Here is a 57380-nt window from a genome sequence, read left to right as displayed (position 1 = left end):
CGGCGTCAGTGGCTCGACCGCGACAACGGGAGACCAGGAGCCTGATGCTGGCATCCTCGATCCTCCGCCCGATACCGGCCTGGACCCGGACGCCGCGTGCGCGCTGGTCACCGAGGAGGCCGTCTCGGTCCCCTTGAACCTTTACATCCTGCTCGACAAGTCGTCCTCCATGGCCGGCGACAAGTGGGCGAGCGCCAAGGTGGGGCTCACGGCGTTCCTGAACGACGCTCGGTTCGCCGGCACCCGCGTGGCGCTGCGGTTCTTCCCGCGTGATGCCGATGCCGTGCCTGCGTGCGACCAGAACGCCTACAAGGAGCCCACCGTCGCCTATGGCCCCTTGCCCGACAGCGCAGCGGCCATCGTTCAAGCTCTGGAGGCGGAAGCGCCGGATGGCTTCAACACACCGATCTACCCGGCGCTCGGGGGTGCGCTGCTCAAGGGCATCGAGGTGGCTCAGAACAACCCCGACCAGGCCTCGGCGGTGCTGCTGGTGACCGATGGACAGCCCCAGGGACCGCCGGGCACGTGCAGCGGGGTGAACCCGGAAGATCCAGCGGTGATCGCCAATCTCGCCTCGACGGGGGCCGAGTACAACCCGCCCGTGTTCACCTACGTGATCGGGCTGCCGGGAGCCGCCCAGACCTTCGCCAACCAGGTGGCTGCCGCAGGGGGCACGGGGCAGGCGGTGCTGGTGAGCGCCACCAACGTGGCCGCCGAGTTCCAGGACGCCCTGACCAAGGTGACGGGCGAAGCGCTCCCCTGCGAGTACGAGATCCCATCCGAGGTGGAGAGCGGCGATGTCGCCATCACCAGCGTCAACGTGCTCCTGACCCTCGGAGGCGGTGAGCCGGCGTTGCTCCCCCAGGATGCGACCTGTGACGGCGCGGGGTGGCGCTACGACGTCCCCGGCAACCCGTCGCACATCACGCTGTGCCCAGCGACCTGCGCCACGCTGAAGGAGCAGGACTCTGCCAAGATCCAGATCCTGCTCGGGTGCAGCACCATCATCGAGTGAGCCACCCCTAGTTTCCGCGCGCGAGCATCGCCGCGCCGATGCCCCCGACGACGGCGACGATCAGCATCAGGACGAACAGGACCCACGGGACCCACCCGCGTTTCGGCGGAGGGACGGGCGTGGGAGCGTTCCGCGCGAGCGCCTTCCCGCCGGTTTCCTCGACGACTGCGCCAGGTTTGCGCGTCGACTTCGGGCCACGATCGGAGGTGGGTTCGCGGTTCGACCTCGGCTCACGCGTCGACCTCGGCTCACGCGTCGACCGGGGCTCGCGGCTCGACAGCGGCTCGCGGCTCGACAGCGGCTCGCCCGAGCTGCCCGTCTTCGGGTTGTTCCCCGAGGCCCCTGGATCCGACTTCCGTGCGAGGCTGATGTCGACCTTGGCGGGGTGGTCGGGGTGGTCCGGGTCCGATCTGCGCGAGAGGCTCGGATCCGATTTCCGCAGCGAGGCAGGGTCGCCCCCGCGGCGCACCGACTTCGGTCCGTTCGACGACGGCCCCTCCGGCCCTCCTGCGAACAGCAGGGCCACGCTGCGCATCATCACCTCGGTCGCGTCCTCGGGCCGCAGCGGCCTCTCCACATCTCCCTCCTCGCGGGGGGGATGAAGGTCCAGCTCCTCGGCAGCGGTCACGATCTTGTCGTTGCGCTCCTCGGCGACCCCCGGCATGAGCGACGAGACGAGCGCGCCGATCTCCTTCTTCGACAGGCGCTCGCCCAGGCTGGCGCGTACCTTGTCCAGATCCTTCCGCAGCTCCGCCGCCGTCTGGTAGCGATCGTTGGGATCCCGGGCCAGCGCCTTCATGATGGTCCGGTCGAGCTCCGGAGGGAGATCCGGCATGATCTCGATGGGCGCCTGAGGCGTCCTGGTGGTGATCTGCGCCATCACCTCCATGAAGCCCCGCCCGCGGAACGGAGGGTGTCCGGTGACGAGCAGGTACAGCAGGCAGCCAAAGGAGAAGAGATCGCTGCGCCTGTCGATGTTCTCGCCCGAGACCTGCTCCGGTGAGAAATAGGCCGTCTTGCCCTTGATGACGCCAGCGCGGCTGACCTGCGTCTGAGCCCTGGACTTCGCCACCCCGAAGTCCACCACCTTCACCGTTCCATCGAAGCCGACCATGACGTTCTGAGGCGTCACGTCGCGGTGGATGAGGTGGAGCAGCTCGCCCGTGTTGTCACGCACCTCGTGGGCAGCGTGCAGACCTGCACACGCCGCGACGGCGACGTGCAGCACCCAGTTCAGGGGCAGCAGCGACTTCCTGGCATTCTGGACCGAGGCGAGCTTCGCCAGCGACTCGCCATCGATCCACTCCATGGCGATGTACGGCCGCTCCCGGACCTCGCCGCACGCGAAGATCTCCACCACGTTGGGGTGCAGGATCAGGGACGCCGCGCGCGCCTCGTCGAGGAACATGGCGCGGGCGTCCGAGTCGCTGTGCTGCGCGTCGGAGACCAGCTTGACGGCCACGATGTGCTCCGCGCCGGAGCCATGCGCCTCCCTGCGTCGAGCGGCCCACACCGTGGCCATGCCGCCCGAGGCCGCAGGAAAGAGCAGCTCGTACTTGCCGACGATGTCACCCGGCGCGAAGCCGTCGTGCTCGTCCTTCCAATCGTCGCCCCACGGGTCCATGCCAGTGCGCTCCCCGACGATGCTAGAGGACTTCCAGCGGGACAAGAGAAAGAGAACGGCTCGCGGAGTTTCTGGACCGGCTGAACGCCCCGCGGACCCTGAAGGTGCTGCCCGAGGCCAGCGCCCCTCGGCCTCTCCTTAGCAGCGAGGATGATGGTGAGGGAAGCCCGGTGGCGAAAGTGGAACCGGAGGTAACCCGGGTCGGGGTAGGACAATGGAGGTAGGGCTCGTAACCGGACGGGACCGCGGGGCGAGACCTCCAGCATCGTGGCCCACACCTGGCGGACTGACAGGAGGGGACCGCACGGGCGCAGAGGCGTGGCGCAGCCCCCTGGAACCCAGGGTCTGAACTCCCCCCGAGGCGTTCACCTCCGGGGAGGGTCGTGGCAAGCTGGCGCCCATGGAAGCGCAGCCCATCGAGGTCACGCCCGAGATCGCCAGGACGATGCTGGAGGAGATCCTGGCGAGCTCGCGGATGCAGCCCAGTCACGAGGACTACGACGCCATCGGGCGCGGTGTTCGAGCCGTGGTCGGTGACGTGGTCCGGCGCCGCAGCGCCGACGAGAAGATCGACAACTCCCTCGTCGACCAGATCATCGCCGAGATCGACGCGGGCCTCTCTCGACAGATCGACGCGATCTTGCACCACCCTGCTTTCCAGCGCCTGGAGGCGGCCTGGAGGGGCCTGAAGTTCGTCATCGACCGCATCGAGTTCCGCGAGAACATCCGCGTCGAGATCCTCAACTGCTCCAAGGAAGACCTCCTTGCAGACTTCGAGGACAGCCCCGAGGTGGTGAAGAGCGGCCTTTACAAGACGGTGTACTCGGCCGAGTTCGGCGTGTTCGGCGGCAAGCCCTTCGGGGCGATCATCTCCACCTACGACTTCGGCCCGAGCCCCCAGGACATTGCCCTCCTCCAGAAGACGGCCTCGGTCGCGGCGATGTCGCACGCACCCTTCTTCGCCGCGGCAGGCCCCCAGTTCTTCGGGCAGAAGAACTACCTGAACCTCCCGCACCTCGGGGAGATCAAGGCCATGTTCGAGGGCCCTCAGTACATCAAGTACAACGCCTTCCGCGAGACCGAGGACGCCCGCTACGTCGGCCTGCTCCTGCCCCGGTTCCTCCTCCGCCTCCCGTACGGCCCCAGCACCGTGCCCGTGCGGGCGTTCGCCTACGAAGAAGACGTCGTCGGGCAGCACGAGGCTTTTCTGTGGGGAACCCCGACGTACGCCTTCGCGACCCGCCTTGCGGAGAGCTTCGCCAGGAACCGCTGGTGCCTCAACATCGTCGGACCCAACTCCGGCGGCACCGTGGACGGCCTCGTCCTCCACCAGTACGAGGCCATGGGCGCCATCCAGACCAAGATCCCGGTCGAGGTGCTGCTCACGGAGCGTCGCGAGTACGAGCTGGCAGAAGAGGGCTTCATCGGCCTTGCGTTCCGCAAGGACACCACGAACGCATGCTTCTTCTCGGCCAACTCGGTCCAGAAGCCCAAGTACTTCGGCCTCAGTGAGGAGGGGCGCACCGCGGAGATGAACTACCGCCTCGGAACGCAGCTCCCGTACATGTTCCTCATCAGCCGGCTCGCGCACTACATCAAGGTCATGCAGCGCGAGCAGATTGGAAACTGGAAGGAGCGCCAGGATCTCGAGCAGGAGATCAACACGTGGCTCAACCAGTACGTCTCCGACATGGACGTGGTGACGCCCGCGGTCCGCTCCCGGCGACCGCTGCGCCGGGCCCGCGTCAAGGTCAGCGACGTGGCGGGCAACGCCGGCTGGTACAAGGTCGACCTCGAGGTGCGGCCCCACCTCAAGTACATGGGCGCGATGTTCAACCTCAACATCGTGGGCAAGCTCGACAAGGAATGATCCAGCCGGACCGGGCCCCTCCCGGTCCCTGGCCCGGGCTCGGGTGGCCTTCGGGCCCACCCTCCCCTCCCCAGGAATAATCGCGCGGCTCCGGTTGTCCCGAGGGCATCAAGCCTGTAAGCAGAGCCCTCCATGCATGACGTCCGTGCCCTGAACGAGCTGGTGGCCAAGGAGAGCGCCTTCGTCGACAACCTCGTCACCGAGGTCGGCAAGGTCATCGTCGGTCAGACCTACATGATCGAGCGGATCCTCATCGGGCTGCTCACCGGCGGCCACGTGCTCCTCGAAGGCGTCCCCGGTCTCGCCAAGACCCTCACGGTCAGGACCCTGTGCGACGCCATCGAGGCCAAGTTCTCCCGCATCCAGTTCACCCCTGACCTGTTGCCGGCGGACCTCATCGGTACCGTCATCTACAACCACCAGAAGGGCGACTTCACCTCCAAGCTCGGCCCGATCTTCGCAAACCTCGTCCTCGCCGACGAGATCAACCGCGCGCCCGCCAAGGTACAGAGCGCGCTCCTCGAGGCCATGCAGGAGCGGCAGGTGACCATCGGGGACACCACTTATCCCCTCCCCCGGCCCTTCGTGGTCATGGCCACCCAGAACCCCATCGAGCAGGAGGGCACCTACCGCCTCCCCGAGGCCCAGGTGGACCGCTTCATGATCATGGTGAAGGTCGGCTACCCCGCCCGCGCCGAGGAGCGGCAGATCATCGACCGCACCACCGCGCCCATCGAGGTGAAGGCCAGCAAGGTGACCACCCCCGAGGAACTCGCCCGGGCCGCAAGCGTCGTGCGCGACGTGTACATGGATGACCGGGTGAAGGATTACATCGTCGATGTGGTCTTCGCGACCCGGGAGCCCGCCCAGAAGGGCATGCGCGACCTGAGCAGCCTCATCGAGTACGGCGCGAGCCCCCGCGCCTCCATCGCCCTCGCCCTCGCCGCCAGGGCGCACGCCTTCCTCCGCCACCGCGGCTACGTCACCCCCGAGGACGTCAAGGCCATCGGCCCCGACGTGTTGAGGCACCGCATGGTGCTCACCTACGAAGCGGAGGCCGAGGAGGTCACCGCCGAGCAGATCGTGCGGCGCGTCTTCGAGGTGGTCGAGGTGCCGTGACCCGCCCCGCCGACGCGCGCAGAGCGGACAAGTCTGCGGGGAGTACCGAGAAGAAGGCGCCGGGGACGGCGGCAGAGGCAGCCGTCGAGAAGCGCCCGACGAAGCCGCTCCCGGCCGAGCTTCTGAAGCAGCTCCGGCGGATCGAGATCCGCACGCAGAGGCTCGCCACCCAGGAACTCTCGGGCTCGTACCACTCCGTCTTCAAGGGGCAGGGCCTGTCGTTCCGCGAGGTGCGCGCCTACGCCCCTGGAGACGACCCGCGCTGGATCGACTGGAACGTCTCCGCCCGCATGAACGAGGCCTTCGTGAAGGTCTTCGTCGAGGAGCGCGAGATGACGGTGATGCTCGTCGTCGACGCCTCCCAGAGCGAGCAGTTCGGGACGCGGCGCTCCTCGAAGGCCCAGATCGCCGCCGAGATCTGCGCGCTCTGCGCCTTCAGCGCCATCAAGAACAACGACCGCGTGGGCCTCGTCCTCGCCACCGAGGCCATCGAGCGGCTGGTCCCACCCCTCAAGGGCGACAAGCACGTCCTCCGCGTGGTGCGCGAGATCCTCGGGCACGACCCCGAGTACACCGGCACGAACCTCAAGCTCGCCCTGGAGACCCTGGTGAAGGTCGCCAAGCGCCGCAGCGTGGCCTTCGTGGTCAGCGACTTCTTCGCCACCGGCTTCGAGCGGGCGCTCGCCCTCGCCGCCGCGAAGCACGATGTCATCCCCGTGATGATCGTCGACCCTCGCGACGAGGAGCTGCCCGACGTGGGCCTCGCCGCCTTCGAGGACCTGGAGACCGGCGAGGAAATCGTCGTCGACACCAGCGACCCCGCGGTGCGCGACCACTACAAGAAGGCCATGCGCAAGCTGCGCACCGACCGTGACCGCCTCTTCAAGAAGCTGGCGCTCGACGCGGTGATCGTGAAGGTGGGCGAGAGCTACGTGAACCCCATACGAGACCTGTTCGCCCGTCGCGCGCGGAGGATCCGGAGGTGAGCGTGCTGCGCTGGCTCTCCCGCGCTGCGTGTCTCGTCGCCACGGCCTCGCTCGTGGCAGCCGCACCAGCCCTCGCCCAGCCTGACCCCCCGGACGGCGGCGCCACACAGCTCGCCCCCCCTCAGGACGACGAGCCCCCGCCGCCTCCCGTGGTGGCACCGACCACCGCGCCAGCGTCGGCTCCTGCAGCAGGAGCCAGCGCCGCGCCAGGAGCCAGCGCCGCGCCAGGAGCCGGCGCCCAGCGCACCTGGGTCTCGTGCACCGAGCACGTACCTCCCGGCGCCACCCGGCCGGACATCCAGGAGACCTTCCCCGCTGGCGGCTTCAGCGGCTACGCAGCCGCCCTCACCATCACCGTCACCCACGGCAAGGGTGAGACGGTGCTCCCCGAGGGCTTCAAGCTCCAGCGCGACAGCGACGCCGCCCGCGCCCTCACCGAGGCCGGCTTCCTTTTCCCCGAGGCCACCGCCGACACCGCGCCCACCATCGCGCGCCCCGACCCCGCCGCCACGGGCGAGCGCGTCACCACCGTGGTGACGGTCCCCTTCGTGGCGCTCCCCCCGAAGCCGGGCCGCAACCTCATGCAGCTCCCGCCCGTCCCTGTCGCCGTGGCGCGCGCGAGTGGTGAGGTCGTGACGGTATGCACCCGGCTGCACAGCATCATCGTCGAGGACCCCATCGCCAACGAGGTCGACCCCAAGGTGCGCCCCAGCCCGGAGCCGCGCCCCCAGCGGGAAGACTGGGCGCTGGCCCGGCAGGCCACCATCGCCGCCCTCGTCGGCGCCGTCCTCGCGCTCATCCTCGCCTGGCTCATCCGCCGCTGGATGAAGCGGCCCAGGGTGGTGCACGCCCCTCCGCCCAAGCTCCCCTGGATCGCCGCCATGGAGGAGCTCTCGGCACTCCGCCGCTCCAGCCTCCTCGCGGAAGGTCGCACCGACGAGTTCTTCGACCGCGTGAGCGACTGCGTGAGGCGCTACCTCGGCGCCCGCTACGGCTTCGATGGCCTGGAGACCACCAGCGACGAGATGCGCTCCCTCCTGCGCCGGGTACGCCCACCCGTGCTGGTGCTGCCCGAGATCGGCGACTTCCTCTCCGACTGCGATCTCGTGAAGTTCGCCCGGGTGCAGCCCACGGAGCAGGACTGCCGTGAGGCCCTGGAGCGCGGCGAGCAGATCGTGCGGCGCACCGTCCCCCAGCAGGGCCCCGCGCCGACCAGCACGATCCACACCTCCGGTAGCGACGCTTCGCGCCCTTCGCCCCCTTCCCCTCCTGACGAGGTGTCCCCGTGAGCACCGCGAAGCGCGTGATCCTGGCCGTGCTCGCGACCTTGCTCATCGCGGGAGCGGCGCTGGTCTACCCCTGGCTTGCCCGACGCGAGGCCTGGATTGGCGCCACCTGGCAGCAGCCCTGGCTGCTCCTCGGCCTCCTCGTCGTGCCCGTCGTCTGGTACTGGGGCATCTTCGCGCAGGACGCCCGCAAGCCCCGCCTGCGCCTCGGCACCGTCTCCCCGCTGCTCACCGGTCCCCGCGGCATCCGCAGCCATCTCCGCGACCTGCCCGGCGCGATCCGCGCCATCGCCGTCGCCATGCTGGTGCTGGCCATGGGCAGACCGGTCAGCGTGCTCCGCGACCAGCAAGCGGACGACAAGGGCATCGACATCGTCGTGGCGCTCGACCTCTCCGGCTCGATGCGCGCCGTGCTCGACGCCAAGCAGAGCGACCTGCCCGGCGCGCCGCGGATCCCCAAGAACAAGCGCCTCACCCGGCTCGACGTCGCCAAGCTCGTCCTCCAGGACTTCATCGGCCGCCGCAGGACCGACCGCATCGGCGTCATCGTCTTCGGCAAAGCGGCCTACGTGCTCTCGCCGCCGACCATGGACTATCCGCTCCTGTCCCAGCTCGTCTCCAAGATGTCGCTCAGCGTCATCGACGGCAGCGGCACGGCCATCGGCGACGCCCTGGGCACGGCGGCGGCTCGCCTCCGGCGCAGCGACGCCATCTCCAAGGTCATCATCCTCATCACCGACGGTGACTCCAACGCGGGATCCATCTCGCCCGAGTACGCGGCCGACCTCGCGGCAGGCCTGGGCGCCAAGGTGCACACCATCCAGATCGGCACCGCCGACGAGGTCGACGTCGAGGATGGCGTGGACCTGTTCGGCCAGCCCCGCTACGCGCGCCAGCGCTTCCCGGTGAACCCCGAGCTGCTCCGGAAGATCGCCCAGAAGACCGGCGGAGAAGCCTATGTGGCGACAGACGCCAAGGCCCTCAGCGACAGCATGCACGACGTCCTCGACACGCTGGAGAAGACGCGCTTCGAAGCCTCCATCGCCTCCTTCGAGGACCTCTTCCCGCTCCTCCTGCTCCCGGGAGCGGTGCTCGTCGGCCTCGACGCCCTCTTGCGCGCCTGGCTGCTCCGGAGGTTCCCGTGATCTTCGCGACGCCCTACTGGCTCTTCGGCACCGCGCTCGCAGCCCTCGTGGGGGTTTTGCTCGTCCTCGGCGGCTTCGGCGCCGCGCGCTCCGTCAAGCGGTTCGGCGATCCGGATCGGGTGCGTGCGCTCGTCACCAGCGACCCCGCCAAGCGCCGCGCCTGGAAAGGGGTGCTGCTCGTCCTCGCCACGGCCCTCGCCTTCGTGGCAGCCGCCCGCCCGCAGTACGGCAAGGGGACGCGCCTCGTGCCCGCCACCAACGTCGACGTGGTCGTCGTGCTCGACTACTCGAAGAGCATGTACGCGCGCGACGTCGAGCCGTCGCGCATCTTCCGGGCCAAGGTCGAGGTGGCGCGGCTCATCAAGGACCTCGAAGGCGCCCGCTTCGCGGCCGTCGCCTTCGCCGGCGAGCCCATGAGCTTCCCGCTCACCGCCGACGGCGCGGCGATCGCCCAGTTCCTGCGTCAGCTCGATCCCAACGACATGCCCGTGGGCGGCACCGCCATCGCGCGTGCCCTGGAGGCGGCGCGCGATCTCCTCAAGAACGACCCCAAATCCAAGGACCACAAACGCATCATCCTGCTCATCACCGACGGCGAGGACCTCGAAGGCGCCCCGGCGGCCGTGGCGCAGTCTGCAGGCGCGGAGGGCACCACCATCCACGTCGTGCAGATCGGCGGGCGCACCCCGGAGCCCATCCCCGAGATCAGCGAGGATGGCCGGATCGTCGGCTGGCGCAAGGACCGGCGCGGCGAGCCCCTCACCACCGCCCTCACCGTCGAAGGGGAAGCCCAGCTCGCCTCGATCGCGCAGGCGACCCCCGGGGGCAAGCTGGTCCGCGCCGAGAAGGGCTCGACGGGCATCGAAGACATCGCCGCCGAGCTGCGGAGGCAGATGACGAACGAGTACGCAGAGCGGGTGGAGACCGTCTACGCAGACGTCTACTTCTATCCTCTGGGCCTCGCCATCGCCCTCCTCATCGCCGAGGTCTTCGTGACCGACGGGCCGCGACGCCGCTTCACCCCGCGCAGGCCACCTCCTGCCCGACGCAGGCGGGACGCCTTCCTCGGCGCACGCGGAACCGACGACAAACCTGCGGAGGTCGACCGTGCCGTCGCGTGATCTCGTCCGGCGCGTCTTGATCGCAGGGTTCGCCGTCGCCTGCCTCGCCGGCGCAGCGTTCTCGGCGACCGTGGGCTGCAGCGGCTGGGACCCTTCGTCCCCGTTCGAGCGCAACTCTCCGGCCGTGAATGAGGCCATCGAGCACCTCGACGCAGGCCGCATCGAGCCAGCCGAGGAGGTGCTCACCCGCTACCTGGGCACGGGTCAGTGCAGCGACGCGGGCATCGGCTTGCCGGACGCCGTGCGCCAGAAGCCGAACGGCTCCTTCGATCTCGGACTGACGCTGTTCTACATGGCCGAACGCTACGGCCGCCGCTTCGGCGAAGAGGAACTCGGCGACGCTGGCGCCGAGGAGGACGATCCTCAGGCTGCACAGCGCGCCGTCGAGATCGAGTGCGCCCTCATCCTGGTGCAGGCCATCGCCGCCGATCCCACCGTGCCCGCCGATCTCCGCGCCCGCGCCCGCTACCTCGCGGGGAACCTCGAGTTCATGAGGCGTCGCTACAAGGAGGCCGTCGCGTTCTACGACCAGGCCCTCGCCATCATCCCCGGCATCCTCGAAGAGGCTGGCGGCGACGGCATCGGCCGTGACACGGCGTGGAACCGCGCGATCGCCCTGCGGCGCATCGAGGATCAGGAGCGCGACGCCGCGCCGGACGCCCCCCCCGACTCCCCCCCGCCGCCCCCGGACGGCGGTGAGGATGGCGGCGATGACGGCGGCGGCGACGATGGCGGCGACGACGGCGGAAACGACGCGGGCGACGACGGCGGCGACGACGGCGGAAACGACGGCGGCGGCGAGGACGCGGGCGACGACGGCGGCCCGCAAGATCAGCAGCCTGACGCTGGCGGTGACGATGGCGGCTCCCAGGACGCAGGAGGACAGCCGCCCCCTCAGCAGCCACCTCCGCAGTCCGCCCAGGAAGCGCGCCAGGACGAGCGCGTCCTCGACCAGCTCGAAGAGGCGCCCACCTACCAGGAAGAAGAGGCGAAGAACCGGGGAGTCCGGCGAGGCCGCGCCGTCATGGAGGACAAGTGACCATGCGCTCCCAGGACCACGGATCTCCCCTGCGCCGCCACGCCGTCCTCCTGCTCGCCCTCCTCGGCGTACTCCTCCCCCGCGACGCGCTCGCCCAGCTCGACCTCACCTCCCGGGCCAGCGCGCAGGAAGTGGAGGTCGGGGAGATCTTCTCGGTCGAGGTCCGCACCACCGTCGATCAGTCGACCCAGCTCCCCAGCTCACCCCAGCTCCGCGCCCCCGCCGGCATGGAGATCGTCGGCGGCCCCAGCGTCTCCACCGGCACCACCGCTCACTTTCGCTCCGGCGGCGCGCTGGTCAAGCGCACCTTCGGCGCCACCTGGCAGCTCTCCGCCAGCAAGCAGGGCAACTTCACCATCCCGGCCCCCTCCGTGAGCTGGGAAGGGCGTCGGGTCACAGCCAGCCCGATCACCGTCCGCGTCGTCCCCTCCACGGGCCGAAGGCAGACCCAGCGCCCCGGCTTTCCCTCGCTCCTCCCCGGGGGCCCTCCCCGACAGTTCCCCTGGCCCTTCGGTGGCCCCGACCCCTTCGACGCCAACCCCTTCGGCGACACCGAGCAGGCCGAGGACGACCCGGGTTCAACCGAGCTCGCCCTCCCCACGGCGCCTGATCCCACCGTCTTCTTGCGCGCCTCCACGGACAAGACGCGCGTCGTCGTGGGCGAGCAGAGCACCCTCTCCTTCCACCTCTACTACCGCGAGAGCCTGGAGCTGACCGAGCGGCATGAAGCGCCCATGCCCGACTTCATGCGCGTGCCCCTGCTCAAGAACCCTGGCACGGACTCCCCCACCCACGCGCGCGCCGGCGGGCGCCGCTACGAGGTGCGCCTGCTCGACAAGGTCGCGCTCTTTCCCCTCAAGGCCGGCACCTTGAACCTTGGCTCGATGACCGCGCGCATCACGGGACGCCGCATCGGCAGCCGCGTCTTGCGCGAATCGAACGACATCGCCATCGAGGTCACCGAGCCCCCCACCGACGGACGCCCGCCGGGCTACCGCCTCGGCGACGTGGGCCGCTTCAGCCTGAGCGCCGCGGTGCAACCCCGCCAGATCTCCCAGGGCGGCTCCGTCGCCGTCACCCTCAAGGTCACCGGCTCCGGCAACTTCCCGCAGACCCTGCGCGTCCCGGCGCGCACCGGCATCGAGTGGCTCGACCCCGAGAAGCGCGAGACCCTCGAGCCGCGCAGCGGCGTCATCGCCGGCTACCGCTCCTTCGGCTACGTGGTCCGCATCGAGGAGAGCGGCAAGGTCGATCTCGGCACCCTCGAGTTTCCCTACTGGGATCCCGAGCAGCGCCGCTACGTCGTCGAGCGCGCCCAGCTTGGCGTCATCGACGTGACTCCGGTGACCCCCACAGCAGCGCCCGCCGCTTCGGGCACCCCCTCGGCCACCCCGGACACCCTGGACCGCCGCGATCCCTTCGCCTCCCTCCCGACCCCTCGCGCCTCGCTCACCGCGTGGACGCCGGTGCCACCTCCCCGGCTCGAAGGCCCCACCCTGTGGAGCCTCCTCGCGGCGCCCCCCTTCTTCGCTGGACTGCTGGGCCTTGGCGAGCGCATCACCCGTCGCGTCCGCGAGCGCCGCGCCGCTGGCGATCCCCCGGCCAAGCTCGCCGCAGACGCCCTCCGCGAGGCCGGAGAAGCCGCCACCCGAGGCGACGCCAAGGAGACAGCGGCAGCTTCCGAGCGCGCCATCCACCGCGCCATCGAGGCAGCGACCGGCTTGCTCTCCCGGGGCATCCTCATCGACGCCCTCGTCGACGCGCTCATGAACGAGGGCATCGATCGCGGCACCGCCACCCGCGCGCGCGACGTGCTCGCCGACTGCGACGCCATTCGCTTCGACCCGAGCGCCACCGCCGCAGCCGCGGCCGAGCTGGTCGAGCGAGCGCGCACCGCCACCACGGAGCTCGCGCGATGGAAGCGCCCCTGACGACCCCAGGCCGCCCCCTGCTCGCGCGCGCTGCGCTCCTCCTCGCCCTGCTCGCCCCCGCCGCAGCACACGCCCAGGCGGATGCCCCTTCAGCGCCGGAGGACATGTTCCGCGACGGCGCCGCCGCCCTCACCCGGGGCGACTACGCAGCGGCCATCGACGTCTTCGAAGCGCTCGCCGACCGCGGCTTCGTCCACCCCGACGCCAGCTACGACCGCGGCCTCGCCTATGCCCTCCGCGCCCGCGCCAAGGCCGATCGCCCTGGCGACCTCGGTCGCGCTGCCGCGGCCTTCGAGGAAGCGCTCCTCCTCCGCCCTGACGACGTCGAGACCGAGCGCGCCCTCGACATGGTGCGCGCCGAGATCACCCGCCGCCGCTCACGTCGCGCCAAGGATGCCGTCGAGGTCAGGCCCACCCTCGACCGCGTCATCGTCGGCCTCGCCACCGAGCAGACCTGGGGCCTCGCCGCCCTCCTCTCTTCGGTCCTCCTCGCCGTGGGCATCCGCCTGCGCAAGCGCCCCGCGGGCCCTGCGCACGTGGCGGGCAGCGTGCTCGCTCCTGCAGCCCTGGTCGCGCTCCTCGTGTTCATTCCCCTCGCGCTCTTCGCGCGTCACCTCCGCCTCACCACGCGCCCCGGCGTCATCGTCGCGCAGGAGGCCTATCTCGCCGACGAGACTGGGAAGACGCTCGGCCGCGATCCCATCCCTGAAGGAGCCTCCGTCGAGGTCGGCCGTCACAGCGGCAGCCTCGTCGAGGTCCGCTGGGGAGCGAGCGAGGGGTGGATCCCAGCGTCGAGTGTTCGACGCATCGCTCCCTGAGCCCTGCGATCTACAGAGATGGCTCGCCTCCCGTGGCCGTGTGCTAGCGTGGGCGGGGTGTGGGTCCGTCGTGCTGCCATCCGCCCTGTCCCCTCCTACGCCCTGGTTCCAGGCCGGGTCCTGGAGCAGATCGAGGAGCAGCTCGCGGAGGATGACGACGACTCTCGCCAGAAGCTCGACGATGCGTTCACCCGCTTCGAGCGCACCCAGCCAGCCCTCGCCGAGCGCATCTCCACCGTCCTCTCACGCCCCCTCGACGAGACGGCCCTCGCACTCGGCTACTTCCTGACCCTCGCCATCTGGCTCGCCTTCGACGAGACCTTCAGCAAGGACCTCCAGGAAGTCACCGAGACTGGCCTGAGCAGCGTCGAGGAAGCCCTCGCGCTCGACGAGCAGATCCGCCTCTCCGACCCTGCCGAAGCTGTCGACTCCGACGACGTCATCGCCATGGAGCAACCTGACGTCCTCGCCTTCGTGCAGGAGCACCTCGACGCGGCCCTCGAAGCCAACGCGAACGACGTCGATGTCGATGACGTGCACGAGATCTACCGGGTGGTCCTCATCGAGGTGCTCGCCCTGAGCTACGCCGTGAGGGCTCCCCAGAACTGGGCAGCCCTCCCCAGCGAGTTCACCGCGTAGCAAATCCCTCCTGCGCGTCAGGATGCCTTCCGGTGCAGCGCCTCGGCCGGCTCCGGCAGCTCCGGTGTCTCCAGCACCTCCATCCCTTCTCCCTCGCTCGGCACCTCCTCCAGCGGTTTCACGGCAGGCCCTTGCAGCACCTCGCCGGTCGGCGCGTAGCGCGCCCCGTGGCAGGGGCAGTCCCAGCTCCGCTCCTCGCTGTTCCAGTGCACGATCCCACCGAGGTGCGTGCACACCGCAGACCGCTCGTGCAGCTTGCCCCCTTCGTCTCGGTACACCGCGAGCTTGTGAATCCCGCGCTGCAGCACCGCGCCGCCGCACCGCGGGATCGCGTCCGCGTTTGCCATCGGCGACCGCTCCAGCCACTCCGCGTAGTGCCGGGCCACCTTGAGGTTCTCCCGCGCGTACTCCCCCACGGCCCTCAGCGTCCTCCGCCGCGGGCTGTACAGGTCGGCCCAGGGGTTCTCGCGCCCCGCGATCAGATCGCTCAGCAGCATCCCCGCGATGGTCCCGTGGGTCATCCCCTGCCCCGAGTCTCCCGTCGCGATGTACACGTTCTTGCTGTGCCCGGGGTCAGCGCCGATGAAGCCCAGCCCATCGACCGGCTCCATCACCTGACCTGACCACCTGGCGATCGCCTCACCCGACACGGGGAACCGCTCCCGCGCCCACATCTCCAGCCGCGCGTAGCGCTCCTCGGCGTCATCCTCCTCCCCCGTCTTGTGGTCCTCTCCCCCCACGATGACCATCTCCGAGTAGCCCCCGTCCTCACGACGCAGCCGGTGAAGCCGCGCGTAGTGGTACGGGTCCTCCATGTCCCAGTAGAGGGCCCGAGGTACCCCCAGCTCCGGCACCGGCAGCGCCACCACGTACGACCTGTAGGCAGCCTGCTTGGTGTGGATCGAAAACCTGTCGTTGAAAGGGGTGTTCGTCGCCACGATCACCGCCTTCGCCTTCACCGTCAGGCCCGTCTCGGTGGTCACCGTGGGCACGTCCCCGCCTTCCACGTCACTCACGGCGGTCCCCCCGTAGATGCGGCCCCCGTCGCGCAGCACCGCAGCCACGAGCCCCAGCGCGTAGCGCAGCGGGTGGAACGCGGCCTGCTGCGGGAAGCGCAGGCAAGGCCCCGTATCGAAGCTCTGCAGCGGCGAGCGCTCGATCTTCTCTACCCCTGGAAAACCCACCTGCGTCGCGGCATCCAGCTCCTTGTCGAGATCCTTTGGATCCTGGTCGCGCCCCAGGAACAGGTAGCCATCGAGCCGCGCGAAGTCGCACTCGATCCCTTCCCCTTGCGCGATCGCCTCGATGGTGTCGATCGCCGCCGCGTGGCTCTCGTAGGCGAGCTGCGCCCCCGAGGTCCCGAAGAACCGGATGAGCTGCTCGAAGCGATCGTCCATCGCGCTCGCGAGGTGCGCCGTGGTCTGGGCCGTCTGCCCTCCCCCGATGGCGCCCCGCTCCAGCACCACCACGTTCACGCCCCTGCGCTGGAGCAGGTAGGCCGAGGTGAGCCCCGCGATCCCAGCCCCGATGATGCACACGTCTGCGGTGGTGCTCTCCTCCAGCGGAGGCGCAGCGAGGGGCGTGACCTCCTCTTTCCAGACCGAGACCGATCGCTCCGACGTATCCATGGTGAATCCTCTCTTCAGTCAGCATGCCCGGCGGCCGCACACCCGGCCGCTCTCCAGCTCATCAAGCAGGATCAGGGCCTCGCCCTTGGGGCCGTCAGCATGGAAAGTCGTGCACGCCTCGGGCACCGATCGACCGGTTGCACCGTGCTCTTCGCGCGCGCTTGTCTGGTGCGGTGTATCCCAGCGACCGTGCGCTCCACCACGCACCAGCCGGCCTCTCCTCGTGCTTCAGCGATCTCCCGATGCGCCTCCATCCGACATCGGAGCAAGGCACGACGCAGAGCAGCACCGCAGCCGCTACCTTGACCGTCGCCGGGTGCCTCGACGACACTCGACCCCACATGCGCGACCGGATGCCCTCCCTCGTCGACGCATCCGCGCTCCTCTCCATCCTGGAGGTCTCCAGGCGGCTCGCGGCGCAGCACGAACTCGACGACGTCCTCGAACTCATCCTCCACACCGGTCGGGAGGTCCTCGACGCGGACCGCGGCACGGTCTTTCTCTACGACGCCCCCCGGAAAGAGCTGTACTCCCGCGTCGCCACCGGGGGCACCTCCATCCGCTTCCCCGCGAGCCGCGGCATCGCCGGCGAGTGCGCGCGCACCCGCAAGACCATCGTCGTCAACGACTGCTACGCCGATCCCCGCTTCAACCCCGAGGTCGACCGCCAGACCGGCTACCGCACCCGCTGCCTCATCGCGGTCCCCCTCATCGGCATCGACCACGAGCTGGTCGGCGTCCTGCAGATGCTCAACACCAGCGGCAACCGCTTCACCCTCGACGACCAGACCATCGCGGAACTCCTCGCCGCCCAGGCAGCGGTCGCCATCCAGCGCACCCTCCTCCTCGAGGAGCGCATGATCAAGCTCAAGCTCCAGCACGACCTCGCCATCGCCCGCGACATCCAGCAGAACGTCCTCGTGCGCCGCCTCCCCCGCTGCCACGGCTACATGCTCTCGGTCTACAACCAGCCTGCGGACGCCACGGGTGGCGACATCTACGACGTCATCCAGCTCGACGAGCGCTCCGACAACTCTCCCCTGCTCCTCCTCGTCGCCGACGCCACCGGCCACGGTATCGGCCCCGCGCTCAACATCACCCAGCTCCGCTCCATGCTCCGGCTCGGCCTCCGCCTCTCGGCCGACCTCCCCCTGCTCCTCAACCACATCAACCAGCAGCTCGTGCAGGACCTCCCGGGCGACCGCTTCATCACCGCGTTCCTCGGCGTCCTCGACCCTCTCCAGCACCAGGTCAGCTTCCACGCCGCGGGCCAGGGCCCCGTCCTCCACTACCGCGCCGCCGACCGCCGCGCCGAGTGGCACGAGCCGACCACCACGCCCCTCGGCATGTTCAACGAGCTTCACATGGATCCCCCCCCGCCTCTCCGCATGGATCCCGGAGACCTCCTCGTCCTCCTCACCGACGGCTTCTACGAGTTCCAGAACACCGCCGGCGAAGAGCTGGGCACCGCGCGTGTCGCCGCCCTCCTCGACCGCGTGCACACCCTCCCTGTCGACCAGATCCTCACCGCCCTTCTTTCCATGCTCCGCGACTTCGCCGGCGCCGCCCCGCAGATCGACGACCTCACGGCGCTCCTCGTCAAACGCGAGCCCTGAGCCACCGCGCACACACGCGCGGGGATCTGGTACGGTCACCACGTGTCCGGCCAGCGCTCAGCCGAACGGATCGTGGGCCGCTACGCGCTGTACGGCCCCATCGCCTCCGGCGGCATGGCCACGGTCCACTTCGGGCGCCTCGTCGGAGAAGCCGGCTTCTCGCGCACCGTCGCCATCAAGCGCCTCCACCCCCAGCTCGCCGAGGATCCGGAGTTCACCGCGATGTTCCTCGACGAGGCGCGCCTCGCCGCCCGCATCCAGCACCCCAACGTCGTGCCCACCCTCGACGTCGTCTCCCTCGACCACGAGCTCTTCCTGGTCATGGAGTACATCCAGGGCGAGAGCCTCGCGCGCCTCATCCGCGCCCACCGCGAGCACCGTGAGCACCGCGAGCACCGCGATCAACACAGGCGCGCCCCCCTCACCATCGCCTCCAGCATCGTCTCCGCCGTCCTCCACGGCCTGCACGCGGCCCACATCGCCGTCACCGAGCTGGGCGAGCCCCTCCACATCGTCCACCGCGACGTCTCCCCCGAGAACGTGCTCGTCGGCGTCGACGGCGTCCCCCGCATCCTCGACTTCGGCGTCGCCAAGGCGCGCGGCCGCATCCACACCACCCGCGAAGGCCAGATCAAAGGGAAACTCGCCTACATGGCCCCCGAGCAGGTCCGCGCCCTCCCTGTCGACGCGCGCACCGACGTCTACGGCGCCTCGGTCGTCCTCTGGGAGCTGCTCACCGGACGCCGCCTCTTCACCGGCGACAACGAAGGCGCCCTGCTCATGAAGGTCATCCAGGGCGAGATCCCCCGTCCCGCGCAGCTCGTCCCTGACCTCCCGCCGGCGCTCGACGACATCATCATGCGCGGCCTCGCCCTCGATCCCGACGCCCGCTTCCCCACCGCCTGGGACATGGCCGTCGCCCTCGAAGACAGCGTCGGCATCGCCTCCCCCCGCCAGATCGGCGCCTGGGTCGACCAGCTCGCCGGCGCCGCCCTCTCCCGGCGCGCCCGCCAGGTCCAGGAGATCGAGAGCGTCTCCCGCCCTGCCTCCCTGATCCCTCCTGGCGCATCCTCACGCCCTGGCGGCTCACCTCCCTCCTCCCCCGGCCTACCCCCTTCGTCCCCTGGCCTCACGCCTCTTTCCCAGCCGGGCCTCACGCCTCCTTCCCAGCCCGGCCTTGCGCCTCCTTCCCAGCCCGGCCTCACGCCTCTTTCCCAGCCCGGCCTCACGCCTCTTTCCCAGCCCGGCCTCACGCCTCTTTCCCAGCCCGGCCTTGCGCCTCCTTCCTCCGCGGGCCAGCAGCACCCTCACGCGAGCGCCTCCAGCGGCAACGGAGCCCTCACGCCGCCACCTGGCTGGAGCGCTACCCACGTCTCCGGCGGCACCACCTCCTCTTCGCCGCATCACCCCGCCCCGAGCCCGACGCCGGGTGCCCCCTCCCGCTCTGGCACCTTCCGCGTCACCGCCCTCGTGATCGTCGCCGCCTCTCTCGGTGGCCTCGCCGCCACCGCGGCGCTCACCTTGAAACGTGACGGCCATCCCGCTCCCACGAGCACCTCCACCGCCACGTCGGCCGCATCCACCGTCGCCCCCTCCCCGTCGGGCCCCGACCCTCTCCCTGCGCCATCCCCCTCCCCTTCCGCGCAGCTCCCCTCAGCCTCCGCCACCGCTTCCGCGCCTCCCAGCAGCGCCCCTGCAGCCTCCAGCGCGGGCCCCTCTGCACCTGCGCAACCTCCCTCCCCGGGCACCGCCAGGCCCACCCCAGGCACGAAGCCGGCACGCCCCTCCTGCAACCCCCCCTATACTGTCGACTCCCGCGGCATCCGCCGCATCAAGCCGGAGTGCATGTGACCCACGCGGTGCCCAGACCCTGCCTCGTCGCGCTCGCGCTCACCGCCCTCACCTCCACCGCTTTCCTCCCCTCCTCCCTCGCCAAGCCCACCGCTGCGCAGACCAAGCGCGCGTGCGCCACTGCCTACGAAGAGACCCAGTCCCTCCGCAGCGACGGCAAGCTCCAGGCCGCGCGCGACAAGGCAGTCCTCTGCGCCGCCGACGCTTGCCCTGCCGTCGTCCGCGGCGACTGCACCCGCTGGCTCCAGGAGATCGAGGACAGCCAGCCCACGGTCGTCTTCCACGTCACGGCTCCTGACGGCCGGGAAACCGCTGACGTCCGCCTCCAGATCGACGGCAAGCTCACCCACGAACGCCTCGACGGCACGGCGCTCCCCATCGACCCTGGCGAGCACCTCCTCCGCTTCGAGATCCCCGGCGCAGACCCCATCGAACAGCGCCACGTCATCCGCGAGGGCGAAAAGCTCCGCGCCATCAGCGTCTCCTTCGCCCCCGAACCACCGCCGAGCACAGCCTCCGGCCCTTCTTCGGCGCTCCCCGACGACACCACCGCATCGCGCGGCACCCCCGGCCTCGTCTGGGTCCTCGGCGGCATCGGCATCGCGAGCCTCGGCGTCGGCGCCACCTTCGGCATCCTCGGCATCACCCAGAAGAGCGACCTCGAAGACACCTGCGCCCCGCGCTGCAACGACACCGACGTCAGCGCCGTGCGCACCAAGCTCCTCGCTGCCGACATCGGCGTCGGCGTCGGCGTCGTCTCCCTTGGCGTCGCCACCGTCCTCTTCCTGACCTCCGGCCCGAGCGCCAAGACCGACGCCCGCCGCCCCCTCCCCGTCGACCTCGCCCTCACCCCCCTCACCGGCGGCGGCTACGCGGGCATCTCCGGCACCTTCTGACAATCTCCAGCTCGCGTGCGGTTCGCCAGACGGGCACTGGCTGCCTCCTCGCCATGGCAGTACCCTTCTGCCCATGGCGAGCGCCGCCCACTCTATTCATCGCGCCACGACGGCTGACCTCCTCGCACTTCCCGCGGAGGACCGCTTCCACGAAATTATCGACGGAGAGCTGGTCCGCAAAGCCCTCCCCAGCTTCCGCCACGGCGCGGCTCAGGTCGAACTCGCCGGTGACATCGGCGCAGCCTATGGTCCCCGGGCCCGTGGCCGCGGTCCTGGAGGATGGGTCTTCGCCACCGAGGTGGAGATCGCCTTCGAGCCTCACCAGGTCCTCCGCCCCGACCTCGCCGGCTGGCGCCGCGAGCGCCTCCCGCGCCCCCCTGGGGAGACCCCTGTCACTCTCCGACCCGACTGGGTCTCCGAGATCCTCTCCCCCTCCACCAAGCAGAACGACCTCTTCAAAAAGCTCCGTATCTACGCCCGCAACCAGGTCCCGCACTACTGGATCCTCGACCCTGACGTAGCCGTCCTCTGGGTCTACCGCTGGACCGCCGAGGGCTACCTCCTGGTGCACACAGCCGAGGGTCAGGAGCGCGTCCGCGCCGAACCCTTCGATGCCGTCGAACTCTCCGTGCAGAGCCTCCTCGGAGACGACGACGCTCCCGACTCCCCACCCGACGCATCATCCGTCCCTTGATTCCCCGCTCCGCGGCTTGAACTCCTGGTAATGCCCTGCCGGGCGGAACCCCAGCCGCTCGTAAATGCGCAGCCCATCCGCCGACGCCTGCAGCTCCACCGCGGCCATCTCTCTCCGCTGCGCTTCCCGCAGCGCCTCCAGGGTCACCGCCGACCCGTAGCCCCGCCCTCGACATGCCGCGCGCGTCGAGACGTTGTAGATGCCCGCCGCGTCGACCCCGAGGCACAGCTCGCAGGCCGCCACCGCCGCGCCCTCGACGTAGCCCACGAAGAACAGCAATGGACTGCGCTCCGCGAGCGCCGCCTGCGCCGTCTCCCCGTAGAACTGCATCACCAGCGGGTCCGGCGGCGACCAGTTGGCAGCATTGACGGCCGCAAAGTCCCCCAGCCCCTCCACCGTCCTCACCCGCACCACCCGCAGTTCCGGCGGCGACCCCGACGGCTCCCGCAGCGCCGCCAGCTCCAGCCGCATCGCCGTCTCCGCCTCGACGGGTTCCAGCCCTGCCTGCAGAAGCCTCCTCCCCAGGTCCTCCGGCCCATCCCCGGGCCCCACCCACCAGGAGAATGCCCGTCCCCCGTAGCCCGACACGATCCCTGCAATCGCCTCCTCCGCGTCATCCCCCTCGAACCGGGCCCCCGCCACCACATTGAACGTGTCGCAATCGAGCCCGCTATCCACCACCAGGACCTGGGGCTCATCCCGGACCATCGCCCCTGCGCGATCGAGGGCCAGGTAGCTGAGGTGCGTACGAAAATGGGTTCTCACGGGCGCGATCTTTCTGCCCTCCCCCAGATCCAGCCGACGGATGGGCCACGAGACTGTACCCTGCTCCGACCCGTGACGCCTCCGAGCCCCCTCCGCGGCTTCTCCTCCCTTCTCCAGACGGCTCCCCTCGTCTCTCGCCTCGTGCTCACCGGCGCCCTGCTGACCGCCTGCAAACCCTCACCTCCCTCGGAGCAGCCCTCGGACCCTGCGCGCGCCCCTGCGACCGTGGCCGCGGCCGCCCAGAATCAGCCCCTCAAACCTGCCTCCGCATTCGCCAGCATCACCGACCCGGCTGCGCGCTCTGTCGCCCTCTTCACCGAGGCCGGCCGCGTCATCGCCCATCCTCGCTGCACCAACTGCCACCCCTCCGACGGCGTCCCCCGCCAGGGCATGGACCTGCGCCTCCACGTACCTACCGTCTCCGGCGGCCCTGACGGTCACGGCGTCGCGGGCCTCCCCTGCGCCTCCTGCCACCAGGCCGCCAACACCCCGCTCCTCGGCGCCACCCTCCCCAGCGTCCCCGGCCACCCCAAATGGGCGCTCGCTCCTGCCCAGATGGCCTGGGTGGGCAAGAGCCTCGGCCACATCTGCGCCCAGCTCAAAGATCCGCACCGCAATGGCGGCAAGACGCTCTCTGAGATTCACCACCACATGGCCGAGGACACCCTGGTCGGCTGGGCCTGGAACCCGGGCCCCGGCCGCGACCCAGCCCCGGGGACCCAGGCCTCCTTCGGAGAGCTGATCAAGGCCTGGATCGATACCGGCGCCCACTGCCCGGCGCCGTGAGCCGATGCGGCTACGCCAGCCGCTCTTCCACGATCATCCGTACCCCGTGCGCGGGCGCTGCATTGGCGGCGCGCACCTTCCCTTTGTCGGGCCGCAGGGACGCGAGGCGCAGCCGGTAGCGCCGCAGCACCGTGGCGAGCACCAGCCGCATCTCGTAGCTGGCCATGGCCGCGCCCAGGCAGCGCCGCGCCCCACCGCCGAAGGGCACGAACTCGAAGGGCGTGAACTTCCGTTCGAGGAAGCGCTCGGGGAGGAAACGCATCGGCTCCGGGTAGAGGTCCTCGCGGAAGTGCGTCACCCCGATGGCCACGCCCACGCCCGTGCCGACCGGCAGCGAGTAGCCCAGCAGCTCCATCGGGCGCAGCAGCTTTCGAGGCGCCGGCGCCGGGGCGAGCGGAAAGCGGCGCAGGGTCTCCTGACAGACGGCATCGAGGTAGGGCTGCTTGTCGAGCTTCTCGGGTCCCGGCTCGGGCCCCAGCGCGTCCAGCTCGTCGCGCAGCCTCGCGAGCACCGCGGCGTTCTCGGGCCTGTGCAGCGCGTAGAAGGCCCACGCGATGGAGGCCGCCGTGGTCTCGTGCCCCGCGACCACCAGCAGGAGGAGCTGATCACGCAGCTCCTCCTCGGTCATCGGCTGACCGTCCTCGTAGCGGGCCTGGACGAGCATGCTCAAGATGTCCTCGCGTGACCCGTCCTCACGCGCGGCCGCGACCAGCGCGTCGAGGTGCTCGTAGAGGAGGCGCTGTCGCCGCTTGAACGAGGCAAAGGGACCGATCCCTCCGAATTCACGGCGCATCGACGGAAAGAGCGCGATCAGCGGGGAGATCCCGTTGAAGAGATCCAGGAGCAGCGTCGCCAGCTCCTTCATGCGCTCCGGCTCGCTCACCCCGAAGACCGCCTGCAAGATCACGTCGAGCGAGATCTGCTGCGCGACCTCGTACACGCTCACCTTCTGATCCGGCTTCCAGTCCACCGTGTGCGCTTCGGCCAGGCGGCACATCGACTCCCCGTAGGCGCGCATGCGCGCTCCGTGGAAAGGCGGCGTCATCAGCCTGCGCGTCCGACGGTGCTCCTCGTCTCCGAGCAGGAGCAGCGAAGTGCGCCCCAGGAACACGGCGAAGTCGCTCGATAGCGGCGCGAACGTACCGGGCTCCGCGGTGTAGATGGCCCGGATGCCAGCGGGATCACCGACGCACACCAGAGGAGGGTTGCCGGGGAAGGAGAACGGATCGCCGTACTTCTGCGCCATCGGTGCCATGCAGCCCATCGGGTCCCGGAGGTAGCTGATCATGCCCAGCACTTGGCTGCTCGGTCCCGGCGGGAAAGTGGACATCCTCCGACGATATCAGCCGAACCGTCCCGCCTGGTCCTCTCCGAAGAACTTCGTCAGAAGTGCTCTTTCACGCCACCCTGCCATTCTCCAGTCCAGGGACCACCGCGCTCTCCCGCGCGGCGCCTCTGCCCGTCTCGAAGCACACACTGGCGCACAGCCACGCGCCTACCTCCGCACAGCGCCACGTCTGCGTCTGCCCATCTCAGGCATGACACCCGTCTTCAACGTGCTTGCGCGCGCATGATAGAGCTACGAATTCACTCGAACCACCGGGTGCGATTGCCCCTTCGAGGAGGTATTTCCATGAATCGTCGTCAGTTCGTGTTCCTGCGTTCAGGGATCCTGTGCAGTGCAGTGTTTACGGCACTCGGTTGCGGCGCGGAGGGCAGCGCAACGGAGATCTCGTCCGAGAGGCGGATGGGCCCACGGGGGGCATCTTCACGCGCTCGGGGGAATGCGATGCAGACTGGGTGGCCACCGCGCCCATACCCACCGCGCGACAGGGCCACACGGCCACGCTCCTGCCCAGCGGCCAGGTGGTCTTCCTGGGAGGCGGGAACGATGATCTCCCTGATCCGAAGACCGTCCACACCTACGATCCGGCCACGGACACCTGGGAGACCGGCGGCGAGCTGCTCGTCAACCCGTTCCGCGGTCGAGCCGTGCCGCTGCTGGACGGCAGGATCCTCACCGCCCCGTATACGCAGGTCTACGATCCTGCCACGGAGCTCGCGGCGTACGTCCCCCTGACGCCCGTCGAGGAGAACCTGGGCTACCAGCTCTCCGGCGGCATGACCTTGACGCTCCTGCCGAACGGCAAGGTGCTGCGCACCGGCGGCAGTGAGGACTACTTCAGAACCGAGGAGGCGGTGCTCTTCGACCCGCTGACCGACACCTGGTCTGCCGCGGGCGCGCTCTCCGTGAAGCGCCATGACCACATGGCGACGCTCCTCCCGGACGGCTCGGTGCTCATCGCGGGAGGCAGCCACGCCCTCTCCATCAGCTCCACGGTGACGCTCGCCAGCGTCGAGCGCTACTGCGGCGCCTTCGTGATCCCCTCCGAGGGCACGGGTGGCGGCGGTGGTGCGGGTGGCTCGGGCGGCGCTGGCGGCTCCGACGGCACCGGCGGTGACGAGGGACCGGGGGGTTCCGACGACGACGGCGGCTCCGGAGGCTGCAACCAGTCCGCCCCCGGCTCAGCCCCGCGCGTCGCGCGCGTCGAGCAGCACCTTCCCGAATGACGCATTCGACGCCACGTACGCGTGCGCCTCCTTCGCCTCGCCCAGCGGGAAGACCTTGTCGACCACCGGCTTCACCATGCCGCGCGCGAGCCAGGGACCGATCGTCTTGTCGAGGAGCTGCGCGAGCGCGATCTTCTCCGCCAGCTCCCGCGCGCGGATCACCGTCCCCACGATCTCGATCCGCTTGCGCAGCAGCACCCCGAGGTCGATCTCTCCCTGCGTCCCTCCCGTCAGCCCCACGCAGACGATGCGCGCCCGCGGCGCCGCCACGGCCAGGTTGTCCTTCAGGTACGCAGCGCCCACCAGGTCGAGCACCACGTCGATCCCCCCTCCGGCCACCTCCTTCACCTTGTCCGCGAACGTGCCCTTCTCCGCGACCACCCCGGCGTCCATGCCGAGTTCCTTGCACCGTTCGAGCTTGTCCGCGGTGCGGCTCGTACCGATCACCGTGCACCCCAGCGCACGCGCGATCTGCACCCCGGCGGTGCCGACCCCGCTCCCCACCGCGTGGATGAGCACCCGCTCCCCGGCCACGAGCCGACCCCGCACCAGCAACGCATCGAGCGCCGTCAGGAAGGCCTCCGGCACGGCCCCGGCCTCCTCGTCGGACAGGTTCTCCGGCACCCTGGCCACCTCTCCCTCGTGGGCGATGACCTTCTCGGCATACGCCCCCCCGCCCACCAGCCCGTAGACCCGCTCCCCGCCCGAGAACCGCCGCACCCCGGCCCCCACCGACTCCACCACCCCCACGTACTCGAGCCCCGGGATGTCGGGCGGCGCGCCCGGCGGCGCCGGATACGCCCCTGCCCGCTGCAGCAGGTCCGCGCGGTTCACCCCCGCCGCATGCACCCGCACCCGCACGTGCCCGAACGGAGGCTCGGGATCGGGGACGTCACGGATTTCCAGGACCTCGGGACCACCAGGTGTTCGGATGAAGACAGCGCGCATGCCCTCAGACATAGCGCGAACACCGCGACGGCACAGGCTTGCCCCGCCTCCTACTTCACCGGCCCCGCCTCCTGCCGCAGCGCCCCCAGCCGCGCTGGCGTCAGCGGCAGCTCCCTCGCCCGCAGCCCGCACGCCTCGAACACCGCGTTCGCCAGCGCCGCCGCCGTCGGCCCCTGCGCTGCCTCCCCGGCCCCCAGGAACGGCTGCCCCGGCTTGTCGAGGATCGCCACCTCCACGGGCGGCACCTCCGAGAACGTCAGGATCGGGTAGCTGCTCCAGTCGCGCGACACGATCCGCGCCCCATCGTGCTTCACCGCCTCCTTCAGGCTCCAGCTCAGCGCCTGGATCACCCCGCCCTCGATCTGGTTCGCCAGCCCGTCCGGGTTGACCACCTCTCCCGCCTCCACCGCCACCACAGCCCGCGTCACCTTCACCGCCAGGCTCCCTGGATCCACCACCACCTCCAGGCACACCGCGCAGTAGCTCCCCACGTTCTTGTAGCGCGCGAAGCCGATCCCCCGCCCGTGCCCCGCCTCCCGCCCCTCCCGCGCCTTCCCCCAGCCGAACCGCTCGGCCGCCGCCTCGATCACCGCCGTCGCCCGCGCGTCCCTCATCTGCCGCAGCCGGAACGCCACCGGATCCACCTTCGCCGCGTGGGCCAGCTCGTCCACGAATGACTCCAGCGCGAACACGTTTGCGTAGGCCCCGAGGCTCCGGTGCGCCGACACCCGCAGCGGCATCGCGCTCACGAAGTGGGTCGTCACCTTCTGCCCCGGAAAGGCGTAGAGCGGGATCGCGTTCCGGTCGGCCGAGAAGTTCGGCGGCCGGCTCGCCCTCGGCGCCGGCTGCGCGAACGGCTTCGCCAGCGACCGCCCCGGGAGCAGGTTCCCCGGATGGCCCCCGGGCCGCGTGTTGTGCGTCGTCGACCAGAGATCGTAGGACCAGTCGAGCACGTCCCCGTTCGCGTCCACCCCGGCACGCGCCTTCATCACCATCGCCGACCCGTACGGCTCCTGCGCGTGCTCGTCCTCGCGCGACCACTGCACCCGCACCGCCCGCCCCGGCAGCGCCCGCGCCAGCAGCGCCGCGTCGGCCGCCGCGTCGTCGGCGCCATTGTGCCCGTAGCACCCCGACCCGTTCATGTGCACCGCCCGCACCTTGTCCGCCGCGAGCCCCAGCATCCGCGCGATCGCCTGCGCGGTCGCGAACACGCTCTGGCTGTGGGTGTGCACGGTCAGCGCTGCCCCATCCCACGCCGCCACCGCGCACGAGGGACCGATCGAGGCGTGCATCTGGTACGGCCGCCGGTACGTCGCCTCCACCGTCCGCACCGGCGCCTCCCCGCCCCCGCGCGCCACCTCCTGGATCACCACCTCCTCCGCCGGCTGCGCGACGAGCCACGCATACGGATCGACAGGCAGCGCCGCCGTCTCCCGCCACCGCGCCGAGTGCCTCAGCGCCACGGCAGCCTTCACCGCCTGCCACTCCTTGCCCGCGATCACCCCCAGGAAGTCGCCGTCGCGCACCACCTTCAGCACCCCGGGCATCCGCGCCACCCCGGCCTCGTCCGCCTCGACCAGCGTCGCCCCGTACGACGGCGCCCGCACCACCCTGCCGTGCACGAACGACGCCGGGCGCAGGTCCTGCACGAAGATCTCCTCCCCCGTGATCTTCGCCGGCAGGTCGCGCCGCGGCACCGCCTTGCCGATGTACCGCCGCGCCTCCACCGCCTTGAGCGCCACCCCGCCCTGCGCCTCCCGGTTCAGCGCCTTCCCGCCCACCAGGCTCCAGTAGGTCACCGCTCCGGTACCCGCTCCCCCCGCTCCCCCCGCTCCCCCCGCTCCTCCTACTCGCCCCGCGCGCGCTCCCCGCTCCGCGACCGTCCCGTCGTTCACCGTGAGCCGCTCCGCCGGCACCTTGAGCTGCGCGCTGGCCATGGACAGCAGCAGCGCCCGCACCTCGGCCGCCGCGTGCCGCACCGCCGTCCCTCCCTCGGACATCGACTGGCTCCCCGTCGTCGTCCCCTCGTTCGGACAGACCCGCGTGTCTCCCGAGACGATGGTCAGCCGCGCGAGATCCACGTCCAGCTCGTCGGCGCAGATCTGCCCGAGCGCCGTCAGCGCCCCCTGCCCCAGCTCCACCTTCCCGACCTGCAGCGTCACCTTCCCATCCGCCCCGATCCGCAACCAGGCGTCGAGCTGCGGGTTCCTCGCCAGATCTCCTGGCAGGCCGCCCTTCCCCCCTGCCTTCCCGCCCTTCCCGCCCTCCCCTTCCTTGCCGCCCTTGTTCCCCTTCGCGCCGCCTTTCCCCTGCGTCGCGGCCTCCTCGACCCCCAGCGAGAACGCCAGCACGAGCGCCCCTTGCAAGAGCGCCCGCCGCCCGAGCTGCGCGCTCATGTCCCCATCTCCTGCGCCGCCCGCTGGATGGCCCGCACGATCCGGTTGTGCGACCCGCACCGGCACAGGTTCGCGTCCAGCGCCGCCCGGATCTCCGCCTCCGAGGGCCGCGCCTTCACCCCGAGCAGCGCCGCTGCCGCCATGATCATCCCCGGGATGCAGTACCCGCACTGCCCCGCCTGCTCCGCCAGGAACGCCTGCTGCAGCGCGTGCAGCTTCCCGTCCGCGCCCCGCAGCCCCTCCAGCGTGGTGATCTTCCGCGCCGTCAGCGACGCCGCCGGCACGAAGCACGAGCGCAGCGGCACCCCGTCGCTCAGCACCGTGCACGCCCCGCACTGCCCCACCCCGCAGCCGTACTTCGCCCCGTTCAGCCCCAGCTCGTCCCGCAGCACGTAGAGCAGCGGCGTGTCCTCCTCGGCCTCCACCACCTGCGGCTTCCCATTGACGTTCAGCGTGAAGGCCACCGGATCACCTTTCCCTCACGGCCGCGCCCTGCCCGTGCAGGGGCGACGCCAGGTCCGGCAAGCCTACCCTGCTCGCCTCAAGGCGCCTGCCCTTTCCCCTCCTCGATGTCCTGGATCCACAGGTACGGCCCCCCCGGACGCGCGATGAAGCGCGACGGCTCCACCCGGAAGCCCACGACCGTCAGGGCGCGACCGAGGAGCCTCTCCTCCCTCTCCTTCAGCGGCATGTGCGCCACGTGGAACCTCTCCCCTCCGGCAGCAATGAACAGGATCGTCCTCTCGCCCGCGAGCTTCGTCCCTTCCGGATACGTGAACGGCTCGAACTTCCCTTCGAGCCGCTCCTCGCTCCGCACCTCCACATAGGGCGCATCCTCCTTGAGGTCCGCGATGGTCAGCACCGCGACCCGCAGGTGACGCAGCACCAGTGCCTGACCCTCGGGCTCGTAGGCCATCCCCTCGACGCGCACCCGGCGCCCGTCCATTGCGTGGAGGGGTGTCTCTGCCCCCTCGGCGATGACCCACTCACTCCCGTCGTCCCGCCGCAGCAGCACCCCCCTGAACACCTTCCTGCCTCTACCCTGGCTCTCCTCGCTAGGGGCGACCACCGTCCCTTCGAGGCGCACCCTCCCCTGCGCATCCGTGGCCCCTGCGGGAGCGCCGCCTTGGGGGGTGCTGGCCGTGGGCGTCGCGCTCCCCGGCACCTGCTGACTGGCGGCTGGGCTCCTGCTGCACGCGCCGAGGACCAGGACTGCGAGAGCCAGACACCACCGGGGGGAGCGCATCCTGCGATGGTACAGTGACCACCGCTGCCCTGGTGCCTGCTCCTCGAAGGCTCGTGACCGACGAGTTCCCCCTCATCACCGCGCCCGTGCGGCCCTCATCCCATGTCCCTCTTCGAGACACTCCTCCAGACCCTGCTCGGCCCCGACTGCACCGCCACCCTCACCCGCTCCGAGGAAGGTCACCCGGCCCTCGAACTCTCCACCGGCGGCACCGTGGTCCTCGAACCCGAGTACCTCGTCGTCGACGAGGACGCCGACTACGAACGGTTTCCCCAGCTCTGCGCCCTCGGCGCCGGCCTGCGCCACCTCCACGACTTCCTCGACCGCTTCCCGGCCATGGTGCAGCGCGGCGACGAGCGCGCGGAGCTCTCGCTCGACGTGCCCATCTCGAAGCCCCTCTGGAGCGACGAGGGCCTCTGGGCCAACGTCCGCCTGTTCACCTGGTCCGGCGACACCCTCGTCAACGTCATGGAGCAGGAGAACCTCCTCGTCACCCGCGAGGCCCTCTACGCGCACGACTGGCAGGCCCGCCTCGACGCCTTCGATGCCCGGCGCGCCGCATGGGCCGACGCCTTCGACACCCTGCAGCCCGAGGCCGCCCAGCTCGAGATCCCCCCGGAGCCCCAGCTCCCGATCGACGACGGCTGGGACGCCTTCGCCGAGGCGCTCGGCCTCGCCCCCGACGCCCTCCAGGCCCGCGTCGCCGTGCACGCCGAGGCCGCCGCGGCGCAGCTCCCCCGCGTCCGCGCGCACTACGAGCAACTCTACAGCCTCAAGCTCCCCTCGGGCATCGCCTATCTCGCCGCCCTGGTCTCGGCCCTCGGCGACCTCCCCCAGGACCCACCGGATCCTCTCTGGGAGTCCCCGCCTGGCCTGTCCCGCGGCAGCGACTGGCTCGACGCAGGGCTCTCCGTGCGCCTCGCGGGCATCTCCGGGTGGTTCGCCCCCGACGCGCTCTCACGCGAGACCCATGACGCCTCGGTCATGCACGACGAGGTCCCTCCCGGCGGCGAGGGCCCCCTCGATGCGCGCCTCGACATGCGCTACCGCCGCAACGCTCCCCAGTTCGTCGCCTTCCTCGGCGGCGACTCCGACGGCCTTCACTGGGGCTTCTGGTACGACAGCCCCGACCACTTCCCCGTCATCGCCCACAACTACGCGCGTGACAGCGCCGAGACCTGGCTGGACGCAGATCCCGAGATCCCCGCGTTCCTCCGCGGCAAGATCGCCAAGGCCACCCAGCAGATCCTGGAGGAGCTCGCGACGCTCGAGAACGACGAGAACCGGCACTTCGCCCTCAAGATCTGGCGCTGCCTGCGCGTGATCGAGGCCCACCTCGACGCGCTCGACGCGCTCGACACGCTCGACGCCCTCTCCCCGCCCCACCCGGGCGCCGCCCTGCGCGCCCCGGCCGACGAGCCCCGGTGCCCCTGGCCCCGCACCGACCGCTACCCCGTGGGCAGCCCGCCCCTCGCCCTCCGACCGGACGCCGGCACGGTCCCCTCCAGTGTCCCCGGCTTCAGCCTCGCCCACGACGGAGACCCCTCCCCCGCCCACCTGAAAGCCTCCCTGGAGGAAGCCCAGCGCGACCTCGCCGAGGGCCGCCCCGCCCACGCCCACGCCCTCGGCCTTTACCTCCACTGGCGCGACGCCGACGACCTCCGCGACGACGCGGGGGCCCTCCTCCTCGCCACCTATGAGGCCCTCGGCTTCCACCCCTTCGCCGCCATCCTCAAGGTCCACCTCCTCCACCGCGACCTCGGCAGCGTCGGCGTCTTCAAGAACGACTGACGGCCGTTGCGCGGAGGGGCCCTCCCACCCTGCTGCTCGACGCTGGACCTCTGAAACGTCGCGACCTCGTGTAACGTTTCCCTCGGTCGGAGGGTCCCAGCACCCGTGTTCCTCACCTGTGAACAGTTCGCCCGGAACCTCTCGGAACTCGAAGACGGCCACGTCTCCGACCTGCGCCGCGCCGAGGCCCGCTTCCACCTCGCCTGGTGTACCGCCTGCCGCCGCTACGTCGCGCAGTTCCGCGCCGTCCGCCACCACCTCGCCGCCCTGAAGTCGACCCCCACGCTCCCCGACCGCGACCGCGACCGCGCCCTCGCCACCTTCCGGAGCTGGTCCCCCGACGCCTCTGCGCTCCCCGGCGCCGCCGACGCCCCCGACGCCCCCGCAGCCGACGACGACCCCTCTCCCTCCCTGTCCCCGGACGACCCGCCCGCGTGATGCACCCCGACGACCAGCGCGTGGTCCAGGACCTCCTCGCCCGCGACGAGCAGGCCTACCTCCTGCTCGTCCAGCGCCTCCACCCCCGCCTCATGGCCGTCACCCGCCGCATCGTCCGCGACGACCAGGCCGCCGAGGACGCCGTCCAGGAGACCTGGGGCCGCGTCCTCCGTTCCCTCCCCGGCTTCGACGGCCGCAGCCGCCTCGACACCTGGATCTTCCAGATCGCCCTCAACCGCGCCCGCACCCGCGCCGCCAAGGAGAAGCGCGAGGTCCCCCTCTCCGCCTTCGCCGACGACGACCGTGACCCCCTCGAAGGCCTCTTCACCGGCATCGGCCGCTTCCGCACCGCCCCCGCCGCCTGGCCCGCCGACGTCACCCCCGAGGCCACCCTCGCCCAGCACCAGCTCGCCGCTCTCGTCACCGCCGCCCTCGACACCCTCCCCGAGCGCCAGCGCGTGGTGGTCACCATGCGCGACGTCGAGGGCCTCGACGCCGAGGCCACCCGCGCCGCCCTCGGCATCACCGAGGAGAACCAGCGCGTCCTCCTCCACCGCGGCCGCACCCAGCTCCGCATGGCCGTCGAGCGCGCCCTCCTCGCCGAGTCCCACCGCGCCGAAGACCCCTCGCCGGCTCCTTCTCCGGCCCCCTCCCCTGCCCCTTCTCCGGCCCCCTCCAAAAAAAACCGATCGCTCGTGTAACGCCTGCGCCTCTGCCGGGTCTCACCCCCCGACAGCGAGGAAGACCCGCTGAACCGACCCGGTGGCCTCCCGCCGACATCCGCCTCTCCCCGAGCAGACGATGTCGCGGCCTGGCCCCCCCTCACCCGAAGGACGCACCGCCATGTCTACCCTCTCCACCCTCGGCATCGTTCACACCGCCATCAGCCTCGCCGCCATCCCCACCGGCATCGCCTCCTTCGTGCGCCACGGCCGCATCGCCCCCGAGACCCACGTCGGCAAGGTCTACCTCGGCGCCACCTTGCTCGGCGCCCTCACCGCCTTCGGCGTCATCAAGACCCCCGTCGGCCTGGGCATCGTGCTGATGACGCTCCTCGCGCTGGCCGCGGGCGTCACGGCCTCGCGCCTGCCCTGGTCCGACCTTGCCCGGCGCTACGTCGAGACCATCGCCCTGAGCGTGAGCTTCTTCTTCGTGCTCCTGCCCGGGATCACCGAGACCTTGACCCGCCTGCCCGTGGGCGCGCCCATCGCCCCCAGCCTGAACGCGCCCATCCTCCTCGCCGCGCAGTCCAGCCTGGTGCTCGCCCTCGCCGCCGGCCTTGCCACGCAGATCTCCCGCCTCCGCGCCGTCCCCCGACTCGCGTGAGCCTGGCGCCCTGCGCCGCCCCCGGCTCACCTGAGCCTGGCGCCCTGCGCCGCCCCCGGCTCACCTGAGCCCACTTCTCCCCGCGCTGCCGTCCCAGGCACGAGGCCCCTACACCGTCCCATCATCTCTCCCCTTCCTTCGCGTCCTGCCCCGGTCCTCGCCTCTCCCGGGCTGCAAAGCGCAGACGCGCTCTCTACCCTGCGGGAAGCAATGCTGGAGCACCCGCGCCACCGCGCGAGCCCCAGACGACGACCACGCTCCGGCGCCCCACCGAACCAGGTGCCGGCACACCACAGGAGACCCCGGGATGACCAAGCACCTCACCACGCACACCCGCACCACCCGGCTCTTGCTGATCAGCCTCGTCCCCGTCGGACTCGCAGCTTGCATCGTGACAGAGCACGGCGGCGATGCGCTCGACACCCCCGCGCTGGACGACAACCCGACCCACGACGAAGCACTGTCACCCGAAGTCGCCGCGACGGGCGCGGGAGCCCTGGCAGCGACCGCCCTTCGCCTGCACTTCGAGACGCAGGCCGATCACGTCCTTCGGGTCCCTGGCGACGACACCTTCGAGGCCTCCGCGCAGGGCTTCACCTTCCGTGGCACGCCCGGCGGCGGCCCTCTCCGCGTGGAGGCGCACCTCCCCCGCGCTGGCGCCGCCCCCATCGTCATGCGCTCCCCGGACGGCTTCGAAGTCCGCGTCCGCGAGCTCGACATGCACGGCGACGCCCACCGCGCCGAGCACGCCATCGCTTACGCACGCGCCGGAGGCACCTCCTTCTGGACCGTCACCGCCGCGGGCCTGGAAGAATGGCTCCACCTCGGGCGCGGCGTCGCACGCTCGGGAGATATTGTCGCTTCCTGGGAGATCGAAGGCGCGGCGTCCGTCTCTCTCCACGGCACGGCGGTGCGGCTCGACGACGTGCGCGGCGTCGCGCGCCTCTGGGTCACCGCTCCCAGCGCCTACGCCGAAGGAGGCCGGCAGCTCCCGGTCCACCTCGGCGTCGAGGGCACGCACCTCACCTTGCGCGTCGACGACGTGCGCGGGGAAGAGGTCCTCATCGATCCCTCCTGGACCGCTGCCGCCCCCATGTTCACCGCGCGCAAGAGCCACACCGCCACCCTGCTGAACGACGGCCGCGTCCTCGTCACCGGCGGCACGGGCACCTCGGGCGCGCTGAGCAGCATCGAGCTGTACAACCCCCTCTTCAACGCCTGGTCCGTCGCAGCCAGCATGACGTCGAGCCGCAGCGGCCACACCGCGACCCTCCTCCCGGGCGGCAAGGTACTGCTGATCGGCGCTGGCGCAGCCGAGCTGTACGACCCCCCGACGAACACCTGGGCTGCCACCGGGGCGATGATCACCGCCCCTACGAAGCACACCGCCACGCTGCTCGCGAACGGCACCGTCTTCGTGGCCAGCGGCGACAACAACAGCACGCAGCTCTACAACCCAGCCACCAACACCTGGATTTCCCGCGCCGCGATGGACCCTGCGATGCGCGCCGGGGCCGCCGTGCGCCTCGCAGATGGCAGGGTGCTGGTGACCCGCCTCAGGCTGACGCAGATCTACAAACCCACCCTGAACACCTGGAGCGCCACGATCGCCACGCAGCGCGATCACAGTGAGCCGCTCGCCTCCCTCCTCGCCGACGGCCGTGTGCTCCTCGTCGGCGGCGATTATGAGTACCTCTACGAGCCTTACGAGGAATACCCGTATCGCTTTCAGCGCGCCGAGGTGTACGACCCGACGCTCGGCGCCTGGTCCACAGTGCCTTCCCTCGCCTTTGAAGGCGGCTTCTTCGGCGGCACGCTCTCACCGCTCCCGAACGGCACCCACTTCATCGCTGGGGGCTACAGAATCAGCACCAGCGCCTATCCTTACGCCTGGACGACATCTCGCACCTTCTACCCTCTCACCGGCACGGTCTCTTCCATCACCTCGTCTGACGCTGGGCGTGCCTATCACACCGCGACCCCCCTCGGCCCCACCTCCTCCAAGGTGCTGATCGCCGGAGGGAGCACGATCAGCCCTCCCCAGCACGGCACACCGATCAACACAACCCAGCTTTACGACCTGCTCTGAGCCGCCCCGCCCAGATGCTGCGCGCCCCGCGTCCTCGGTCAGCTTCCCTCGAAATCCCAGAGGACTCCTCGGTCAGCCTCCCTGGCCGCGGGGCGCTCGCGACGCTTTTCCCGTCAGCTCTCGAGAGGACGTTTCAGGAGGAGGGCGCGGACGGAGAGAAGAGCGCCCGCACATCCTCAATGACCACCGCGCGCCGCAACCATTGCGTCAGCTCGTCGGGGTCCTGGCTGGCGAGGACGCGTGTCCGTACCTCTTCAGGAATCTCCAGCCCCCTCGCCTCCAGCACGGTCAGCACCGAGTGCGTCCCGCTCTCGACGCTGCCTTGCTTGTAGTACTTCTTCGCAAAATCGCTCTGGTACTGATAGCCGCTCTTCATCATGGCCTCCAGGCTTCGCTTCGCCGCCTCATTCAGCGACGCCAGCACCACGTCCATGTACAACCGTTGCTGCGAGGGGTCGAGTCCCGCCGCAGCCGTGAGCGCAGAAATCGCCATCCGCAATCCATCCTTGCTCCGTCCGTGCGCCATCACCGACAGCACCGCCAGCTCCGGACGCTTCCGCGCCTCACGTGGCACGACGATTTTTGGAACGGAATCAGGGCCGAGCACGTAAGGGCGCAGCGTCCAGTCTGGAGGCCCGAGGTCGATGGGTCTGCCGCTCCATCTCGCAATGGCAGGGTCCGTCGTCACGACCAGCAAGCACGCGCGGCAACGGTAATGGGTACGCACCGCCATCACATACGCCGGCCAGGTGAACAGCTTCTCCGGATCACGGCAGAGCTGCGCTTCCACCACGATGGCCAGCACCGGTCGCCCATCGAGGAGCAAGATCACCAGGTCGGCGTGACGCGCAGCAGGCAAGATCTCGGTCAGCTCCGCCGGCTCCACCCGCGCCTCGGTGAACGGTGGAACGGGCACGCCGAACATCTCGCGCAGCATCTCCGCAGCGAGCGTCGGTCGGTTCCGGAACAGCAGCAGCAGGGCTTCATGCGTCAGCGAAGGCACAGGGTCTCCTCCTCGGGGTGACCACCGCGCTGGCAGACGGCGTGCCCACGCAGGGCAACGCAATATCAGCGAGGAATCCCGTGCTTTTTGACATTCACGGCGAGCGCCACACCTGGCGGCGCCATGGCGAATTGACGGACCTGCTGCGCTGCCCCTCCTCGATCCGGACGATCTGACCTGGCGGCGCCATGGCGGCACTGGCGGACTTGCCAGGCGCCCCGAGGCAAAAAGGCCGACGAGGTACGTCAGCCTTCCTCCCCAGCCCCCTCCCGCACCCCCTCCACAAAAAAAACGGTCGCCCGTGTAACGCCTGCGCCTCTGCCGGGTCTCACCCCCGACAGCAAGGAAACCCGCTGAAACGAACCCGGCGGCCCCCCGCCGACATCCGCCTCCCCTGGAGCATCCGTCTCCCCTGGGAGAAGACGATGTCGCGCGGCCTGGCCCCCCCCTCATCCGAAGGACGCACCGCCATGTCTACCCTCTCCACCCTCGGCATCGTTCACACCGCCATCAGCCTCGCCGCCATCCCCACCGGCATCGCCTCCTTCGCACGCCACGGCCGCATCGCTCCCGAGACCCGCGTCGGCAAGGTCTACCTCGCGGCCACCTTGCTCGGCGCCCTCACCGCCTTCGGCGTCCTCAAGACCCCTGTCGGCCTGGGTATTATCCTGATGACCCTCCTCGCGCTCGCCGCGGGGATCTCGGCCTCGTACTTGCCCTGGTCCGCCCTCGCCCGGCGCTACGTCGAGACCATCAGCCTGAGCGTGAGCTTCTTCTTCGTGCTCCTGCCCGGGGTGACCGAGACCTTGACCCGCCTGCCCGTCGGCGCCCCCATCGCCCCCAGCCTCAACGCGCCCATCCTCCTGGCCGCGCAGTCCAGCCTGGTGCTCGCCCTCGCCGCCGGCCTCGCCCTGCAGATCTCCCGCCTCCGCGCCGCCCCCCGCCTGCGCGCCGTCCCCCGCCTCGCCTGACCCAGCGCCCCTACCTCACCGCCGTCCCCGCCTCGCGTGAACTGGCGCCCTGCGCCTCCCCCGCCCAAGTCGCGCAGCCCCCGCGCAACCTGCCCTCCCTTCGCAGCCCAACCCCGCCCAGCCTCCCCATCCTCCCGGCGCCGTTCCCCTCTGCGCGCAGCCGGATCCACCCATTTCCAGCGCCTTCCCGCGCGCCGCATCGCTGGCCCGCCCCTTGCGAATGCCCTTGCACGACACCGGCTCCGACCAGCCATTCGCACGAGAAGGACACCCCCATGAAGAAGCTTGCCCTCGCCCTCTCCCTCGCCGTCTCCACCCTCGCCGCCGCGCCGAGCATCGCGCAGGCCGACGGCACCCTCAGCCCCGACGAGTTCCTCTTCCCCGGCCAGCGCGTCACCGCTCCCGGCTGCTACTACCGCATGCGCATGCAATCGGACGGCAACCTGGTCGTCGCTGGCGGCACCGGCAGCACCGGCTATCTCTGGCAGACCAACACCGTGGGCAGCGGCTACTTCGTCGCCATGCAGACCGACGGCAACTTCGTCATGTACGACTGGGATGGCGTCCCCATCTGGTCGTCCGACACCTGGGGCCACCCCGGCTCGGTCATGGACATGCAGTCCGACGGCAACGCCGTGGTCTACTCCCCTGGCGGCAGCCCCCTCTGGGCCTCCGACACCGACGGCCAGAGCCTCGGCCAGTCCCCCTGCCGGAGCCCCTCGGTCAGCACCCAGCTCGACGTCGGCTACGACCGCCCCGGCGGCGATTACGCAGTCTTCAACCTCAGCCGGGGCTGGGAAGTGGACTGCGCCTATGCGTGCTCCCAGGACGCCGCCTGCCAGTCCTTCACCTACGCCCCGCCCGGCTTCCACGGCCCGAGCGCGGTCTGCATCCTCAAGTCGAGCGTCCCGGGCGCCGTCCACATCGGGAACGGCGTCATCTCCGGCAGGATCCTGCGCGATTGATCCGGAGGCCGACGACGCACGACACCGTGAGCACCGAGCGCGTCACCGCGGGGACTCATCGCGCGGTCGGCTCCTCCTCAGCGCGCTCCAGCGCAGCGACAGGTGCAACGACAGGCGCAGCGACAGGCGCAGCGACAGGCGCAGCGACAGGCGCAGCGACAGGTGCAACGATAGGCGCAGCGACAGGTGCGACGAGGAGCCGGCGTGCGTTCGTGCGCGCCGCCTCCAGGATCTCGGTTCGCGCGGCATCGCTCTCCAGACCACGCGCCACCACCACCGCGCCGACGCAGAGCGCCAGCAGCGCTGCGGCCTGCGCGCGGTCGCCCACCTTGGCTTCCAGCGTCGACGTCAGCTCCGCCAGCTTCTCCTCGTAGATCGCGCGTGTCGCGCTCGATGCGCGGGCCACCTCGGGCGCGAGCGACGGCAGGAGGCACCCGCCCTCGGGGTGCCGGACGTGCGCGAGGCTCAGGTAGGCGTCGACCGCGACCAGCACCTGCCCGGCGTCGAGGCGCGCGAACCGCGCTGTCGTGGCCGCGAACTCGTGCTCCACGATGGCGGACAGCAGCGCGTCCTTGCCCGCGAAGTGCTTGTACAGCGCACCGCTCGTGAGCCCCGCCGCCTTCGCCAGCGCGTCGATGCCGGACGCGCCGAAGCCAGCCCGCTTCGCCAGGGCAGCGCTCGCGCTCACGAGCTTCGCCCTCGACCGGTCCCTGTGCTCAGGCTGGTATCGCATGATGGTGGGTAATAGGATAGCGTTCGTGTTCCCATGACTCAAGTCGAGCAAACCGCCTGCATCCTCTGCTCCCGCAACTGTGGTCTGCGCGTCGAGACGAGCGGCGGCCGCATCGGCACCGTGCGTGGGGACGACGCGCATCCGGTCTCGAAGGGCTACCTCTGCCAGAAGGCGGCGCGGCTCACCTACTACCAGGACCACGCCGATCGCCTCGAGCACCCGCTACGTCGCCAGCCCGATGGCACGTTCGTGCGCGTGTCGTGGGAGACGGCGCTCTCCGAGATCGCCGCGCGGCTCAACGCGATCCGTGACGCCCATGGTGGCCGCGCCTTCGCGTTCTACGGGGGAGGAGGCCAAGGCAACCACCTCGGGGGCGCCTACAGCCGTCAGCTCGGCAAGGCGATGAAGAGCCGCTTCGTCTACAGCGCCCTCGCCCAGGAGAAGACGGGTGACTTCTGGCTGAATGGCCGCCTGTTCGGCGACCAGCGCTGCCACACCACCGAGGACGTCGAGCACGCCGAGTTCGTGATGTTCATCGGCACGAACCCCTTCCAGGCCCACGGCATCCCCAACGCGCGCGACACGCTGCGCGACCTCAAGAAGAACCCCGCGCGCACCATGGTCGTGATCGACCCTCGCAAGACGGAGACCGCCCGCCAGGCCGACGTCCACCTCCAGCTCCGCCCGAGCACCGACGCCTTCCTCATGGCGGCCATCCTCGCGATCATCGTCCGCGAAGGCCTGCACGACCGCGCCTTCCTCCGCGAGCGCTGCACCGGCTTCCCTGCCCTGGAGGCGGCGCTGCGTGCCGTCCCCGTCGAGGACTTCGTGCGCATCGCCGACGTTCCGCTCGCCGACGTGGAGCGGGTCGCGCGCGGCTTCGCGACCGCGAAGAGCGCCTGCGTGCGCGCCGATCTCGGCATCCAGCAGAGCCTGCACAGCACGCTCAACTCCTACCTCGAAAAGCTGCTCTTCCTCGTCACCGGCAACTTCGGGAAGCGAGGCGGCAACAGCTTCCACTCGCACTTCTTGCCGATCCTCGGTCACACCGACGAGCGCAGCGACAGGCACGTCCGGACCGCGCGCCACAGGATGTTCCCCATCTCGGGGCTCTACCCGCCCAACATCCTCCCCAGCGAGATCGAGCACGAAGGCGCAGACCGCCTCCGCGCCATGTGGGTCGACAGCGCCAACCCGGTGATGAGCGGCGCCGACACGGAGGCCTACGAGCGCGCCTTCGGCAAGCTCGAGCTGCTCGTCGTGGTCGACGTGGCCATGACCGAGACCGCGCGCCTCGCCCACTACGTCCTCCCGGCAGCCTCCCAGTTCGAGAAGTGGGAATGTACCGGCTTCAACCTCGAGTTCCCCGACAACGCCTTCCAGCTCCGTCACCCCCTCTTCCCTCCGCGTGGAGAGGCCCTGCCCGAGCCCGAGATCTACACCCGCCTGCTCGCGGCCATGGGCGCAATCCCGGACGCATTCCCGCTCCTCGAACGCATCGCCAGGCAGGAGCCCGCCTTCACCAGGCACGCGGGCTTCCTCGCAGCGCTCGGGGCGACGCTCACCGCCAGGCCCCGGTGGGCGCCGTTCGCCGCCTCCATCGTCTACCGGACGCTCGGCCGTGCGCTGACCACCGCGCGCGCGAAAGACGGGCGCGTCTCGCCCGCCGCCGCCGCGCCGCTGCTCGCCCTCGCCCTGGGCGTCGCCTCGCGAGACGCCCGCGCCGTGCGGGCCGCGGGCCACCAAGGCAACCGCTTCACCCTGGGCGTGAACCTGTTCCAGGCCATCCTCGATCGCCCCGAGGGCACCCTGTTCACCCGCCACGAGTACGACGACACCTGGTCCTTCCTGCGCCACGCGGATCGCCGCATCCACCTCGATGTCCCGGAGATGCTGACCGCGCTCCATGCCTTGGTCGACGAGCCGCTCCCCACCCACGACTTCGTGCTGCTCGCGGGCGAACGCCGCTCCTACAACGCGAACCAGATCTACCGCGACCCGCAATGGCGCCGGGTCGACCGCGACGGCGCGATGCGCATGCACCCCGACGACGCCCGCGCCCACGGCCTCACCGACGGCTCACGCGCCATCTGCGCCTCGGAGCGCGGCGAGCTGGAGGTCACCATCGAGCTCGACGACGCCCTCCGCACCGGCATGGTCACGCTGCCCCACGGCTACGGCATGCGCTACCAGGGCGGCCCCCCCAACGGTCCGCAGTTGAACCGCCTCACCGCGAGCGAGCACTGCGACCCCCTCGCCCGCACCCCATTCCACAAGTTCGTGCCGGTCAGCATCCGCGCCGTGTAGCGCGAGGCGAATGGGCGGGGGCCGCATGGCCCATCGACAGGCGTTCAGCCGGTCAAGGCAGGATCCTGCGCGACCGAGGCAGGTGATTCAGGATTCAGGAAGGGGGCGCGGCAAAGAGCGCACGCGCATCGGCAATCACCGCGGCGCGCCGCAAGCACGGCCGCGGATCTCTTCCCAGGCATGTCCGTTCGCCGTTCATCTAGTCCTACCATTCCTCGAGGGCGCGCATTCCTTAATGCCTAGAACGCCGAGCACGTCTGGTTTGCCCAGCACATGCTCGACCAACGACACTGCCGCATGGGCTGCAAACGGCTGTGACGCATCGTTCTTGTGGCCGTCAGCCCAGTCGCAAATACCTTTGACGAGGATGGCCTCGACACCCTCATTCTGCGCGACCGCGTAAACACCCGCCCCCTCCATCTCACCGCCGATTGCAGTGGGGTATGACGCAGCCAGCTCGTCACGGAATTTGTCGTGGTTTATCACCTTCTCGCCGCATAGCACCAGACCTTGATGCACCCCGACGGGTACGCCCCAGCGCTCCAGCTTCCAGTCATCGATCCGGGCTGCAAACCGCTCCGAAAGACGAATTCCGCATGGAAGCTGCTGTCCGCGTTGTATCGAGCCCCCGCTCTCGACCTTCGCGAGTTCATAGGGGGCCATTGTTTCAGCGACAAGAACGTCCCCAAGCCTCTGCTTTTTTTTCTTCATGCCGAACGCAATCCCCACAGCAATCACTGCCTTGGGCTTCAATTCATCGAATGCATTCTTCACTGTGAGGAGCGCACCGCGGCGCGCGGCCGATCCCATCGTCGTCTCGACATGGGCGACTCGGTATCTGCCGAGTTGCCCGACTCGGAATGTAACCTTCGAAGCCTCCGAGACTGAACCGCGCAGGACTTCTTTCGCGCGACCGGCCGGCACCATTTGCGCCAGTAGTGCGTCCCTCTCAGTCTCTGTCACGGTTACCATGAGCACAGACGTCTGAGCGAGAGCGCGACGTATCCTGGCGCAGCCAACGTCCCTGCTTGTTGCGCCGGTTACGGTCAGGGCTGGGCACACCTCATAAACTCGCTCGGAACCGAAATGGACTTCGAGCACAGCGGCATTGCCTTGGCCAGCACACGGGTCCAGTAGCCCTTCATGCGCGCCATCCAGCAGCCGCTCTGCTTGCTCCCGCGTTAGTGCAAACCTGGCCTGCTCTTCAGAAGTACGCCATGGCCCGCCACCCAGCGTCATCTGTTCGCGACACACACGTTCGATTTGAGGCCAGTCGACCGGGCCGCTGCCCACGTTCCGAACAGTGAGAGTGACCTCGGTGCTCTGAGGTCCCGTCGAACCCTGAGTGACGGAAATCGTTTGCGCGGCTGTCAGCGCGGCGGTGAGAGGAGGCGGTTCGAGCACTTTCGCGAGAAGCCTGGCCAGGCGCCCCGCCATCTCGTCCACGGAGAGCGGTTCGCCGAGGTGAAAGGACAACCGCGACAGTTCCAGGCGAAACTGTTCGGACGCGATGGGTGTGAAACGGCCTGGATTGACCAGCGCTTCCTTGTTCAGGCCTGCAGCGCCTGCCCCGTCATGGCTCATACCTCCGATCTGCGCATCGAGAGGGATCACCGGGTGGCCGAGGCTCATGTGGCGGTGAGCAAGATGTGAGACGCCTTTACCTCCACCGACCACCACGAGCGCATCGGCCAGAGTGCACTGCTGTTCTCGCAGGTTTCCCCCGAAATGGGCTTCATCCTCCACGAGGGTCATCCGGACGCGACCAGAGTCGACGAGGCGGTTCCAGAGATCGCGCTGGTGAGCAGGGATTCGCTCGAGGAGAGTTTTCGGCGAGCCGACGACACGAGCAAGCAGCCGGTCGCCGGGCCGATCCTTGTATGCGTCAACCTCGGCGAGCAGCGTCCAGATGAAAATCAGCGCGCTATCCGGGTCACCCTCGTCAACCCTAGGGTCGCCGTTGACGAGCGTCACGATGCCTCCGCCAGCGGCGAAGATGTTGCGCGCGAGCATTCGTATCATGCGATGGGAGCGCGCCCGAAGCCCCGGGTCGGCCTCGGGCGCGGCGCTTCCGTCGATCCCGACGAACTTACCTTCCAGCGACATGTGCCTCATCCTGACGCTTCATTCCACGCTACCCGTGGCTCACACGATTGCGGGACTTGGCATCGTTGCTTTCGCGACGCGAAGGAGTACGTCGCAGCTAAGGGGATGCTCTGGAAACACTTCAGATACGGCTGCAGGCAGAAAGCGCGTCCGGATATCCGAGAACGTCATGCCAGGCCGACCGGTCTTCGGGTCTGGACCGGTCGCCGCTACGAGACGTTCGAGATCACGTTCCGTGAGTTCAAGACCATCCAGATCGCGGCGGAGTAGCTCTCGTCGCTCATCCTCCGTGGGCCTCGTGAACTCTTCAATCCTCGCAGCACGGCGCACGATGGCCGGATCCAGCGCGTGCAGCCGGTTCGTGCAGAGGATGACGAGCACCCGCCCCTTCAAGGCGCGCATCTCGTCGATCTTCTGGATCAGCGTGTTCGTTCCTGCGCGTTCTTCCTGGTGAAGCTGCGCACCCTCCCGCGACGCGGCGAGCGCGTCGGCCTCGTCGATGACCAGGAACACGCGCCCCTTGTTGCCTGCGGCTGCGCGAACGGCATCGAACGCTTCACCCACGAGCTTCGACATCTCGCCGTGGAGACCGCGGCCGCGAACCCGGGTGCTCAGCTTCATGAGCCGCGCATTCTGTTCGATCGCGCCGGAGATCCGGTTGGCGATCCCCTCGGCCGTCGCCGTCTTCCCGGTCCCGACATCTCCGTGGAAGATCATGAGCGGGTAGCGGTCTGCAAGGATCCCACACACCGGCAGCTCACGGTGGTGCTTCCTCTTGCTCCAGCGCCGGATCTCATCTGGTGCAAGCAGCATGAGGAGGTCACGTTGCGCGCGCTCGAAGCGAGGTTCGAATCCGATGAGACGCTCCGTCCTCTCCCGGATACCTGGATCCGGAAGCTCGCAGTCCAGCTCGAAACGAAGTACATCGCTCATTCAGGGCCTCTCTCGCGTTTCTCTCTTCAATCCGTATGCATTGCTCGTGTACGTGCGCGTGGTCACCGTCACGAGTCCAGGGTGGGAGGTGTCGATCTTGGATGCTGACCATTGAAGCTTGAGCTGCTTCCTGAACTGCTCCTGCCGATCTGACTGCAAGCAGGCCCACGCCTCGTTCCAGCACATCACAACCTGGAGCTGGTCCCCTGGCTGCGATTGCCAGATATTACCCGCGGGTCGTTGCGCATCCCAGCTCGACGCATCCGTTGACACTTCATATTCATGCACACGCTTGGTCTGCCCGTTACTACCAATGAGCATGATGTGCGCTTTCTTCAGATACGCATGGCTGGCGCACATCCGCAAGTCATGCGCAATCGTACGAGCATGGCCTTCTTCATAGAGGCCGGTCGTTCTCGCGATGAGACAGAGGTCTGCCTCGAAACTCTCGAAGACTTTGGCCACGTCAGTGCGTGTATAGGTCGCAGTCTCGGTATATGTCGCCACCGTCAGACCTCCTCGATCCTGAAAGAGGGACCGAACACCTCTTTCCAGCACTCCATGGTGGTCCCCTTGGCGTCCACGGTCCTCGCGTAGTTGAGTGTCTCCAGTGCGTCAGCGGCACGAGCGACGATCGTACGGCGTTCCTGTTCACCGAGGCGGCTCGTCACGTTGTTCTCGTTGTTCGTCGGATCGAAGATCCGCACGGGGCTCGCCGTCGAAGGACAGGATCGGATGGCGTCTGCGAACGAGACTGGCTGCTTCAGCTCCGTGGTCGCGATGTAGGTCAGCACGCGAAGCAACCCCTCTTCGATCCGGGGCGGAGGGCCCTGTGTACCGACGATGTGTGCGCAGATGAGCTCCAGCGTGAACGACGAGAGTTCGTCTCTGAGCTCCGCCATGTTGCGCCACCGCTTGAGGAGGCGGACCACGGAGGTGTACCGCGGGTCGCGGTCCTTCAGCGCGAGGACGAAGCCAAGCTGCTTGGTCGGCGAGGTCAAGAAGGATCCGCCGCCACCCACCTCCGGCTGCCACACGTAGTCGGCAGGCGACTGCACCGGGATGACCGGTACCAGGTCGACCTTCAACCCTGAGGTGCGAAACTCGATGCCGACGGTCTTCTTGCTCTCTTTGAAATCATCGGACGCTTTCGAGCCGTAAACGTCACGGAGGAGACCGACGATTATCCCGTGCAGGGTGCTGACATCTGAACGAGTCGCTTCGGCTACGTCGAGGTAGACGATGAGATCGATGTCTATCTCGAACCCATCTTTCGGCTTGAGGGCCGTGCCTTTGCGCCAGGATCCTGCCTGATTGATCTTCGTGATCCGCAGTGACGAGTTCGCATGAATCGCGTTCGTCAACTTCTCCTTCAGGTTATCTATCTGACTCTGGTACTTCCTCTTGTCCTCACGGCTGAAAGCGAGAATGTTCTCGCTGTAAAAGCCAAGCTGCTGGTCTGTAAGCTGCATACGGGTACCCTGGGCCTCCTCTACCCCTGCCCATCTTTGAGGGTCCCAGAACATGTGTCGGCCTGGTCGGACTGCAAGACCCTGGGAAGCAGATTTCGGTCTGGCCGGTCATTGACCTCCGGGCAAACACTCACCACCGCATTCCCGCGGTGCTCAACCTGCTTCGCATACCGCCCGTCCTCACCTTGGTGGTGGACCTCCAGCACCTTGGTGCGCGGGCCCACGAGCCATATCCATGCCACGCCCTCCACGTCGGTACATCTCGAGTTTCTCGCCACGATCCAGCTTGGCGGTAGAGGGGGACAGCACCTCGCCCCCCAGGTACGGCCTCAAGATCGGCGTATGTGGCGGGTCGATGTTGATTCTCGACCCCCCTGCCCCTCATCGATGGCCGCCTCGCCCCTCATCGATGGCCGCCTCGCCCCTCATCGATGACACTCCCGCCCCTCATCGACGACACCCTCACCCCTCATCGACGACACCCCTGCCCCTTATCAACGACACCCCGCCCCTCATCGATGACACCCTCGCCCCTCATCGATGACACCCTCGCCCCTCATCGATGACACCCTCGCCCCTCATCGATGACGCCCGGCGTTCCAGCCGGAAGCGATTCCACCCAAACGCAATCGCCGTTCCAGCAATCCTCCCCACAGGCGTCTAACTTTAGATACCACCTCCGGAGCAGGCTTTCGACGCCACGGCGCCCTCCTCAGCCCCTGCCCCCCTCAGATCCAAGCCAACGCAATCGCCGTTCCAGATTTTGGCCCACCAAGCGTCCAATTTTCGACAGCACACATCCAAACACATCCCGCTCTCCTCCTTCGCTCTCCTTCCTCATCTCGCTCCTCGTCACGCGCGGCTCTCACGAAACCAACGCATACGCCGTGCCTAGATTATTTTCAGTTTCTGCATTCTCCCCTATTTACAGGTCAACAATCGCAGAGCAGATTGCGCAGCGGTTGGATGACCCGGACATGGTCGTCCGAGGGCAACCAATCCCCTATCAACTGGGAGGAATGGACAGTGGCTGGACCTACTCAACCCGATCCGGGTGAGATGCACATCGACGCGCGCGGCGTTTTACTGAAGTACGTGGACGGCGCGGACCTGTCGAAGGTGCTCAAGCTCCGAAATCACCATGACAGGGCCATGAACAACATCATGGTCCTCACAGAGGCACAGATCGAGCTGGCTGGGCTCAACGAGGGCGACGTGGAGCGGCTCCGCGCGCGCATCACGGAGTACCGCACGGTGCTGATGTTCCTCGCTGCGGCACAGCAGATGACGGACAACCTGCAGCAGACGGTCTACGTGCTCGGGCACGACATCGCGGCAGCCATCGGGGAGATCACGGCTCAGGCGCGGCGGCGCGCGAAGGTGTCGCCGGACCGTGGGGAGATCCTCAATGCGCTGAACCAGGTCATCGACTATCAGCTCGCCCCGGCGAAGAAGGGGAAGCTGACCCGCAAGGCCAAGAAGGAGGCGGCGGAGGGGTCCGGCAAGCCGGAGACGCCTGCTCCTTCTGGGGATGAGCCGGGGAAGTCGGGGGCCGCGGCGCCAAAGCAGGCTGGCGTGAGGAAGGCCGCAGCTCACTGGGAGGACGAGGGGCCCGTGTCGGTCGCGGGTTGATCGATTGCCTCCAAGCATGATGCCCGCCAGCGCGACGGGGGCTTGCAATCGCGCGGGCCGCAATCGCGGCTGAGAGCCGTCACCTGACGGCGTAGACAACACCCCTGCATGGGGTGGAGCACCGGCGGCGCCTTGAAGGCGTGCGCCGGTGCTGTCGTTTGGGGGTTCTGAAGGCGCTGCTGCCTTCCGCGACGCGCGAGGGCCTACGGGTATGCGACCGTGAGGTCGAGGTCTCTCCCGCAGGCGAGGAACAGCCTCACGAAGGCTTCCATCTGGTCGGTCAGGTCGATGCAGCCGGCGGAGCCGGGCACGCTCCCGCCGTGGATGGAGAAGCCGCTGCGGCCGTAGGTCTCCGTGCCCGGCTTGGGGTGCAGCCACACCCGGTGCAGGCCCCAGGAGCGCGCCCCGCCCGGCCAGTTGCCGCGACCGATGGCGTTCTTGGTCTTCTCCCACAACGAGCGGTCGACGGCAGACTGGTACTCGGACTGCCGGACGATCCAGGCGCCTTCGGGGATGGGGCCCTGGTCGGCGAGGCCCTGGTGGCTCTTGTCCTGGTAGCCCGGCCTGCCCGAGACGGCGCTCCACGAGTGTCTCTGGATCCTGCCGCGCTGAGCCTCTCGCCAGACCAGGAAGCTGCCGTTGAAGTGCAGCGTCACCTGGCTGGCGACGGCGGCGGCAGGGGTGGCGGCGAGCTCCCGCACCACGCCCTCGTTGCTGAGCTGCGCGTAGCGGAGCAGCGGCCTGGCTTCGAACAGGGTCTGCCTTGCGAACGCCATGGCATAGGGGTCAGCCATGACCCGGCGCATGTCGTGCGTGATGAAGACGTTGCGAGGATCTCCGAGGCCCATGGGTGGATCCACCTTTCTCGCAGGTGACTGCCGGACGTGGAAGGAGCGCCCCCGCGCCTTCGTCCTGGTCTCCCTCGTTCGACACGACTGTGGCACGACCGTCACGTCGGTGTCGAGAGCGGCTCCTGCACCAGGCCAGGGTCACCCTGCCGCGGAGGGTCGAGGTGCTCCAGGGTGGTCTGGCGCGGCCGGAGATGTCACGCGCCGCTCGCGCGCCACCGGAGCACTTCCAGTGCGGCGGCGACGTGGATGCGGTTCTGCTCCAGCGGTCTCGGGAGCAGGGCTTCGGCGCGGGCGAGCCTGCGGAGCAACGTGTTGCGGTGGGTGTGGAGGCGGGTGGCGGCGCGGGAGGCGTTGCAGCCTTCGTCGAGGAAGGTCAGCAGGGTGGCCTTCAGCTCGGGGCTGGCGGGTTCGAGGTCGCCGAGGGTGTGCTTCACGAACTGGTCGGCGGCCTCGGGGTCGCGGGTGATCAAGGCGACGAGGCGGACTTCGTCGAAGGTGACGAGGCGCTGCTCGGAGCTGAGGCGGGCCACCATGCGCTGGGTGGTGAGGGCGTCGAGGTGGCTGCGGCGGAAGCCCTCGATGCCGCGGCCGGTGGAGCCGAGGGCGATGCGGATGGCGGGGAGGTGGCGGGTCGCGGCGCGCAGGCGTTCGAGGTCGGGTTCCGTGGCGCCGGGGACCCAGACCCAGAGGGTGGCGGCGCTGGCGACGACGAGGAGGGGGCGCTGGGTGCTGGTGGCGCGGGTCAGGGCGTCGGCGGCGGCTTCGAGGGAGGCGAGGTCGGACTCGGGCTGGTCGCTCCAGATGACGGCGGCGCGGTGGGGCTGGTCGAGCTTGTAGCCGAGGCGCTGGGAGGCGTGGTGGGTGTCGAGGGGGGCACCGTCGAGGAGGAGGGCGACGACTTCGCGGCGCTCGGCGTGGGTGCCGCGGGTCAGCTCGTCGCGCTCGGCCCGCATCTGGGCGGAGATGTCGGCGATGGTGGCGTCGATGAAGGAGGAGATGGAGCGGGCGGAGACTTCGAGCAGCTCGCGCAGCTCGTCGGGGTCGGAGGTGAGGTCGAAGGCGATGGACATCCAGCGGAGCCAGGCGGCGTTCTGGCCGGTGCGGTAGGCGTGGAGCGCGGACTCGGTGACGCCGCGGCGGACGAGGTCGCGGGCGATGGCGAGGGGCTCGGCGCCGAGGTTGGCGGCGACCGGGGCGCCAGGGTCGCGGAGGTTGGAGGACGCCCAGTGGAAGAGGTTCGCGCGGTTCGTGCGGCGGGTGGCCGCGGCGAGGACGGGGTCGTCGGCGATGGCCTTCATGTTCTCGATGGACAGCGTCGCGCGGTCGACTTCTTCGAGCCACTCCGGGGGGCCGTTCAGCACCATCTCGGCGCCGCGCCGGATCAACTCGCGCACACGCTTCGAGGGGCGCGGCCAGGGCCACGCGCCCGGCTTTTCATGGCGGTGGTGCATCCTGCACCACTCCTAGCGAACTTTGGGGCGGCATGCACCCCGCTCCTCGGGGCATGCTTCTCCACGGTTCGTCTTGCAGGCAGGGGTGGGCTCGACCCGCCAGGCCTCAACCCCGGCACTACCGGAACCTGGGCAATGCCGGAACCTCGGCAATGCCGGAACTCCGGCCAAGCCATGGAGCACAGCATGTCCACGAAGCGCGTCACAACCCCCCACGAGTACGTCGACGTGTTGATCGTCGGCGCGGGCATCTCGGGGATCGGGGCGGGTTACTACCTGCAGAAGGAGCACCCATCGACGTCGTACGCGATTCTCGAAGCGCGCGGGGCGACCGGGGGCACATGGGATCTGTTCCGCTATCCCGGCATCCGCTCCGACTCGGACCTGCACACGTTCGGGTATGCGTTCAAGCCGTGGGTGAGCGACAAGGCGATCGCCGGGGCGGACGCGATTCTCGCTTACCTGCGCGAGGCTGCCGCGGAGAACGGGATCGATCGGAAGGTTCGGTTCCACCACAAGGTGCTCGGCGCGGCCTGGTCGAGCGAGGAGGCGCAGTGGGTGGTCGACGTCGAGCGCGGCGACAGCGGCGAGCGGCTGAAGATCGCCTGTCGGTGGCTGTTCTGCGCGGGGGGCTACTACCGCTACGACCAGGGGTTCTCGCCCCGGTTCGAGGGCGCCGAGCGGTTCGGAGGGCCGATCGTTCATCCGCAGCACTGGCCCGAGGATCTCGACTACACGGGGAAGCGGGTGGTGGTGATCGGGAGCGGCGCGACCGCGGTCACGCTGGTGCCGGCCATGGCGGAGAAGGCAGCGCACGTGACGATGCTGCAACGCACGCCCACGTACATCCTGCCCAGGCCCTCGGGGGATGCCATCGCGAAGCTGCTGCGGAAGTACCTGCCCGCCGAGCAGGCCTACGAGATCACGCGGCGGAAGAACGTCACCATGCAGCGCGCGATCTGGCGGCTCTGTCAGAGCTACCCGCGGCTGGCGCGGCGGCTGATCCGGCACATCAATGCGAAGCAGCTCCCGGAGGGGTATCCGGTCGACGAGCATTTCAACCCACCCTACGATCCGTGGGATCAGCGGCTGTGCGTGGTGCCTGATGCGGACCTCTTCAAGGCCATTCGCAGCGGGCGCGCGTCGGTGGTGACCGACGGGGTCGAGACGTTCACGGAGGGGGGCATCACGCTGAAGTCGGGGCGGGAGATCGAGGCCGACGTCATCGTCACCGCCACCGGGCTGAACCTCCAGGTGTTCGGGGGCATCGCGATGACCGTGGACGGGGTGCCGGTGCACCTTCCCGATACGGTGGCGTTCAAGGGGATGATGCTCAGCGGGGTGCCGAACTTCGCGTTCGCCATTGGCTACACCAATGCCTCGTGGACGCTCAAGGTGGGCCTCTTGTGCGAGCATTTCTGCCGGCTGCTCGGGTACATGGACGACCAGGGCCACACCATCTGCCGTCCCGAGCTGGGCGATCCGGAGATGCCGCGGCGGCCGCTGCTCGACTTTGCGGCGGGCTACGTGCAGCGGTCGATCGATACGTTGCCGCGCCAGGGTGACCGGGCGCCGTGGCTGATGACCATGGACTACGAGGCCGATGCCAAGCTGCTCCGGGAGGGCTCGGTGGCGGACCCGAACCTGCGGTTCTCCAGCCACGTTCGGCGCGCTGCCACGGCCGCATCGGTGAGGGCCGACCCGGTGAGGGTCGACCCGGTGAGGGCCGAGCCGGGGGTGGCCGAGCCGGGGGTGGCCGCGCGCGCCGTGCATCCGCTCGTCGCGACGGAGGTGAGTCATGGTTGACCGGCTGCGCCTCGAAGGCCGCACCGCGGTGGTGACGGGTGCCGCGAGCGGCATCGGCCGCGCGATCGCGATCTCGCTCGCGCGTCGGGGCTGCCACCTCGCGCTCGCCGACGTGAACGAAGCGGGCCTCGCGGAGACGGCGCGCCTCGTGGAGACGGCGCGCCCTGGTCGCGCGCCCGCGCTGCGGGTGAGCGAGCACCGGCTCGACGTCTCCGATCGGGAGGCGGTCGCGGGTTTCCCGGCGCGGATCGCGGGCGAGCACCCCCGCGTCGATCTGCTGGTCAACAATGCCGGGGTCGCGGTGGGGGGGACGTTCGAGCAGGTGAGCGAGGAAGACTTCGAGTGGTTGTTCAGCATCAACTTCTGGGGGGTGGTGCGCATGACGCGCGCCTTCCTGCCGGTGCTGCGGGCGAGCGACGACGCGCGGATCGTCAACCTGTCCAGCGTGTTCGGGCTCATCGCTCCGGCGGGCCAGGCGGCGTACGTGGCGAGCAAGTTCGCGGTGCGGGGCTTCTCGGAGTCGCTGCGCCACGAGCTGGAAGGGTCGCGCGTGGGCGTCACCGTGGTGCATCCGGGTGGGGTCGCGACCGCGATCTCCGAGAGCGCCCGCGCGCCATCCGGCGCTCCCGCCGAGGAGGTCGCGCGTCAGCGCGCGGCGTTCAAGAAGCACCTCAGGCTGCCGCCCGAGGTGGCGGGGGAGACGATCGTGCGCGGCGTCGAGCGACGGAAGGCGCGGGTGCTCGTCGGGAATGACGCGGTCGCGCTCTCGGTGATCGAGCGCGTCGCGCCCGTCTCGTACTGGAAGCTGCTCGGGCGCGTGATCCGGGAGTAGGGCGCTTCCACCTGCGAATTTCGTGGCCCTGTGGGCTGTCCCGTCAGTACATCAAGGAGGTATCCATGACGCTCGTGCTTCCGCAGTACGACCTGCCTCGTGCGCTCCGCGCGGTGCGGGTCCTGCTCCGCGATCCCGATGATCTGCCCATGGTCTTCGCGCTGACCGACGCGATGGCGGGCACTGCGCCGTTCCGCTTGCTGCGCGGGTTTCGACGCTGCGAGACAGGGCGCGCGCTGCTGGGCGAGCGCCGGGACATCGTGCCGCTCCTCGCCGACCGCGCGGCGCTGCGCGCGCTCCCGGCGGGGACGCTCGGGCGCGCGTACCTGGAGTTCGTCGAGAGGGAGGGGATCTCCGCCGAAGGGATCCGGGACGCGAGCGCGCCGAGCGCCATGCACCAGCACGACACGGAGATCGGGTACGTGCAGCGGCGCATGCGCGACACGCACGACCTGTGGCACGCGGCCACGGGCTACCAGGGCGATGTGGTCGGTGAGCTGGCGCTGCTGGCGTTCTTCCTGGGCCAGCACTGGAACACGGCGATCGCGATGCTGGTGGTGGCAGGGCTGGCCAAGACGTTCCCGCTCGGGATCAGCGACCTGTTGCTGGACGGCTTCCGGCGCGGGCGCGCGGCCGAATGGCTCCCGGCGCAGGACTGGGAGGCGCTGCTCACCCTGCCGCTCGACGAGGTCCGCGCGCGTCTCGAGCTCGGCGCTCCTGCGGTGTACAAGCCCGTGCGCACGTCCGAGCTGCGCATGCGGGGGATCGTGTGAAGGGGCGCGCGTGGCGGGGCGAGACGGCGGGCGAGGTGCGTGGGCCCACCTCTAGCACGCACCTCGAAGTGCTGCGGGGCGAGGCTACGCGGGGCTACGCGGTGGCGTTCGCGGCGGGGGGCGCGTTCGCGGCGAAGGGGGCCAGTTGTGCGGCCAGCGCCTTCTCGAAGGCGGGCCGCGCTTCACACCGCCCGCGGTAGGCGGCGAGGTTGGGGAACTGCTCCAGGATGTCGGTGCCGCGCAGGATGCGCAGGACGGTGGACATGAGCAGGTCGCCGACGGTGAAGCGACCTTCGAGGTACTCCTTGTCGCCGAGGGAGGTGGAGAGTTCCTGCAGGCGCTTCTGCGCCATGGCGACGACCCCGGGGCGGCGGAGCTTCGCCCACTCCTCGTTGGGGCTGAAGACGTCGACCTCGGCGAGGTTCACGATGAACGGCTCGATGGAGCTCAGGGCAGCGAACATCCAGGACTGCGCGCGGGCGCGGCCCACGGGGTCGGTGGGCATGAGGATCTCGGAGCGCTCGGCGATGTGGAGCACGATGGCGCCGGACTCGAACATCACCAGGCCGTCCTCGTCGTAGGCCGGCACCTGCCCGAAGGGCTGCATCGCGAAGTACTCCGGGGTGCGCTGGTGCTCGGGGCCGAGGCTGATGAGGAACTCCTCGTAGGGGAGACCCGCCTCTTCGAGGGCCCAGCGGACCCGGAGATCGCGGACGAGGCCCTGGACGATAGGCGGGACCCAGCGGAACGCACTGACTCTGATCATCGTCATCCTCCCTGTTCGTGGTGCTGCGGCAGGAGCCATGATGGCCGCGTCCCTCAGCACCCCGGGGCGGGTGGATAGCAACACCCGTCGGGGCGTGTCAAAGCCGGGGGCACGAGGCGTCACGTGACGCGACGCTGTCACGGGACAGGGAGGGCCGTCGCCGTCACGGGACACGAGGCTTCTTCGTGGGGCGTGGCGGCCGAAGTCAGGGAAAACCGGCGCGATACGGGTCTGGCCCGAGGGCTGCAATGACCTCCTGCGACCGCGCGACGGCGCATGCGGCGCCGCGACGCGACCACGACGCGAACACGACACACGAAGAATCACGGAGTACCTGTCATGATCAAGGCGCTGCTCTCTCTCGTCGCACTCACCGGGCTGCTCGCGATGACCGGCTGCACGGCCCCGGTCGAGGGCGACGAGGTCACGGAGGTCGAGGCGGGAGACGTTTCGGAGGAAGAGGCGGAAGCGGTGGGCGAGGCGGAGCAGGCGATCTTCAAGACCGTCACCCTGGCGTGCAGCATCACCTATCCGAGCCTGTTCAACCCGAATGCCCAGCTCGTCAACAATTCATCCACGACCGTGTCGGATGACGCGACGATCACCATCGTCGTGCACCATCTCGGCGGTGCGCCTGACCGCACCGTCATCTCCACGCCGGGGGTGTTCATCGCCGCCTCTGGCGGCCAGCTCCTCGTCCCCCTGACCTACAGCGGGGCCCTGGACGCGGTGAGCTGCACGGCGTCGGCGAGGTGGGAGATCTGATCGGAGACGCCCCGCCCTCCGTGCGCTGAAGCAGCGCACGGGGCCGGGGCGCGGGGCAGGGATCGGGGAGGGGCGGGGCTAGGCGGGGGGCGCGGCGTTCGCGGCGGGGGGCGCGTTCGCGGCGAAGGGAGCCAGTTGTGCGGCCAGCGCCCTCTCGAAGGCGGGCCGCGCTTCACACCGCGTGCGGTACGCGGCGAGCGTGGGGAACTGCTCCAGGATGTCGGTGCTGCGCAGGATGCGCAGGACGGTGGACATGAGCAGGTCGCCCGCGGTGAAGCGGCCTTCGAGGTACTCCCGGTCGCCGAGGCAGGTGGCGAGTTCCTGCAGGCGCTGCTGCACCATGGCGACGGCGCCGGGGCGGCGGAGCTTCGCCCACTCCTCGTTGGTGTGGAAGATGTCGATCATGGAGAGGTTCTGGATGTGCGGTTCGATGGAACTCAGGGCCGCGAACATCCAGGTCTGCGTGCGGGCGCGGCCCACAGGGTCGGTGGGCATGAGGACCTCGGAGCGCTCGGCGATGTGGAGCACGATGGCGCCGGACTCGAACATCACCAGGCCGTCTTCGTCGTAGGCCGGCACCTGACCGAAGGGCTGCATCTCGCGGTACTCCGGGGTGCGCTGGTGCTCGGGGCCGATGAGGAGATCCTCGTAAGGGATGCCTGCTTCTTCGAGGGCCCAGCGGACCCGAAGCTCGCGGACGAGGCCCTGGGCGAAGGGCGGAACCCAGCGGAACGCACTGACTCTGATCATCGTCATCCTCCCTGTAGTCGCTGCGTCGGCCGGAGCCCGGGAGGCTGCGGCCGGCGGTCACGTGCACCGGGGGCGTGATAGCACAGGGCTTTCGGGGTCACGGAGCGAAGGGGCACCGCGCGGTGCCTCGCGTCACACGCCTTCGACGAGCACGGCGCGGTAGTCGGCGCCGCGGAGGCGGTGGGCGCGGGCGTCGCGGTAGGCGGGGCTGTCGTACCAGGCCCTGGCCTCGGCGAGGGTGGGGAAGGCGATGATGGCCACGCCCTCGACGTCGTGGCCTTCGAGCACCTCGTGGTGGCCGTAGACGGCGTGAGGGGTGAGAGCGTGGCCCGCGCTGGCAGCGGGGGCTTTGCGGGCGTAGGCGTCGAGCTGCGCAGGGTCGTGGGTGCGCTCGCGGAGGAAGACGATGTAGGCGGCCATGGAGGGCTCCTCGGCGTCAGGCGACGGGGCGGTCGGGGTGGTCGATCTGGTCCCAGCGGTTGCCGGTCATGACGGCGCGCTGTTCGGCGGTGCCGAGCAGCTCGTGGGGGTAGCCGAGGGAGACGGCGCTCGCGGCGTCGAGGCGGCGGAGGTGGTCGTCGGCGAGGGTGAGGCGCGTGGCGGCGAGGTTGTCGTCGAGCTGGGCGTGGGTGCGGGGGCCGATGACAGGGAGGATGCCCTTGGCACGCACCCAGGCGATGGCGACCTGGCCGGGGCTCGCGCCGATCTCGGCGGCGACGGCGAGGAGCACGTCGAGCACGGCGTCCTGGGCCGGGGTGTCGTGGAGGACGCTGGCCTTCAGGTCGGTGGCGCGGCCCTTCTCGCCCTTGCGGTACTTGCCGGTGAGGAGGCCGCCGCCGAGGGGGGACCAGCCCATGATGCCGAGGCCGAAGGCGCTGGCCATGGGGAGGAGTTCGCGCTCGGGGGTGCGCTGGAGGAGGCTGTACTCGAGCTGAACGGCGGCGATGGACGCCCAGCCGCGCAGGTCGGCGGTGCGGGCGGCAGCGGCAACACGCCAGGCCGAGAAGTTGGAGAGGCCGGCGTAGACGATCTTGCCGGCGCGCACGAGGTCGTCGAGGCCGCGGGCGATCTCGTCGACGGGGGTCACGCCGTCGTCCATGTGCACGAAGTAGAGGTCGATGCGGTCGGTCTTGAGGCGCTTCAGGCTGGCCTCGACGGACTGGACCATGACCTTGCGGTTGGCGCCGAGGGCGGTGAGGGCCGGGGAGGCGGTGGCGCCGCGGCTGTACTTGGTGGCGAGGACGAAGGCGTCGCGGTGGGGGGCGATGAACTCGCCGATGAGGCGCTCGGACTCGCCGAGCTGGTAGTTGTCGGCGGTGTCGATGAAGTTGCCGCCAGCGTCGGCGAAGCTGCGCAGGATGCGGTGGACCTCGTCGGGCGGGGCGCCATAGCCAGAGGTGGTGCCGAACATGCCGGCGCCGAGCGCGATCTCGGAGACCCTGAGGCCGGTGCGCTGGCCGAACATCTTGTAACGCATGGGAGTTGCTCCTGATGGGTGTCCGCGAGGGACGCCTGCACCATGGCGCAGGGCGCTGACAACCCCATGTCAGGAGGGTCGGCGGGCGCGTTTCTTGGCGGGCGGGGCGGCGGCGGGCGGGGCGGCGGCGGGCGGAGCGGCGGCGGGCGGAGC

General features: G+C 69.6%; 51 protein-coding genes (1 of these 51 running past the window's edge). 31 read left to right on the top strand and 20 right to left on the bottom strand.

All coding sequences use genetic code 11. From position 1 onward, the window contains the following. Positions 1–1015, top strand: partial view of a vWA domain-containing protein gene (locus tag CAP_RS21535; protein ID WP_044244076.1) — the 3' portion only. The gene continues 86 nt to the left of window position 1, outside the view; only the last 1015 of its 1101 coding nucleotides appear in the window; its start codon lies off the left edge, out of view; the stop codon is at positions 1013–1015. A gap of 7 nt (positions 1016–1022) precedes the next feature. Here the strand turns inward: CAP_RS21535 and CAP_RS45210 are convergent, their stop codons facing one another. Continuing rightward, a complete protein-coding gene (locus tag CAP_RS45210; RefSeq protein WP_052375621.1) occupies positions 1023–2639 on the bottom strand; it encodes a serine/threonine protein kinase in 1617 nt (538 codons plus the stop codon). Between the two features lie 400 nt (positions 2640–3039). Here CAP_RS45210 and tssC point away from each other — a divergent pair, with 400 nt between their 5' ends. The 10 genes from tssC to CAP_RS21480 all read left to right on the top strand — a co-directional run bounded on the left by tssC (position 3040) and on the right by CAP_RS21480 (position 14593). Continuing rightward, positions 3040–4509 (top strand): type VI secretion system contractile sheath large subunit, encoded by a 1470-nt coding sequence (gene tssC / locus CAP_RS21525; RefSeq protein ID WP_044244069.1) that lies wholly within the window; start codon positions 3040–3042, stop codon positions 4507–4509. A gap of 132 nt (positions 4510–4641) precedes the next feature. Then, positions 4642–5628 (top strand): AAA family ATPase, encoded by a 987-nt coding sequence (locus CAP_RS21520; RefSeq protein ID WP_044244068.1) that lies wholly within the window; start codon positions 4642–4644, stop codon positions 5626–5628. 122 nt (positions 5629–5750) lie between these two features. Further along, positions 5751–6614: a DUF58 domain-containing protein gene (locus CAP_RS21515; RefSeq protein WP_044244165.1), complete on the top strand. Its 864-nt coding sequence runs from the start codon at positions 5751–5753 to the stop codon at positions 6612–6614. Continuing rightward, positions 6611–7903 (top strand): hypothetical protein, encoded by a 1293-nt coding sequence (locus CAP_RS45205; RefSeq protein ID WP_052375620.1) that lies wholly within the window; start codon positions 6611–6613, stop codon positions 7901–7903. Before CAP_RS21515 ends, CAP_RS45205 begins: the two co-directional genes overlap by 4 nt. Then, a complete protein-coding gene (locus CAP_RS21505; RefSeq protein ID WP_044244067.1) occupies positions 7900–9045 on the top strand; it encodes a VWA domain-containing protein in 1146 nt (381 codons plus the stop codon). Before CAP_RS45205 ends, CAP_RS21505 begins: the two co-directional genes overlap by 4 nt. Continuing rightward, positions 9042–10166: a vWA domain-containing protein gene (locus CAP_RS21500; protein ID WP_044244066.1), complete on the top strand. Its 1125-nt coding sequence runs from the start codon at positions 9042–9044 to the stop codon at positions 10164–10166. Before CAP_RS21505 ends, CAP_RS21500 begins: the two co-directional genes overlap by 4 nt. Further along, entirely contained in the window at positions 10153–11205 is a 1053-nt protein-coding gene (locus tag CAP_RS21495) for a tetratricopeptide repeat protein (protein ID WP_044244065.1), read from the top strand. The genes CAP_RS21500 and CAP_RS21495 overlap by 14 nt, the downstream gene beginning before the upstream one ends. Before the next feature lie 2 nt (positions 11206–11207). After that, positions 11208–13136 (top strand): BatD family protein, encoded by a 1929-nt coding sequence (locus tag CAP_RS21490; protein WP_044244063.1) that lies wholly within the window; start codon positions 11208–11210, stop codon positions 13134–13136. Continuing rightward, positions 13121–13954, top strand: a complete 834-nt coding sequence (locus CAP_RS21485; protein WP_044244061.1) for a hypothetical protein — start codon at positions 13121–13123, stop codon at positions 13952–13954. Before CAP_RS21490 ends, CAP_RS21485 begins: the two co-directional genes overlap by 16 nt. A 57-nt stretch (positions 13955–14011) precedes the next feature. After that, positions 14012–14593 (top strand): hypothetical protein, encoded by a 582-nt coding sequence (locus CAP_RS21480; RefSeq protein ID WP_044244162.1) that lies wholly within the window; start codon positions 14012–14014, stop codon positions 14591–14593. A 17-nt stretch (positions 14594–14610) separates the two neighbouring features. Here CAP_RS21480 and CAP_RS21475 read toward each other — a convergent pair whose 3' ends face one another. Further along, positions 14611–16221, bottom strand: a complete 1611-nt coding sequence (locus CAP_RS21475; protein WP_044244060.1) for an FAD-dependent oxidoreductase — start codon at positions 16219–16221, stop codon at positions 14611–14613. A 341-nt stretch (positions 16222–16562) separates the two neighbouring features. Here CAP_RS21475 and CAP_RS21470 point away from each other — a divergent pair, with 341 nt between their 5' ends. The 4 genes from CAP_RS21470 (at position 16563) to CAP_RS21455 (ending at position 21278) form a co-directional block, all read left to right on the top strand. Then, positions 16563–17837, top strand: coding sequence for a PP2C family protein-serine/threonine phosphatase (locus CAP_RS21470; protein ID WP_044244159.1), 1275 nt, complete (start codon positions 16563–16565; stop codon positions 17835–17837). A gap of 42 nt (positions 17838–17879) precedes the next feature. Next, positions 17880–19688, top strand: coding sequence for a serine/threonine-protein kinase (locus CAP_RS21465; RefSeq protein WP_044244059.1), 1809 nt, complete (start codon positions 17880–17882; stop codon positions 19686–19688). 8 nt (positions 19689–19696) lie between these two features. Further along, a complete protein-coding gene (locus tag CAP_RS21460) occupies positions 19697–20584 on the top strand; it encodes a hypothetical protein (protein ID WP_156041012.1) in 888 nt (295 codons plus the stop codon). 73 nt (positions 20585–20657) lie between these two features. Beyond that, complete coding sequence (locus CAP_RS21455; RefSeq protein WP_044244055.1) at positions 20658–21278, top strand: Uma2 family endonuclease; 621 nt, start codon at positions 20658–20660, stop codon at positions 21276–21278. On the opposite strand, the gene CAP_RS21450 is transcribed toward CAP_RS21455, so the two are convergent. Beyond that, on the bottom strand, positions 21264–22043 hold the full coding sequence (locus tag CAP_RS21450) for a GNAT family N-acetyltransferase (RefSeq protein ID WP_052375619.1): 780 nt from the start codon (positions 22041–22043) through the stop codon (positions 21264–21266). The two genes, CAP_RS21455 and CAP_RS21450, sit on opposite strands and share 15 nt — an antisense overlap. A gap of 156 nt (positions 22044–22199) precedes the next feature. Between CAP_RS21450 and CAP_RS21445 the strand changes: the two genes are divergently transcribed. Further along, the gene (locus tag CAP_RS21445; protein ID WP_044244155.1) at positions 22200–22829 is read left to right on the top strand and encodes a hypothetical protein; all 630 of its coding nucleotides are present in this window, start codon (positions 22200–22202) and stop codon (positions 22827–22829) included. A gap of 10 nt (positions 22830–22839) precedes the next feature. On the opposite strand, the gene CAP_RS21440 is transcribed toward CAP_RS21445, so the two are convergent. Next, positions 22840–24159: a cytochrome P450 gene (locus CAP_RS21440; protein ID WP_044244053.1), complete on the bottom strand. Its 1320-nt coding sequence runs from the start codon at positions 24157–24159 to the stop codon at positions 22840–22842. Positions 24160–24629: 470 nt separating this feature from the next. Between CAP_RS21440 and CAP_RS21435 the strand changes: the two genes are divergently transcribed. Next, positions 24630–25400 carry a Kelch repeat-containing protein gene (locus tag CAP_RS21435; RefSeq protein WP_197041293.1) on the top strand — a complete coding sequence of 257 codons (771 nt, stop codon included), beginning with the start codon at positions 24630–24632 and terminating at the stop codon, positions 25398–25400. Here CAP_RS21435 and CAP_RS21430 read toward each other — a convergent pair. From CAP_RS21430 to CAP_RS21415, 4 genes are all read right to left on the bottom strand, one after another. Continuing rightward, positions 25356–26348 (bottom strand): NAD(P)H-quinone oxidoreductase, encoded by a 993-nt coding sequence (locus tag CAP_RS21430; protein WP_044244154.1) that lies wholly within the window; start codon positions 26346–26348, stop codon positions 25356–25358. The two genes, CAP_RS21435 and CAP_RS21430, sit on opposite strands and share 45 nt — an antisense overlap. Positions 26349–26398: 50 nt before the next feature. Next, positions 26399–28744, bottom strand: a complete 2346-nt coding sequence (locus CAP_RS21425) for a xanthine dehydrogenase family protein molybdopterin-binding subunit (protein WP_044244051.1) — start codon at positions 28742–28744, stop codon at positions 26399–26401. After that, positions 28741–29208 (bottom strand): (2Fe-2S)-binding protein, encoded by a 468-nt coding sequence (locus tag CAP_RS21420; protein ID WP_044244049.1) that lies wholly within the window; start codon positions 29206–29208, stop codon positions 28741–28743. Before CAP_RS21420 ends, CAP_RS21425 begins: the two co-directional genes overlap by 4 nt. Positions 29209–29285: 77 nt before the next feature. Further along, entirely contained in the window at positions 29286–29771 is a 486-nt protein-coding gene (locus CAP_RS21415; protein ID WP_197041292.1) for a hypothetical protein, read from the bottom strand. 321 nt (positions 29772–30092) lie between these two features. Between CAP_RS21415 and CAP_RS21410 the strand changes: the two genes are divergently transcribed. From CAP_RS21410 to CAP_RS45200, 5 genes are all read left to right on the top strand, one after another. Further along, positions 30093–31781 carry a hypothetical protein gene (locus CAP_RS21410; protein WP_044244045.1) on the top strand — a complete coding sequence of 563 codons (1689 nt, stop codon included), beginning with the start codon at positions 30093–30095 and terminating at the stop codon, positions 31779–31781. Positions 31782–31886: 105 nt separating this feature from the next. Further along, positions 31887–32219, top strand: a complete 333-nt coding sequence (locus CAP_RS21405) for an anti-sigma factor family protein (protein WP_044244044.1) — start codon at positions 31887–31889, stop codon at positions 32217–32219. Then, positions 32219–32920, top strand: coding sequence for a sigma-70 family RNA polymerase sigma factor (locus CAP_RS21400; protein WP_052375617.1), 702 nt, complete (start codon positions 32219–32221; stop codon positions 32918–32920). Before CAP_RS21405 ends, CAP_RS21400 begins: the two co-directional genes overlap by 1 nt. Positions 32921–33062: 142 nt before the next feature. Further along, positions 33063–33545 carry a hypothetical protein gene (locus tag CAP_RS21395; RefSeq protein WP_044244042.1) on the top strand — a complete coding sequence of 161 codons (483 nt, stop codon included), beginning with the start codon at positions 33063–33065 and terminating at the stop codon, positions 33543–33545. Between the two features lie 307 nt (positions 33546–33852). After that, positions 33853–35634 (top strand): Kelch repeat-containing protein, encoded by a 1782-nt coding sequence (locus CAP_RS45200; protein WP_052375616.1) that lies wholly within the window; start codon positions 33853–33855, stop codon positions 35632–35634. Positions 35635–35767: 133 nt separating this feature from the next. On the opposite strand, the gene CAP_RS21385 is transcribed toward CAP_RS45200, so the two are convergent. Beyond that, positions 35768–36637, bottom strand: a complete 870-nt coding sequence (locus CAP_RS21385; protein ID WP_044244040.1) for a hypothetical protein — start codon at positions 36635–36637, stop codon at positions 35768–35770. Between the two features lie 17 nt (positions 36638–36654). On the opposite strand from CAP_RS21385, the gene CAP_RS52445 reads away from it, so the two are divergent. The 3 genes from CAP_RS52445 to CAP_RS45195 all read left to right on the top strand — a co-directional run bounded on the left by CAP_RS52445 (position 36655) and on the right by CAP_RS45195 (position 38573). Next, positions 36655–36813: a hypothetical protein gene (locus CAP_RS52445; RefSeq protein ID WP_197041291.1), complete on the top strand. Its 159-nt coding sequence runs from the start codon at positions 36655–36657 to the stop codon at positions 36811–36813. Between the two features lie 294 nt (positions 36814–37107). After that, positions 37108–37608, top strand: coding sequence for a hypothetical protein (locus tag CAP_RS21380; RefSeq protein WP_044244038.1), 501 nt, complete (start codon positions 37108–37110; stop codon positions 37606–37608). Between the two features lie 275 nt (positions 37609–37883). Further along, positions 37884–38573 carry a PAN domain-containing protein gene (locus CAP_RS45195; RefSeq protein ID WP_052375615.1) on the top strand — a complete coding sequence of 230 codons (690 nt, stop codon included), beginning with the start codon at positions 37884–37886 and terminating at the stop codon, positions 38571–38573. Between the two features lie 55 nt (positions 38574–38628). Here CAP_RS45195 and CAP_RS21370 read toward each other — a convergent pair whose 3' ends face one another. After that, positions 38629–39306, bottom strand: a complete 678-nt coding sequence (locus tag CAP_RS21370) for a TetR/AcrR family transcriptional regulator (RefSeq protein ID WP_052375614.1) — start codon at positions 39304–39306, stop codon at positions 38629–38631. A 33-nt stretch (positions 39307–39339) separates the two neighbouring features. On the opposite strand from CAP_RS21370, the gene CAP_RS21365 reads away from it, so the two are divergent. Further along, on the top strand, positions 39340–41613 hold the full coding sequence (locus CAP_RS21365; RefSeq protein WP_044244036.1) for a molybdopterin-dependent oxidoreductase: 2274 nt from the start codon (positions 39340–39342) through the stop codon (positions 41611–41613). A gap of 195 nt (positions 41614–41808) precedes the next feature. Here the strand turns inward: CAP_RS21365 and CAP_RS52440 are convergent, their stop codons facing one another. The 4 genes from CAP_RS52440 to CAP_RS21345 are packed head-to-tail and all read right to left on the bottom strand — an operon-like array spanning position 41809 to position 46124. Then, positions 41809–43719 carry a phosphorylase family protein gene (locus CAP_RS52440; RefSeq protein ID WP_197041290.1) on the bottom strand — a complete coding sequence of 637 codons (1911 nt, stop codon included), beginning with the start codon at positions 43717–43719 and terminating at the stop codon, positions 41809–41811. Between the two features lie 39 nt (positions 43720–43758). Beyond that, positions 43759–44652, bottom strand: coding sequence for an ATP-binding protein (locus CAP_RS21355; protein WP_044244032.1), 894 nt, complete (start codon positions 44650–44652; stop codon positions 43759–43761). Continuing rightward, positions 44653–45159 carry an HORMA-1 domain-containing protein gene (locus CAP_RS21350; RefSeq protein WP_044244031.1) on the bottom strand — a complete coding sequence of 169 codons (507 nt, stop codon included), beginning with the start codon at positions 45157–45159 and terminating at the stop codon, positions 44653–44655. A gap of 2 nt (positions 45160–45161) precedes the next feature. Then, the gene (locus tag CAP_RS21345; protein ID WP_044244030.1) at positions 45162–46124 is read right to left on the bottom strand and encodes a CBASS oligonucleotide cyclase; all 963 of its coding nucleotides are present in this window, start codon (positions 46122–46124) and stop codon (positions 45162–45164) included. A gap of 1026 nt (positions 46125–47150) precedes the next feature. Between CAP_RS21345 and CAP_RS21340 the strand changes: the two genes are divergently transcribed. Further along, entirely contained in the window at positions 47151–47756 is a 606-nt protein-coding gene (locus CAP_RS21340) for a hypothetical protein (protein WP_156041007.1), read from the top strand. 203 nt (positions 47757–47959) lie between these two features. Here CAP_RS21340 and CAP_RS48465 read toward each other — a convergent pair whose 3' ends face one another. Together CAP_RS48465 and CAP_RS21330 are read right to left on the bottom strand one after the other, a co-directional pair. Next, complete coding sequence (locus tag CAP_RS48465; RefSeq protein WP_052375613.1) at positions 47960–48604, bottom strand: tlde1 domain-containing protein; 645 nt, start codon at positions 48602–48604, stop codon at positions 47960–47962. Positions 48605–48801: 197 nt separating this feature from the next. Then, positions 48802–50058: a PucR family transcriptional regulator gene (locus CAP_RS21330; RefSeq protein WP_044244027.1), complete on the bottom strand. Its 1257-nt coding sequence runs from the start codon at positions 50056–50058 to the stop codon at positions 48802–48804. Between the two features lie 186 nt (positions 50059–50244). On the opposite strand from CAP_RS21330, the gene CAP_RS21325 reads away from it, so the two are divergent. The 3 genes from CAP_RS21325 to CAP_RS45185 all read left to right on the top strand — a co-directional run bounded on the left by CAP_RS21325 (position 50245) and on the right by CAP_RS45185 (position 53469). Beyond that, positions 50245–51864 (top strand): flavin-containing monooxygenase, encoded by a 1620-nt coding sequence (locus CAP_RS21325; protein WP_081865122.1) that lies wholly within the window; start codon positions 50245–50247, stop codon positions 51862–51864. Then, a complete protein-coding gene (locus CAP_RS21320) occupies positions 51857–52696 on the top strand; it encodes an SDR family NAD(P)-dependent oxidoreductase (protein ID WP_044244026.1) in 840 nt (279 codons plus the stop codon). Before CAP_RS21325 ends, CAP_RS21320 begins: the two co-directional genes overlap by 8 nt. A 65-nt stretch (positions 52697–52761) precedes the next feature. Next, positions 52762–53469, top strand: a complete 708-nt coding sequence (locus tag CAP_RS45185; protein WP_052375612.1) for a Coq4 family protein — start codon at positions 52762–52764, stop codon at positions 53467–53469. A 94-nt stretch (positions 53470–53563) separates the two neighbouring features. Here the strand turns inward: CAP_RS45185 and CAP_RS21305 are convergent, their stop codons facing one another. Then, a complete protein-coding gene (locus tag CAP_RS21305) occupies positions 53564–54235 on the bottom strand; it encodes a glutathione S-transferase family protein (RefSeq protein ID WP_044244024.1) in 672 nt (223 codons plus the stop codon). A 339-nt stretch (positions 54236–54574) separates the two neighbouring features. Here CAP_RS21305 and CAP_RS21300 point away from each other — a divergent pair, with 339 nt between their 5' ends. Beyond that, positions 54575–55000, top strand: coding sequence for a hypothetical protein (locus CAP_RS21300; RefSeq protein WP_044244023.1), 426 nt, complete (start codon positions 54575–54577; stop codon positions 54998–55000). Between the two features lie 78 nt (positions 55001–55078). Here the strand turns inward: CAP_RS21300 and CAP_RS21295 are convergent, their stop codons facing one another. The 3 genes from CAP_RS21295 to CAP_RS21285 all read right to left on the bottom strand — a co-directional run bounded on the left by CAP_RS21295 (position 55079) and on the right by CAP_RS21285 (position 57227). Then, positions 55079–55750, bottom strand: coding sequence for a glutathione S-transferase family protein (locus CAP_RS21295; protein WP_044244022.1), 672 nt, complete (start codon positions 55748–55750; stop codon positions 55079–55081). A 132-nt stretch (positions 55751–55882) separates the two neighbouring features. Further along, positions 55883–56170: a DUF1330 domain-containing protein gene (locus CAP_RS21290; RefSeq protein WP_044244020.1), complete on the bottom strand. Its 288-nt coding sequence runs from the start codon at positions 56168–56170 to the stop codon at positions 55883–55885. 16 nt (positions 56171–56186) lie between these two features. Beyond that, complete coding sequence (locus tag CAP_RS21285; RefSeq protein ID WP_044244018.1) at positions 56187–57227, bottom strand: aldo/keto reductase; 1041 nt, start codon at positions 57225–57227, stop codon at positions 56187–56189. Positions 57228–57380 lie beyond the last annotated feature (153 nt).

Source organism: Chondromyces apiculatus DSM 436 (assembly GCF_000601485.1).
Classification (GTDB): Bacteria; Myxococcota_A; Polyangia; order Polyangiales; family Polyangiaceae; genus Chondromyces; species Chondromyces apiculatus.
This window is presented reverse-complemented; position numbering and strand designations above follow the sequence as displayed.

What these genes read in the sequence shown, in the direction of transcription:
- CAP_RS21490 (WP_044244063.1), top strand. Translation starts at nt 11,208, where the DNA reads ATGCGCTCCCAGGACCACGGATCTCCCCTGCGCCGCCACGCCGTCCTC.
- CAP_RS21290 (WP_044244020.1), bottom strand. Translation starts at nt 56,170, where the DNA reads ATGGCCGCCTACATCGTCTTCCTCCGCGAGCGCACCCACGACCCTGCG.
- CAP_RS52440 (WP_197041290.1), bottom strand. Translation starts at nt 43,719, where the DNA reads ATGTCGCTGGAAGGTAAGTTCGTCGGGATCGACGGAAGCGCCGCGCCC.
- CAP_RS48465 (WP_052375613.1), bottom strand. Translation starts at nt 48,604, where the DNA reads ATGGGCCTCGGAGATCCTCGCAACGTCTTCATCACGCACGACATGCGC.
- CAP_RS21410 (WP_044244045.1), top strand. Translation starts at nt 30,093, where the DNA reads ATGTCCCTCTTCGAGACACTCCTCCAGACCCTGCTCGGCCCCGACTGC.
- CAP_RS21365 (WP_044244036.1), top strand. Translation starts at nt 39,340, where the DNA reads ATGACTCAAGTCGAGCAAACCGCCTGCATCCTCTGCTCCCGCAACTGT.
- CAP_RS21440 (WP_044244053.1), bottom strand. Translation starts at nt 24,159, where the DNA reads ATGTCCACTTTCCCGCCGGGACCGAGCAGCCAAGTGCTGGGCATGATC.
- CAP_RS21520 (WP_044244068.1), top strand. Translation starts at nt 4,642, where the DNA reads ATGCATGACGTCCGTGCCCTGAACGAGCTGGTGGCCAAGGAGAGCGCC.
- CAP_RS21345 (WP_044244030.1), bottom strand. Translation starts at nt 46,124, where the DNA reads ATGCAGCTTACAGACCAGCAGCTTGGCTTTTACAGCGAGAACATTCTC.
- CAP_RS21300 (WP_044244023.1), top strand. Translation starts at nt 54,575, where the DNA reads ATGATCAAGGCGCTGCTCTCTCTCGTCGCACTCACCGGGCTGCTCGCG.
- CAP_RS21475 (WP_044244060.1), bottom strand. Translation starts at nt 16,221, where the DNA reads ATGGATACGTCGGAGCGATCGGTCTCGGTCTGGAAAGAGGAGGTCACG.
- CAP_RS21430 (WP_044244154.1), bottom strand. Translation starts at nt 26,348, where the DNA reads ATGCGCGCTGTCTTCATCCGAACACCTGGTGGTCCCGAGGTCCTGGAA.
- CAP_RS21485 (WP_044244061.1), top strand. Translation starts at nt 13,121, where the DNA reads ATGGAAGCGCCCCTGACGACCCCAGGCCGCCCCCTGCTCGCGCGCGCT.
- CAP_RS21470 (WP_044244159.1), top strand. Translation starts at nt 16,563, where the DNA reads ATGCGCGACCGGATGCCCTCCCTCGTCGACGCATCCGCGCTCCTCTCC.
- CAP_RS21355 (WP_044244032.1), bottom strand. Translation starts at nt 44,652, where the DNA reads ATGAGCGATGTACTTCGTTTCGAGCTGGACTGCGAGCTTCCGGATCCA.
- tssC (WP_044244069.1), top strand. Translation starts at nt 3,040, where the DNA reads ATGGAAGCGCAGCCCATCGAGGTCACGCCCGAGATCGCCAGGACGATG.
- CAP_RS21455 (WP_044244055.1), top strand. Translation starts at nt 20,658, where the DNA reads ATGGCGAGCGCCGCCCACTCTATTCATCGCGCCACGACGGCTGACCTC.
- CAP_RS45185 (WP_052375612.1), top strand. Translation starts at nt 52,762, where the DNA reads ATGACGCTCGTGCTTCCGCAGTACGACCTGCCTCGTGCGCTCCGCGCG.
- CAP_RS21305 (WP_044244024.1), bottom strand. Translation starts at nt 54,235, where the DNA reads ATGATCAGAGTCAGTGCGTTCCGCTGGGTCCCGCCTATCGTCCAGGGC.
- CAP_RS21320 (WP_044244026.1), top strand. Translation starts at nt 51,857, where the DNA reads ATGGTTGACCGGCTGCGCCTCGAAGGCCGCACCGCGGTGGTGACGGGT.
- CAP_RS21295 (WP_044244022.1), bottom strand. Translation starts at nt 55,750, where the DNA reads ATGATCAGAGTCAGTGCGTTCCGCTGGGTTCCGCCCTTCGCCCAGGGC.
- CAP_RS21380 (WP_044244038.1), top strand. Translation starts at nt 37,108, where the DNA reads ATGTCTACCCTCTCCACCCTCGGCATCGTTCACACCGCCATCAGCCTC.
- CAP_RS21285 (WP_044244018.1), bottom strand. Translation starts at nt 57,227, where the DNA reads ATGCGTTACAAGATGTTCGGCCAGCGCACCGGCCTCAGGGTCTCCGAG.
- CAP_RS21400 (WP_052375617.1), top strand. Translation starts at nt 32,219, where the DNA reads ATGCACCCCGACGACCAGCGCGTGGTCCAGGACCTCCTCGCCCGCGAC.
- CAP_RS45195 (WP_052375615.1), top strand. Translation starts at nt 37,884, where the DNA reads ATGAAGAAGCTTGCCCTCGCCCTCTCCCTCGCCGTCTCCACCCTCGCC.
- CAP_RS45200 (WP_052375616.1), top strand. Translation starts at nt 33,853, where the DNA reads ATGACCAAGCACCTCACCACGCACACCCGCACCACCCGGCTCTTGCTG.
- CAP_RS21330 (WP_044244027.1), bottom strand. Translation starts at nt 50,058, where the DNA reads ATGCACCACCGCCATGAAAAGCCGGGCGCGTGGCCCTGGCCGCGCCCC.
- CAP_RS21325 (WP_081865122.1), top strand. Translation starts at nt 50,245, where the DNA reads ATGTCCACGAAGCGCGTCACAACCCCCCACGAGTACGTCGACGTGTTG.
- CAP_RS21395 (WP_044244042.1), top strand. Translation starts at nt 33,063, where the DNA reads ATGTCTACCCTCTCCACCCTCGGCATCGTTCACACCGCCATCAGCCTC.
- CAP_RS21370 (WP_052375614.1), bottom strand. Translation starts at nt 39,306, where the DNA reads ATGCGATACCAGCCTGAGCACAGGGACCGGTCGAGGGCGAAGCTCGTG.
- CAP_RS45210 (WP_052375621.1), bottom strand. Translation starts at nt 2,639, where the DNA reads ATGGACCCGTGGGGCGACGATTGGAAGGACGAGCACGACGGCTTCGCG.
- CAP_RS21425 (WP_044244051.1), bottom strand. Translation starts at nt 28,744, where the DNA reads ATGAGCGCGCAGCTCGGGCGGCGGGCGCTCTTGCAAGGGGCGCTCGTG.